This window comes from Micromonospora sp. NPDC004551, from assembly GCF_040609975.1.
GTDB lineage: Bacteria > Actinomycetota > Actinomycetes > Mycobacteriales > Micromonosporaceae > Micromonospora.
Map to the genome: position 1 here is coordinate 232,860 of NZ_JBEXLM010000001.1, position 56,544 is coordinate 289,403.

Below are 56,544 nucleotides of genomic sequence, written 5' to 3' on the forward strand. Positions count from 1 at the left end.
AGAGGTGCCCGGAGGTGCCGTAGTTAGCCGTGTCCAGCTCGCTGGCGAGGAAGGACTGCGAGGTGATCACCGGGATGCCGGCCTTGATGAAGCGTTCCACCTCGTCCAGCGAGTGCATCCGGGTCACCCGGGCGTCCAGGCCCGGGAAGCTGGCCGCGTACGCAGTGTTGAACGGCCAGTTGCCGGCACCCTCGTACTCGTAGTCGTAGGTCATCCGGGCGGCGTGGTCGACCGTCGGGTCGGCGTAGTTCGGGTCGACCCAGGCGGTGTCCTCGGCGGAGGGCTTCCGGCCCCAGTACTCGACCACCATCTCGGTCGAGGTGGGCGAGCACCAGGCCTCACCACCGTTGTCGAACTCCGGGTACTCCCCGATGTGGACGTTCTGCGAGTAGCGCGGGACGGCCAGTTCGGTGCCCCAGGCGATGCCGCCCTTGCTCGGGGCGACGGTGAACCGGTCCGGCACGTTGGAGCTCATGGCGCCGAGCATCCAGACCCGCGGCGAGGCGGTCTGCCCCGGCGCGCGGTAGAGGGTCAGCCGGAGCTGGTACGACCGCAGCAGCACGCCGGCCTTGGCGTCGTCGATGGAGAACGTGTCGGTCCAGATGGTCGACCAGGGGTCACCCTGGCCGTCCAGCGTGGACCGCTTGATGTCCTGGTCGCCGGAGGCCCAGCGGCCCATGACGTACCAGGGGGTCTGCTGCCCGGTGTTGTACGTGCCGTGCAGCTCGACCTGGATCCAGGTGCCGGCCGGCGTCGCGGCGTTCCACGACGCGACCAGCTCGCTGGCGTCGAAGCCGACCTGCCGCTCCGGCGAGGTCCAGGTGGCGTACTCCCAGGTCCGGGTCGTGCCGGTGTGCTCGTCGGTGAACTCGGTGGTGCCGGCCGGCTGGCCGATGGTGATCCCCGTGCGGTGCCCCGGGATGGCCTGCGTGCCCTCGTGGGTGCCGCCGCGCCAGTCCGGGTACTTGGACCACTCCTGGAAGGTGATCTGCTCGTCGTGCGAGACGACCGGCAGGTTGTTGTCGGCGTGGGCGGGCGCCGTCACACCGGCGAGGGCGAGCGTGGCGGCGCCCATGAGGGCGACCGCACGCAGGACTGGTCTGACCATGTGCACTCCGTTGGTTGGGAAGGGATGGATCACCAGTTCGTGGAACCGGCCACGGCGGGCCAGGCCACGTCGGTCGGTTTGATCAGGTAGACGACGCCGCCGGAGCCACTGCCGGTGCCGCCGCTGGCGGTGGTCCGGCGGGTACGCAGCCAGATCTGCTCGAACTGGTCGCGCCGGTAGACGTGCCGGACCGCGGCGTCGCTGGGCGAGGCCGGGTCGTTGGCGATCACGTCGCCGGTGGCGGTGAAGCCGACCACCACCATGAGGTGCCCCGCCGTGCCGTAGCCCGCCCCGTCCAGCTCGCTCGCGAGGAAGGACTGGCTGGTCACCACGGGGATGCCGGCGGCGATGAAGTGCTCCAGCTCGTCCAGCGAGTGCAGCCGGGTCACCTTCGCCTCCAGGCCGGGGAAGGCGGCCGCGTACGCGGTGTTGAACGGCCAGTTGCCGGTGCCGCCGTACTGCCAGTCGTAGGTCATCCGGGCGGCGTGGTCGACGGTCGGGTCGGCGTAGCTCGGATCCACCCAGGACGTGTCGGCCGGGGCGGGCTTGCGGCCCCAGTACTCGACCACCATCTCCGTGGACGTGGGTGAGCACCACGCCTCACCGCCGCCGCCGTACTGGGGATACTGCCCGGCGTGGATGTTCTGGGAGTAGCGCGGTACGGCCAGCTCGGTGCCCCAGGCGATGTGCCCGGCGCTCGGGGTGACGGTGGACCGGTCCGGCACGGTGGAGCTCATGGCGCCGACCGAGCGGAGCACCGGCGTGACGGTCGACGCCGGGTCCCGGTAGAGGGTCACCCGCAGCTGGTACGCCCGCAGCAGCACCCCGGCGGACGGGTTGGTGATCGCGAACGTGTCGGTGAGGACGCTGGACGTCTTGTCGCCCTGCCGGTCGACGCTGGTGCGCCGGATGTCGCCGTCGCCGGAGGCCCAGCGGCCCATGACGTACCACGGGGTGCGGGTGCCGCTCGTGTAGGTGCCCTGGAGTTCGACCTGGAGCCAGGTGCCGGTCGGGGTGGAGGCGTTCCACGAGGTGACCAGCTCCGTGGCGGCGAAGCCGACCTCGGTGAGCGGGGAGGTCCAGGTCCCGTACGCCCAGGTGCGCCGGGTGCTGCTGTGCGGGTCCTTGTAGAGGATGGTGCCGACCGGGGTGGTCAGGGTCAGGCCGGCGGCGGTGCCGGTGGTGCCGGCCGCGGTCCCGGCCGACCAGGCCGTGCCGGACCAGCCCTGCCAGGTGATCTGCTCGTCGTGGGCGAGGGTGGTGGTCGCGCCGGCGGGCGCGGTGGTGCCGAGGAGAGCGAGCGTGGTGGCGCCGGCCACGGCGGCCGTGCGCAGGGATGTCCGGTCCATGGCAGCTCCTCCAGGTGAACCGCATCGTTGCCGTTCACTGTCGCGCTTGGCGGGAAGTTTCGCCAGAGGTTCAGGCATGGAAAATGATTGCCGGCGTGACGATCCGGCCGGGATGGACCGTGAACAGTGATGAATGTTGATATGACCATGTGACTCCTGGTGAAGTGTGCGGACAACGGGACCCCCCGTACCCCGAGGAGGATGTCCATGGCCCTCCGCACGTCCCCGCTCCGCCGCCGGCTCGCCCTCGCCGCCGCCGTCGGCCTGACCCTCGTCACCGCGCTCACCGGCCCGGCCGCCGCCCGGCCCGCCCCGGACGGTGAACCGGCCGCCGTCGCCTACCGGGTGCTCGGCCCGCGCACGCTCGCCGACCGGAGCGCCGTCGCCCGCACCGGCGCGGCGATCGATCACTCCGAACACGGCGTGCTGCACGTCACGGCCACCACCGTGGAGGCCACCGCGATCACCCGGCTCGGCTTCCGGCTGGAGAAGGACGTGGCCCCGCCCGCCGCCTCCGGCGCGATCGCGTACGCCTTCCCGCCGGCCGACTCGAACTACCACGACTACGCCGAGTTGACCGCGGTGGTGAACACGGTGGTCGCCGACCACCCGGCCATCGCCCGCAAGCTCAGCATCGGGCGGTCCTACCAGGGCCGGGACCTGATGGCCGTGAAGATCTCCGACAACGTCGGCACGGACGAGAGCGAGCCGGAGATCCTCTTCAACGCCCAGCAGCACGCCCGGGAGCACCTCACCGTCGAGATGGCGATCTACCTGCTCAACCTCTTCACCGACAACTACGGCAGCGACTCCCGGATCACCAACATCGTCAACTCCCGCGAGATCTGGATCGTCCCCACGGTCAACCCGGACGGCAGCGAGTACGACATCGCCACCGGTTCCTACCGCTCCTGGCGGAAGAACCGGCAGCCGAACAGCGGTTCGACGGCCGTCGGCACCGACCTGAACCGGAACTGGTCCTACCAGTGGGGTTGCTGCGGCGGCTCGTCCGGCTCGACCTCGTCGGAGACCTACCGCGGCCCGTCCGCCTTCTCCGCCCCGGAGACCGCGGCCCTGCGTACCTTCGTCAACAGCCGGGTGGTCGGCGGTGTGCAGCAGATCAAGGCCAACATCGACTTCCACACGTACTCGCAGCTGGTGCTCTGGCCGTACGGCTACACCTACAGCAACACCGCCACCGGGATGAACGCCGACCAGTACAACACCTTCGCCACGATCGGCCGGCAGATGGCGTCCAGCAACGGCTACACCCCGGAACAGTCCAGCGACCTCTACATCGCCGACGGCACCAGCATCGACTGGATGTGGGGGACCCACCGGATCTGGGCGTACACCTTCGAGATGTATCCCGGATCGGCCTCCGGGGGCGGCTTCTACCCGCCGGACGAGGTGATCCCCGCGCAGACCTCCCGCAACCGGGAGGCCGTGCTGCTGCTCTCCGAGTACGCCGACTGCCCGTACCGGGCGATCGGGAAGCAGAGCCAGTACTGCTGACCACGAGGCACGGTGGGGCGCCGGTCCCGGGGCCCCACCGCCCTCCCGTCCGGACGATCTCCGCTGGTCATGCGCTACGGTGGCACCGACCACCCCGCAGCGAAGCCGGTGCGAAACCGGCGCTGTCCCGCAACTGTGATGCCCCGCACGCGGCGCCGGCCCGACCGGCGCCGGCACCTGTGGGGGGACGAGCCAGGTCGCCTGCGGCACGGTCGCGACACGCGCTCTCGAGGAAGGGCGCCTCGCGGACGGGCCCGGCCAGGTTCCTGTCGGCGAAGCACCACGCTCCTCGACCGACAGGAGGACCGATGTCCAGACGTACCCCCCGGCTCTTCGCCGCCGCCCTCGCGGTCGGCGCGCTGCTCCTCGGCGGCTGCGCCGAGAAGACCTCGAACGACACCCCCGCCGCCGGCGGCAGCTCGGCGGCGGCCGCCTTCCCGGTCACCGTCGGCAAGCTGACCCTCGACAAGCGCCCCGAGAAGATCGTCTCGCTGTCGCCGTCGGCGACCGAGATGCTCTTCGCCATCGGCGCCGGCAAGCAGGTCACCGCCGCCGACGACAACTCCAACTACCCGCCGGAGGCGCCGAAGAGCGACCTCTCCGGCTTCCAGCCGAACGCCGAGGCGATCGCCGGCAAGAGCCCGGACCTGGTGTTGCTCTCCAACGACACCAACAAGATCGTCGACCAGCTCACCACGCTGAAGATCCCGGTGCTGCTCACCCCGGCGGCGGCCACCCTGGACGACACGTACCAGCAGCTCACCGACCTGGGCAAGCTCACCGGCCACCCGGCCGAGGCGGACGCCGTCACGAAGAAGATGAAGGACGACATCGCGGCGCTCACCAAGGACCTGCCGCAGCGGGCGAAGAAGCTGACCTACTACCACGAGCTCGGCCCGGAGCTGTACAGCGCGACCAGCAAGACCTTCATCGGCTCGATCTACGCGCTCGCCGGCCTGGAGAACATCGCCGACCCGGCGGACGCCGACGGAAAGAACGGCGGCTACCCGCAGCTCTCCCAGGAGGTCATCGTCAAGGCGAACCCCGACTTCGTCTTCCTGGCCGACACCAAGTGCTGCAAGCAGACCCCGGAGACCGTCAAGGCGCGCAGCGGCTGGGCCGGCGTCACCGCCGTGAAGAACAACCAGATCGTCGGCCTGGACGACGACATCGCCTCGCGCTGGGGTCCGCGGGTCGTCGACCTGCTCAAGGCGATCGTCGACGCCACCGCCAAGGTCCCGGCCTGACGGTGACCGTGCGACCGGCGGACAACGCCCACCGGCCGGCCGGGACGCCCGACGCGTCCCGGCCCGCCGGCGTGCCCCGCGCGAGCAGCCCTGAGCCGGCCGGACCGGGTGCGACGGTCCGGCCGGCCGGGCTGCGCACCCGCTGGCTGCTCGCCGGCATCGGCGCGGTGCTGGTGGCGCTGGTGGCCGGCGTCTCGCTCGGCCCGGTCAGCCTGCCGCCGGGCAGCGTCGCCGCCGAACTGCTCAACCTGCTGCCCGGGGTGCACCTCCACAGCGGGCTCACCGAGCGGGAGATCGCCATCGTCACCGAGCTGCGGCTGCCCCGGGTCGTGCTCGGCCTGCTCGTCGGCGCCCTGCTCGCCCTGGCCGGCGGCTGCTACCAGGGTGTCTTCCGCAACCCGCTGGCCGACCCGTACCTGCTGGGCGTGGCGGCCGGCGCCGGGCTCGCGGTGACCGCCGTGATCGCGCTGGGCGCCGGGGCCGGCGGGGCGCTGACCGGGATGCCGCTCACCATCCCGCTGGCCGCGTTCGTGGGCTCGCTCGGCGCGGTCCTCATGACGTACCTGCTCGGCGCGGCCGGCGGGCGCGACCGGTCACCGGCCACGCTGATCCTGGCCGGGGTGGCGGTCTCGGCGTTCCTCTCCGCCGGGCAGACCTACCTGCTGCAACGGAACTCCGACAGCATCCAGCAGGTCTACTCCTGGCTGCTCGGGCGGCTGGCAACCGCCGGCTGGCACGACGTCCGGCTGGTGCTGCCCTACTTCGTGCTCACCGCCGTGGTGGTGCTCCTGCACCGGCGCGAGCTGGACGTGCTCTCCGTCGGCGACGACGAGGCCACCAGCCTGGGGTTGCACCCGCAGCGCTCCCGCTACCTGCTGATCGCCGCCGCCTCGCTGGGCACCGCCGCCGCGGTCTCCGCCTCCGGCCTCATCGGCTTCGTCGGGATCATCGTGCCGCACACCGTACGGCTGCTCGCCGGGTCGAGCTACCGGGTGATCCTGCCGCTGTCGATGCTCTTCGGCGGGGCGTTCCTGGCACTGACCGACGTGGTCGCCCGCACCGCCGCCGCTCCCGCCGAGGTCCCCATCGGCGTGGTCACGGCGCTGCTCGGCGGCCCGTTCTTCGTGCTGGTCCTGCGTACCGCCCGCCGGGTGCTGACATGACCGCCGCCGTGGAGCTGCGCGGCCTCCGGGTCGAGCTGGGCGGCACCCCGATCCTGGCCGGGGTGGACCTGACGGTCGCGGTGGGCGAGTGGGTCACCGTGATCGGCCCGAACGGCGCCGGCAAGTCGACCCTCCTGCGCGCCGTCGGCGGCCTGCTGCCCGCGCCGGGCGCGGTCGCCCTCTTCGGTACGCCGATCAACTCCCTCCGCCGCCGCGACCGGGCCCGGGTGGTGGCCACCGTGGCGCAGTCCCCGGTGGTGCCGGCCGGCATGTCGGTCTTCGACTACGTGCTGCTGGGGCGCACCCCGTACATCCCCGCGCTGGGCCGGGAGTCGGCCGCCGACCTGGCCGCCGTGCACGACGTGCTGGACCGGCTCGACCTGGGCGCGTTCGGGCGCCGCGAGCTGGCCACCCTGTCCGGAGGCGAGCGGCAGCGGGTCTTCCTGGCCCGGGCGCTGGCCCAGGGCGCCACCCTGCTGCTGCTCGACGAGCCGACCAGCGCGCTGGACATCGGCCATCAGCAGGAGGTGCTGGAACTGGTCGACCAGCTCCGCCGCGAGCACGAACTGACCGTGCTCGCCACCATGCACGACCTCTCCATCGCCGGCGAGTACGCCGACCGCCTGGTCCTGCTCGCCGACGGCCGGGTCGCCGCGGCCGGCCCACCACGGCAGGTGCTCACCGAGGACCTCCTGGCGACGCACTACCGCGCGAACGTCCGCGTGATCGAGGGCGAGCACGGCCCCCTGGTCGTCCCCGTCCGCCCTCGGTGAACCGGCTGCTCAGCGCAGGGCCGTGACGGAGAACAGGGCGCCCTGGGGGTCGCGGAGTGCGGCGCTTCGGCCGGCCGGGTTGTCCCGGGGCGGGACGAGGATGGTGCCGCCCAGCTCGGCGGCCCGCGCCGCGGTGGCGTCCGCGTCCTCGACCGCGAAGTAGACCGTCCAGTAGGCCGGCAGGTCCTCGGGCAGCGGCTCCAGCTGCGGCATCATGCCCGCGACGATCCGGGCGCCGCACCGCCACCCCGTGTAGGTGACCGGGCCGGCCGTCCGCTCCTCGGGGTGCCAGCCGAAGACCAGCGCGTAGAAGTCCTTCGCCCCGTCCGGGTCCGGCGTGACCAGCTCGTTCCAGCACATCGAGCCGGGGGCGTTGAACAGCTCCGCCCCGCGCATGGCCATCGGCTGCCAGACGCTGAACACCGCGCCGGCCGGATCCGAGAGGACCGCCATCCGGCCCTGGTCGGAGACGTCGAACGGGGAGACCACCACCTGACCGCCGGCCGCCTCCACCCGGGTGGCGACCAGGTCGGCGTCGTCGGTCGCCACGTACGTCGACCAGACCGGCACCTGGTCGTCGGCGGCGGGCGGCCCGGCCCCGGCGACCGCTCGGCCGTCCTTGCGGAACGTGGTGTAGCCGCCGGCGGTCGGCTCCGCGGACACCTGGCCGGTCCAGCCGAACAGCTCCGGGTAGAACCGCTTCGCGTCGTCCAGACCGGGTGTGGCCAGGTCGGCCCAGCAGGGCGTGCCGGGCTCCACGCCGTCCACGCTGACCCCTCTCGCCGGGAGCGGCCCCGCTGGCACGCCCTGCCGGAATCGTGGCACCGTCCCACCGGCCGCCGGGCGGGATTAGGACAAAAGGTCAGGTGAAGCGGCGCCCCTCGTCCCGCCGGTACGCCCATCCGGCGACCGCCGCGAGCACCGCCACCCAGACGACCAGCATCATCAGGGCCAGCGAATCGGGCTGCCAGTCGGTGACGGCCGCCCACATCAGCTCGACCGCGCCCCGGGTGGGCAGGTAGGGGGCGATCGCCTGGATGAAGCCGGGCGCGTCGTCCGGGCCGGAGAGCAGGCCGCCGCCGAAGGCCAGCGGGAAGAACACCACCTGGGCCACCACGACGGCCGCCTTGCTCGGCAGCGAGTAGCCGATGGTCAGGCCCAGCAGGGTGAACGGCACCGAGATCACCGCCACGGCGGCGAGGCCGAGCAGGAACTGCGCCGGGGTCACCCGGGCGGCCGTGGCCACCGCGGCGATCACCACCACCGGGATCATCGACAGGTAGGTCAGCACCAGACCGGCCAGGATCCGGCCGGCCAGGCGCGGACCCGGCCCGGCCGGCAGGGTCCGGGTGTACGGGTTCCAGGGCTGGTCGCGGTCCTCGGCGACGCCGATCCCGTACTGGAAGATGTTGGCGCTCATGACCGCGAACGTGATCATGGCGGCGGTGGCGTAGGTCGCGCCGACGGGGTCGTCACCGGCGAACGGCACCACGAAGAAGAGCATGGCGGCGGCGGGGAAGAAGGCGCTGCCGACCACCGCGACCGGGATCCGGACGATCTCCAGGAGCTGGTAGCGGGCGTGGACCAGGGCGAGCGGCACGGCGGTCTCCTAGGCGGGGGTGGGTGCGGGCCGGTCGTCGGCGGTCAGGGCGAGGAACGCCTCCTCCAGCGAGGTGGGCCGGACCTCCAGGTCGCGGAACGCCACGCCCGCGGTGACCAGGTCCCGGACGAGCTGGTCGGCGTCGGCCGTGAGCAGGTGGGTGCGCCCCTCGGCGCGCTCGGTGGCCAGCACACCGGGCAGCGGCGGCAGGTCGTCGGCGACCAGGCTGACCCGGCGTACGCCGACGATGCCGCGGATCGCCGCCACCGAGTCGTCGGCGAGGACGCGGCCGTGCCCGATCACCACCACCCGCTGCGCCAGCGCCTCGACCTCCTCCAGGTAGTGGCTGCTCAGCAGGACGGTGCCGCCCTCGGCGTGGAAGCCGCGGACGGCCTCCCAGAGGGTGTGCCGGGCCTCCACGTCCAGCCCGGTGGTGGGTTCGTCGAGGACCACGAGGCGGGGTCGGCCGACGAAGGCGAGCGCCACCGCCAGCCGGCGGCGCTGCCCGCCGGAGAGGCCGCCGGTCTGCCGGCGCACCTGGTCGGTGAGGCCGAACCGGTCGAGCAGCTCTCCCCGGGGCACCGGGTCGGGGAAGTGCGCGGAGACGAAGTCGACCACCTCACCCACCCGCAGCGTGCCGGGCAGGCCGGTCTCCTGCGGGGTCACCCCGAGCTGCCGCCGGCTCGCCGGATCGCGCGGGTCGCCACCGAGCAGCTCGACCCGGCCGGAGGTGGGGCGGCGCAGCCCGACCAGCAGGTTGAGCAGGGTGCTCTTGCCGGCGCCGTTCGGGCCGAGCAGGCCCACCAGTTCCCCGGCGCGGACGGTCAGGTCGACCCGGTCCAGCGCCAGCACCTCGCCGTAGCGGCGGCTGACCTGGTCGGCGCGGGCCAGGATCATGGTCGGGCTCCTCAGGGGTTGCGGTCCCGGGCGGGCATGCGCTCACCTGTCTACCGTGCCGGCGCCAGTTCCACCGCCCCGCGCGGACGGGTGCCGATCGCCTACTGTGGTAATCCCGTTGTCCGGCCGTGCCGGCGACGGGTGACTGTCGACTGGACACTGGGGAGGGTCCGTGACGAGTCCGAGCCGGAACCTGGAGGTCCAGCCGGAGGCGTTGACCGCCTTCGCGACCGCCTCGCGGGACCGGGCCGACCGCTTCCGTGAGCTGCGCCGGGTCTTCCACGACGGGCACGTGCCCCGGCACGCCTTCGGCATCATGCCGGCGTCGTTCAGCCTCGCCGCCGCGTACGCCGAGCAGTTCGACGCGTGCCTGCAGGGGCTGGAGGACGGCGCCGAGGTGATGGCCGACATCGCCGAAGGGATCAGCGACACCGCCGACGCCTACACCGGCACCGACGTGGCGACCACCGACATGTTCACGCCGGGCGCCTGAGGGAGACCTGATGAGCACCGAGGCGTTGCAGCGCAACAAGACCTACTTCGAGCAGATCGTGTCGGGCACGCCCGACCCGTTCAAGCCGCTCTCCAACGCGGTGCTCTGGCCGTTCGAGCAGCTGCTCGAACTCGTCGCCGGCGAGCCCGACGACCTCATGCAGGCGGCCCAGCTCGCCCTCACCACCGGCGAGGCGGTGCGCCGGATCGCCGGTGACCAGGTCGCCGACCGGGCGCGGCTGCGCGGCGCCTGGGACGGCGACGCGGCGGAGAAGTTCCACGCCTCGATGGAGTCCGTCGAGGAGGCGATCGAGGAGCTGGCCAAGGGGCTTGACGGCACCACGGAGGTGCTGGTCGACGCGGCGAACGCGGCGGTCGACGCGTTCAACCTGCTGGTCGAGCTGATCCTGGAGTTCCTGCTCTGGTTCCTGACCGAGGTGATCATCGCCGCGGTGGCCGCCGTGCTCAGCGCGGGCGTGACGCTGGCTGCCACGGTCGTGCGGGTGCTGGCCCGGCTGGCCACCACGGTCGGCCGCATGGTCAAGATCGTGGCCCGGTTCGCGGAGATCCTCACCAAGCTGGTCACCAAGCTGGAGAAGGTCGCCGAGCTGCTCACCCGCTACCGCAAGGTCGTCATGGAGCTGCGCAAGGCCAAGAAGGCCTACCGGGCGTGGAACAAGTCCGGCTACACCAAGGAGGCGTTCGCGTTCAAGATCCAGCGAGCCGCCATCCTCTTCCCCGGCAAGTTCGCCATCAACCAGGCGTCCCCGGTCAACATCCCCGGCATCGGCGGCGCGCTGCTCGACACGGGGGTCGGCCTGAACGACGTCTCCGACGGCCACAAGGACCGCAACTACCTGGTGGACGGCACGTACTCGGAGGACCTGGGGCCGTACACCAAGGGCGTGCAGAACGTCTTCGACTCGATCGTGAACTGAGAGGCAGCCATGACCTTCCCGGCCCTGGACCGGATCGAGGCGCTGGCCCGCAACCTGGACGGGTGGCAGCGCGAACTCGGCGCGCGGATGGCCGAGCTGGAGCAGAGCAGCGCCGAGGGGGTGAGCGACTCCGGGCTGGTCACCGTCACGGCGGCGGCCGACGGCAAGATCCTCTCCACCGAGATCAACGCGCGGGCCATGCGGCTCGACTCCTACACGCTCGCCGAGGAGTTCACCGCCGCGGCGAACCGCGCCCAGGAGGCCGCCGCCGCCCGGGTCCGGGAGATCGTCGGCGAGGTGATGGGCAACGCGCCGGCCGCGGAGCGCCGCGCCGACGACGGCTACGGGCACGACCGATACTGAGCCGATGGACGAGACCGGATACCTGGACCGGATCGGCCGGCTCGTCGAGCCGGGGGAGCGGGTGCTGGCGCACGCCAAGGCCGAGGTCGGGGGTGGCCTCACCCCACCGCCGCCGCCGGACCCGGTGACCCCCGCCGCCACCGGCCGGCGCACCGTCGGGTCGGTGCTGCTCAACGTGCTCCTCCCGCTGGCGACCTGGGACCGCGGCGACCGCCTGGTCGACCTGATCGGCTGGGGGATCGCCGGCCGGGGCACGCCGGGCTCGGCCGCCTCCCGGCTGCACCGGGCGGTCGACCCGCCGCGGCCGGACGGCAGGATCCGGCACACCCTGCTCGCCGTCACCGACCGGCGGCTGCTGGTCTGCCGCACCGGCCCGGTCAAGGTGCTCGCCGGCCGTGACGACGACGCGCGGGCGCTGGCCGAGACCGAGGTGGTCTGGGCGGTGCCCCGCGCCGAGGTGGCCTCGGCACGGGTGGGCTGGCACCGGCTGAACCCCAAGCGGCTGCGCCTCGACTTCGCCGACGGCTCGTGGCTCGCCTTCACGGTGCCGATCGCCGAGTCCGGCCGCCCGCTGCGCGACATCGCCGCCGCTCTCTCCGGCTGATCCGCCCGCCGCGGGTGTTCACCACGATGGCGGTGGTGATGAGCCCGGCGCCGACGAGCCCGGTGGCGCCGAGCCGATCGCCGAGGAACAGTGTCGCCAGGAGCGTGGCGACGAGCGGTTCCAGCAGTGCGATCAGCGCCGCCGTGCTGGCCGGGGTGGTGTGCAGGCCCCGGAAGTACAGGGCGTACGCCACCGCGGTGGGTGCGGTGCCGAGCAGGAGCAGTAAGCCCAGGGACGCCGGTGTCGGAACGAACTCCACGCCGGCCGTCATCGTGGCCGCCGGGGCGAGCACGGCCGCGCCGAGCGCGAAGCTCACGCCGGTGGCGGCGACGTCGTCGAGACCGGTGACGGGCCGGGTGCCGATGAAGGTCATGGTGGCGAAGCCGGCTGCCGACAGCAACGCGAGTCCGGCTCCGGCGAGCACGCTCGTGGCGGTGAGGCCGCCGGACGGCGTGCCGACCAGCAGGGCCAGACCACCGATGGCCAGCGCCACCGTGGCAAGCATCCGCGGGCCGACCCGCCGCCGCCCGGTGATCCATTCGGCGCACAGCACCAGGGCGGGTGCGGCGCCGATGGTGAGCAGGGTGGCGAGACTGACGTTGGCGAGCGACACCGCCCCGAAGAAGCAGGCCTGGAAGACGGCGGCGAGCAGCCCGTTCACGATCATCCGGATCCACGCGTGACGGCCGCGGGGCAGCGGTCGCCGGGTCAGGCCGAGCGAGGCGATGAGAAGCGCGCCGCCGGCGCCGAGCCGGTAGGCGGCCACCGCCAGCGGTGACAGCCCCGTTTCGTGGGCGAGGAGACTGCCGGTGGGGCCACCGGTGCCCCACAGCACGCCGGCGAGGACGAGAGACCACAGGCCGGTGGCGGGGCGCCGGGCGGCGGCCACCGGGTGTTCGGAGACAAGCACGAGGAAATCGCTCCTGCGACGAAGGAATCGGGGTCGCGGAAGCGGGGCGTGCCGAACTCAGCGATGCACGGACCGCGCGCCCAGCCGATACAGGCTGGGCGCGGTGAGCAGAGCCGCCCCGCTCAGGAGCGCGGCGGAGAGATGATGTCGAAGATGCGGCCCATGATCCGATCCTAGACACCGCCCGGTGGACGAACGAAGGTGTTTCCCGAGCGCCGGGAGGCCGCCGGCCGGGCTCAGCCGGCCAGCGGAGCGGGCAGCGGCTCGCGGTGCAGCACGGCCAGCCGGGACACCGCCCGGGTCAGCACCACGTAGAGGCGGTTGAGGCCGCGCGGCTCGGCGGCCACGATCGCGGCCGGCTCGACGACCACCACGTGGTCGTACTCCAGGCCCTTCACCAGGGTCGCCGGGACCACGGTGACCCGCGCCGCGGACTCCACGTCGTCGGCGGTCGCGGTCTCGACGCCCGCGTCCGCGAGGGCCGCGCGGAGCCGGTCCACCGTGTCGTCGGCGGCGATCACGCCGACCGAGCCGTCGTGCGCCAGCGCCGCCCGCACCTCGGCCACCGCGGCGGCCGTCAGGTCCTCGACGGTCCGCACGTCGAGCGTCCCATCGCGGCGCAGCGACTGCCCGGGAGGCACGTCGACGGCGAGCGCCGGCAGCAGCCGGTTCGCGAAGGCGACGACCGCGGCCGGCACCCGGAAGCCGATGCTCAGCGGCACGACCGCCGCGGCCGGCTTGCCCAGGTGGGCCAGGGACTCCCGCCAGTCGGTGGCCGCCCAGGGCGCGGTGCCCTGGGCCAGGTCGCCCAGGAGGGTGATCGAGCCGTGCTCGCTGCGGCGGGCGATGGCCCGGCACTGCATCGGGGAGAGGTCCTGCGCCTCGTCGACCACCACGTGCCCGAAGCCGGCCGGCCGTTCCAGCAGCCCGGCGGCCTCGTCGATCAGCACCGCGTCCGCGGCGGTCCACCGGGTCGCCTTCGGGGTACGCCCCACCGCGCCGGACCGGAACAGCTCCTGCTCCTCGGCCGTGAGCAGGCCGTCGGCGGCGGCGGCGAGCGCCTCGGGGTCGGTGCGCAGCCGGTGCAGCAGCCCCTCGGGGGTGAGCGCCGGCCAGACCGCGTCGAGGAACTCGGTGACCGGCTTCGCCCTGCTCATCCGCCGCAGCCAGGCGTCGCTCGGCGACTCGGCCCGGCGAGCCTCGGACTGGCGTTGCAGCAGCCCCACCACGCGGGCGCGGACCCGGTCCCGGCCGGTCGCGTAGGGCAGGTCCTCGCGGCGGGTCTCCTCGACCAGCCGGTGCAGCGGGTCGAGGCCGATCCGCCAGCGGAACGACCCGTCCGACACCATGATCGGCTCGCTGGGCGCGCCGATGTGCGCGTCGACCGCGCGGCGCAGCACCTCGGCCATCCGTACGTCGTGCTTGAGGGTGGCCACGTCCGGCGCATCGACCGCGCGGACCGGCACCCGGGCGACCAGGTCCTCGACCGTGGCCTGCTCGACCTCGACCTCGCCGAGCGCCGGCAGCACCGCCGCGATGTAGGACAGGAACGCCCGGTTCGGCCCGACGATCAGCACGCCCGACCGGCGCAGCCGCTCGCGGTGCAGGTAGAGCAGGTACGCGGCGCGGTGCAGCCCGACGGCCGTCTTGCCCGTGCCCGGCGCGCCCTGTACGCAGATCGAGTCGGCCAGGTCGGCCCGGACCAGCTCGTCCTGCTCGGGCTGAATGGTGGCGACGATGTCGCGCATCGGGCCGACGCGGGGGCGCTCGATCTCGGCGGTGAGGATACGGCTGGCGGTGCCCAGCTCCTCGCCGCGATCCAGGCGCTCGTCCTCGAAGCTGGTCAGCACCCCTGTGCTGAACCCGAACCGCCGCCGGACGGCGACGCCCTGCGGGTCCCGGGCGCTGGCCCGGTAGAACGACCGGGAGACCGGTGCCCGCCAGTCCAGCACGAGCGGCTCGCCCAGCTCGTCGGTGACGTGCCGGCGCCCGACGTGGTATTCGCGCCCGGCATGGTCGGGGTCGGCCTCCCCGAAGTCGAGCCGGCCGAAGAACAGCGGGGTGGTCGGGTCGTCGGCGAGTTCCTTGACCCGGCGGGCCATGTGCCGGCCGAGCTGCTCGGCGGTGTACGCGTCCCCGGCCACCTTGTCACCGGTGGCGAAGAGGGACTCGGCGCGCTCGCGCATCCGGCGCAGCGCCTCGCGGGAGGTGTCCAGGTGGGCGCGCTCGGCGTCGAGCTCGGCGTCCAGGGTCTGTTCTTGGGCGTGCAGGGTCATCCACGTACTCCTCGTCACGGGGAACAACGCTGCCGCTCGCGTTTCCGACCTCGGGTCGGCGCGGGGACGTCCTGTGCGGTGCTACTCACCACGGCCGTCAGGCGGGACAGAGCAGCTTACTCCGGTCGGGGCGGCGGGCAACCGAATTTCGCCGGGGGCGGGCCGGCGCGGAATCATGGGTGGCATGACGGAGGCACGTCCGGAGCAGCGCCGGGTGACGATCAGCGACCCGCAGGTGATGCGGGCGCTGGCCCACCCGGCCCGTATGGCGATCATGGAGCATCTCAGCACGGTGGAGGGCGGTGCGACCGCCACCGAGTGTGCCGAGATCGCCGGGCTCTCGCCGAGCGCGACCAGCTATCACCTTCGTGAGCTGGCGAAGTTCGGCTTGATCAGCGAGGCCCCCAGCCGGGGGGACGCCCGGGAGCGGGTCTGGCAGTCGTTCAGCCCGACGTACTACGTGGAGACGGCTCCGGGCGCCGACTCCGAGGCTCGGGCCGCCGAGCTGGCCCTGGTCGACGCCCATCTCGCGCGGGACAGCCAGCGCACCCGGGACTGGATCCGCCGGGCGCCGGACGAGCCGCGCGAGTGGTATCAGGCGGCCTGGTTCAGCGACACCCTGCTGCTGCTCACGGCCGACGAGTTGGCCGTGGTGAACCAGGCGGTCCATGAGCTGCTGGATCCGTACCGGCGGCGGTTGCGGACCGACCCGCCGGAGGGGGCGCGGACGGTCGCCGTGCAGTACCGGGCGCTGCCCCTGGAGTGAATCGGGGGTTGAGCGGATCAGGTGTGAAGGATTATCTTCGAAATATGTCCTTCACATCTGGTCCCTCGCGCTGGTCCGACGTCTGGCTGGTCACCGCGGCCCGGGGCGTCTCCACCTGTGGTGACTTCCTCGCCGCCAGTGCCCTGGCGTTGGCCCTCCAGTCCGCCGGTGCGGGCGGGCTCGCCGTCTCCGGGCTGATGCTCGCGGCCACCCTGCCCCTGGCGGTGCTCGCCCCGCTGACCGGCCGGCTTGCCGACCGGGTGGACAGCCGCCTGCTGCTGGTGGCCGCCGGGCTCGCCCAGGCCGCGATCTGCCTCGCGCTCGCGTACGCCGGGCACCCGGTCCTGATCATCGCGCTGGTGGCGGCGCTCGCCGCCGGTCTCGCGGTCACCCAGCCGGTTCTCTCCGCGCTGGTGCCGGCCATGGTCCGGGCCGAGGACATGCCCCGGGCCAGCGCGCTCAACCAGACCGCCGGCACCCTGGGCGCCCTGGCCGGGCCGGCGCTCGCCGGGCTGCTGGTCGGTGGGTTCGGCGCTCGGCTGCCACTGCTGCTCGACGCCGGCAGCTACCTCGCGCTGGTCGCGGCCGGGTTGCTGATCCGGACCCGACGGGGTGGAAAGCGGCGACCGGCCGCGGTGCCGGTGCCCGGCACGGCCGGCGACCTGCCGGCGACCACCTGGCGGCTGCGCCGGGACCCGCTGCTGATCGCGATGATCACGACCCTCGCCGGGGTCATCGGCGCGGTCGGGGCGATCAACGTGGTCGAGGTCTTCTTCATCCGCGAGACCCTGGGCAGCTCCACCACCATGTACGGCCTGGTCACCGGCTCCTGGACACTCGGCATCCTGGTCGGGGCGTGGCTGTTCGCCCGGCTGGCCCGGCGGCTGACCGACGACGGCCGCATGCTGATCGGCTACCTCGCCCTGCTCGCCGGGTGCTGCCTCATGATCCTGCTCTCCGCCGCCGTGCCCGCCGCGCTCCTGCTGGTGCCCGTCTGGCTGCTCGGCGGGGTGGGCAACGGCGGCGCCAACGTCTTCGACAACGTGCTGCTGGCCCGGCGGGTGCCCGAAGCCGCGCGGGGCCGGGCGTACGCCGCGCTCGGTGCGTCCGTCCAGGGCGCCGCCATGGTCGGCTACCTGCTTGGCGGCCTGCTGCTGGAGGTGGCCGCCCCCCGGCCCCTGGTCGCCGCCTGCGGGGTGGCCGGTCTGCTGGTGATCGTGCTGGTCGCTTTTCCGGTCACCCGGACCGTCCGGGCCGAGCGGGCGGCGGTGGGCGCGCGTTTCTCTCCGGGAGGCGGCCCCGAAACGCCCGGATCGCCGGTGGCCGGGCCCGCCCGCCCGGCGCCCGATGCGGGGTTGGCCACTTCCTCCCCCTCCCGCTGAGCCGGCTGTGGGTGGCAGGGCTACGGTCGGGTCATGGCCGACCGCATCGCCCGCCCCCGGGTGGGGCACATCCAGTTCCTCAACTGCCTGCCCATCTACTGGGGGCTCATGCGGTCCGGCGCGCTGATCGACGTCGACCTGCACAAGGACTCGCCGGACCGGCTGAACGCCGCGCTCGTCGCGGGCGACCTGGACATCGGCCCGATCTCGCAGGTGGAATACCTGCGGCACGCCGACGAGCTGTTGCTCCTGCCGGACCTGGCGGTCGGCAGCGACGGCCCGGTGCTCTCGGTCAACGTGGTCTCCACCCGGCCCCTCACCGAGCTGGACGGCGCCCGGGTGGCGCTCGGCTCGACGTCGCGTACCGGGGTGCTGCTGGCTCAGCTCCTGCTCGCGGAGCGGTACGGGGTCCGCCCCGACTACTTCCGCTGCCCGCCGGACCTGACCCAGATGCTGCTGGAGGCCGACGCCGGGGTCGTGATCGGCGACGTGGCCCTGCGCGCGCTCTACGAGGCGCCCCGCAGGGGCCTGGAGGTGACCGACCTCGGGCAGGCCTGGCGCGAGTGGACCGGGCTGCCCATGGTCTTCGCCGTCTGGGCGGTCCGCCGCGAGTTCGCCGCCGCGCACCCCGGGCTGGTGAAGGAGGTGCACGAGGCGTTCCTGCGCTCCCGTGACCTGTGCCTGGCCGAGCTGGACCAGGTGGCCGAGGCGGGGGCCCGCTGGGAGCCGTTCGACGCGGAGACCCTGGCGACCTACTTCCGTACCCTCGACTTCTCCCTCGGCGAGCGGCAGGTGGCCGGCCTGCGCGAGTTCGCGCGCCGCGCCGCGGCGGTCGGCGAGGCCCCCGCCCTGCCCGAGGGCGGTCCCGAGTTCTTCCAGGGCTGACGCCCTGCCACGACGAAGCGGCGGTGCCCCGGCCGACCGGGACACCGCCGCTTCGGCGCGGGTGGGATCAGGTGGCGTCGCGGAGCAACGCCTCGGTGATCTTCTCGCAGTTCTTCATGCCGTAGTCGTAACCCATGTTGATGGGGTAGCGGACCATCACGCCCATCGTCCAGGTGTCGCCGATCGCCAGGCAGTTGATGTGCATCTCCTGCTCCTTCTGCCGATCGATCCAGCCGTTCTTGATGGCGATGGTCTTCTGCACCTTGGCCGGGAACGCCTTGCGGATGCCGAAGTCACCCACGCCGCGCACCTGTCGCATCTCGTTGAGCAGCCACTTCGTCCACTTCGGCCCGGCGGCCCGGCCGTCGTCGATGCAGAGGCCGAGCCGCGCGGTGTCCCGCGGAGACAGCTGCGTCCGGCTCCAGCCGCCGTCGCTGGCCACCTTGCTGTCGGTGAGCCCGCACATCTGGATGAGGCGCTTGATCGAGGCCGACCGGCCGACGCTGTTGTAGAACTGCTCGGCCCGGGTGTTGTCACTGTCCCGGATGATCTGGGTGGCGTCGTCGAGCTTCGCGTCGCTCGGCGTCTGCCCGGCGTCGGCCGCGCGCCGCAGGTAGTCGGCCACGATCCACGATTTGATCATCGAGGCGGTGGTGCTGGTCTCGTTCATGTTCTTCGAGCCGATGATCTTGCCGGTCCGCTTGTCCAGGACGCTCCAGGAGTACCAGCCCGTGATGTCCAGGTCGCTCAGGTCCTGGGCCGCGAACGGCAGCGGCTCCAACGACGGCGACGGCGAGGGCGACGGGCGGGTGTTGCGATCGGTGGACGGGCTCGCGGATCGGGCGCCCGCCGCGGGCGAATGCGATCCGGCCGTGGGGCGGAGCGGGGAGCCCGGCACGAACCTGAGCGAGACGAGCACCAGGCCGACCAGGATCACGGCGACGGCGCTGTAGGCCAGCGGACGGCGGTCGCTGCCCGGCCGGCGCCGGCTGCCCGCCATCAGAGCTTCCCGACCGGCTGCTGCGGCACCTTGAGGGCGGCGCCCGGCTGCGGGGTCACCAGCTGGGTGGCGACGCTGGCGCAGACCTTCGCGCCGTACGAGGGGGTCTTCAGGTCACCGGTGCCGGGATAACGCATCATCACGGCCAGGGTCCAGTCGTCGGCCACCGCGAGGCAGTTGACGTGCCACTGGCCGTCGGCCCAGAGCATGGTGAAGCCGTTCTTGATGCTGACCGGCCCCTGCGACGTGATCGACTCGGGCAGGCCGTCGATGATGCCCCAGTGACCGCCCTGGACGGCCTCGGACTTCTGGTCCTTGACGCCGCCGCGCACGTGCGCCATCTCGTTCAACACCCACTTCGTCCACTTGGGCCCGGCGGCGGTGCCGTCGCCGATGCAGTCGCCCATGCGCACCGCGTCGCGCGGCGACATCTGGGTGTACGCCCACTTGGCCTTGGTGGGTTCAATCTTCGTGTCGGTCAGCTTGCACATCTTGATCAGCCGGAGCAGCACCGGCTTGCGCCCGCCGGCGTTGTAGAGCGCCTCGGCCGAGAGGTCGTTGCTGTCGCGGAGGGCGGTCTCGGCCTGCTTCTTGCGCGCTGCGCTGGGCTCCTTGTCGCCGAGCTGGCGCAGGTAGTCGGAGACGATCCACGCCTTGATCATCGACTCGGTCGAGTTGGTCGACGTCATGTTCGGCGCGCCGCTGATCTTGCCGGTTTTCCGGTCCATGAGCGCCCAGGAGAAGAACTTGCCCTTGAAGTTCACCGAGACCGGCCCGGCGGCCAGCGTCGGTTCCGGGGGCGCGGTCGGTGCGGGCGCGGGAACCTGTGCCACGCCGCCGCCGATGCCGCCGAGACCGCTGATCCCGTCGCCGCCGGACAGCTTGGCGTACGCGGCGGGGACCAGCATGCCGCCGCCGAGAAGGACCGCCACGACGGCGAGCACCATGGTCACGCGAGGTCGCATGAGTGGGTGAACTCCAGATTGTCTGGCCGGGGGGACCGGCGCTTTCCGAATGTGTTGCGGCCTGATCGCCGAGGCCGGGGGGATGGCCTGGAGCCGGTGGCGATCGTCAGCAGCCGATCGGTGTGCCGGGCGAAGTCTACTTCCGGACAGGCCGGATGCCAGATCCCGACGCCCGGCAACTCGCCGTGAAGGCGGGACATTGGACCGCTATGCCGTCCTTGTGAGGATTCACCTTCTCCGGGTGGTGGACGTCACAGCGTTCCGGCAGCTCAGGGGCTGTTACGGGAAGCGGTCGTCCGGTGACAGAAGGTGGGCCGGGAAACCTGTTACACCCTCTGGTGTCATCGGGCGCGAGCTGTAACACTGGCCTCATGTATGGCAATGACTTCGCCCCGCCCGAGGACGGCCCGGGCGGCGGCCTGCTCGGCGAGGTGGAGGCGGCGGAGGCCGCGCTGCGCGAGGCGGCGGCGCGTGCCCGGCGCGGCGGCCCGGCGCCGGACGAGGACTTCGCGGCGTACTTCGCGGACGTGATCGACGCCGACCAGAAGATCGAGCCGCGGGACTGGATGCCGGAGGCGTACCGGAAGACGCTGATCCGGCAGATCGCCCAGCACGCGCACTCCGAGATCATCGGCATGCAGCCGGAGGGGAACTGGATCAGCCGGGCCCCCTCGCTCAAGCGCAAGGCCATCCTGCTGGCCAAGGTGCAGGACGAGGCCGGCCACGGCCTCTACCTCTACGCCGCCGCGGAGACGCTCGGCGTCAGCCGCGACGAGCTGGTCGAGCTGCTGATCGAGGGCCGGCAGAAGTACAGCTCGATCTTCAACTACCCGACGCTGACCTGGGCCGACGTGGGCGCGATCGGCTGGCTGGTCGACGGCGCGGCGATCGTCAACCAGGTGCCGCTGTGCCGCTGCTCCTACGGTCCCTACGCCCGCGCCATGATCCGGGTCTGCAAGGAGGAGTCGTTCCACCAGCGCCAGGGGTACGAGATCCTGCACACCCTGGCCCACGGCACCCGGGAGCAGAAGGCCATGGCCCAGGACGCGGTCGACCGCTGGTGGTACCCGTCACTGGCCATGTTCGGCCCGCCGGACGGAGACTCCACGCACAGCGCCCAGTCGATGGCCTGGAAGATCAAGCGCTTCTCCAACGACGAGCTGCGCCAGCGCTTCGTCGACATGTGCGTGCAGCAGGCGGAGATCCTCGGCCTCACCATCCCCGACCCGGACCTGCGCTGGAACGAGCAGCGGCAGGCCCACGACTACTCCCAGCCCGACTACGACGAGCTGATGCGGGTGATCAAGGGCGACGGGCCGTGCAACCGGCAGCGGATGGAACACCGGCGCCGGGCTCACTCCGACGGCGCCTGGGTGCGGGAGGCCGCCGCGGCGTACGCGGCGAAGCAGCGGAACAAGGAGAAGGTGGCGGCGTGAGCACTGACCATTCGCCTCTCTGGGAGGTCTTCGTCAGGGCCCGGCGCGGGCTGTCGCACACCCACGTCGGCAGCCTGCACGCTCCGGACGCCGAGCTGGCCCTGCGCAACGCCCGGGACCTCTATACCCGGCGCCAGGAGGGCGTCTCGATCTGGGTGGTGCCGGCGAGCGCGATCACCGCGTCCAGCCCTGACGAGAAGGACGCCTTCTTCGACCCGGCGGCCGACAAGGTCTACCGCCACCCCACCTTCTACGAGGTGCCGGACGGGGTGGCGCACCTGTGAGCGGGCTGTTCGACTTCACCCTCGCCCTCGGCGACGACGCGCTGATCGCGGCGCAGCGCCTCGGCGAGTGGACCTCCCGTGCGCCGGAGATGGAGGAGGACATCGCCCTGGCCAACATCGCCCTCGACCAGCTCGGCGCGGCCCGCCTGCTGCTCACGTACGCGGGCGAGCTGGAGGGCGCCGGCCGGGACGAGGACGCGCTGGCCTACCTGCGGGGCGACCGGGAGTTCCGCAACTGCCTCCTGGTCGAGCTGCCCAACGGCGATTTCGGCGTGACCATGGCGAAGCTGTTCTTCCTGGCCGCCTACCAGCTCCCCCTCTACAGCACGCTGAGCGGGTGCGCCGACGAGCGGCTGGCCGCCATCGGGGCGAAGGCGCGGAAGGAGTCGGCGTACCACCTGGACCACGCCTCGCTCTGGGTGAAGCGGCTCGGCGACGGCACCGACGAGTCGCACCGGCGCATGCAGGACGCGGTCGACCAGGTGTGGCCGTACACCCACGAGCTGTTCACCGCGGACCCGGCGGCGCCGGTCGACCCGGCCACCCTGCGGGCCGACTTCGACGCCGTCGTGTCCGCGGTGCTCGACGAGGCGACGCTGACCCGGCCGGCCGACGGCTGGGCCCCGGGCGGCGGCCGGGACGGCGTCCACACCGAACACCTCTCCTTCCTGCTGGCCGAGATGCAGGTGCTGCACCGCGCCCACCCGGGGGCGAAGTGGTGAGTGACCCCAGGGCGGCCGCGGCGGCGGTGGTGGACCCGGAGATCCGGGTCGTCACCATCGACGAGCTGGGCATCCTGCGGTCGGTCGACGAGGAGCCGGCCACCGGGCGGGTCGTCGTCACGATCACCCCCACCTACACCGGCTGCCCGGCCATGGACGTGATCCGCTCGGACATCCGCCGCGCGCTCGCCGCCGCCGGCCACCCGGACGCCGAGGTCCGCACGGTGTACGCCCCGGCGTGGAGCACCGACTGGATCTCCGAGAGCGGCCGGGCCAAGCTGGCCGCCGCCGGCATCGCCCCACCGGCGCCGGCCGCCCGGGGCGGGTCCGTCGTCCCGCTGACCCTGGCCGTCCGGTGCCCCCGCTGCGGCTCCCCGGAGACCGAGCAGGTCAGCCGGTTCGGCTCCACCGCGTGCAAGGCCCTGTGGCGCTGCCGTTCCTGCTCCGAACCCTTCGACCACCTGAAGGCGCTGTGACTGTCACCATCACCCGGCCGGTCCGCCGCCGGCCGGTCTTCCACCCGCTGCCCGTCGCCGCCGTCGACCGGCTCACCGACGACGCCGTGGCGATCACCTTCGCCGTGCCCGAGGAGCTGCGGGAGACGTTCGCGTTCTCCGCCGGGCAGCACCTGACGGTCCGGCGGGTCGGTGCGGACGGGGCGGACGTGCGGCGGTCGTACTCGATCTGCTCCACGCCCGACGAGCTGGCCCGGCACGGCCGGCTGCGGATCGGGGTGCGGGAGGTTCCCGGCGGTGCCTTCTCGGCGTACGCCTGCGGCGCCCTGCGCGGCGGCGACACGGTCGAGGTGCTGCCCCCGCTCGGGCACTTCACCTCCGCGTTCGCCCCGGACCGGGTCCGCCACTACGGCGCGGTGGTCGCCGGCTCCGGCATCACCCCGGTGCTCTCGCTGGTCGCGACCGCGCTGTCCGTCGAGCCGGCCAGCACCTTCACCCTGGTGTACGGCAACCGCACGGCCAACACGGTGATGTTCGCCGAGGAGCTGGCCGACCTGAAGGACCGCTGGCCGACCCGGCTGCACCTGGTGCACGTGCTCTCCCGGGAGATGGGCGAGTCCGCGCTGCTCTCCGGGCGGATCGACGCCGACCGGCTGACCCGGCTGCTGGACACCGTCGTTCCCGGCGACCTGATCGAGGAATGGTTCCTGTGCGGCCCGTACGGGATGGTGGTGGACGCCAAGGCGGTGTTCGCCGACCGGGGCGTGCCCGACTCGGCGGTGCACGCCGAGCTGTTCCACGTCGACGCGCCGCCGGAGCCGATCCGCCGGCCGACCGACGAGCCCGGCGCCGGGGCCGAGGTGACGATCGTGCTGGACGGGCGCTCGTCGAGCTTCACGATGGGCCGGGACGAGCGGGTGCTGGACGCCGCACTCAAGGTCCGCGGCGAGCTGCCGTACGCCTGCAAGGGCGGTGTCTGCTCGACCTGCAAGGCCAAGGTGGTGGCCGGTGAGGTGACCATGGCCCGCAACTACGCGCTGGAGCCGGACGAGGTGGCGGCCGGGTACGTCCTCACCTGCCAGTCCAGCCCGGTCACCGACAAGCTCACCGTCGACTACGACGCCTGACGGCGCCGCCGCGCGCCGGTCCCTGCCCGTGCAGGGGCCGGCGCGCAGCGGGTGTCAGCGGTTCTGGCCGAGGCAGAGCAGGAACTTCTGCGAGTCCCGCTCCTCGGTGTAGGCCGCGACGGCGCCGGAGAACTGCTCGCACCGGGCGTCGTCGGTGGTGTCCTCGACCTTGCCGACGACGACGTAGGTCGCCGTCGCGTCACCGCAGTCGACGACGCTGACGGACGGGTCGGTGTCCGTGCCGGTGGCGCTCACGCAGTCGCCGACGTCGGCGTAGGACGGGTCCGTGGAGATCGACCAGCCGATCGCGAGGGCGATCGCCACGGGAATGACGAGACCGAACGCCGCCGCCCGCCGGAACACCGGCTTGCCCGGCGTCGCGGGGGTGCCCGGAGCGCCCGGCACGGGCTCGGCGAGGCGGCCGAGCCGCACGCGGGTGATGAGGTTCCCGATGAGGACCACCGGGGTGATGACCATGGAGAGGATGCCCCACCAGCCCTGCCAGAGGGTCTTGGCGCTCATGTCCCGGCAGACGGCGATGCCGCACGACCGGCAGAACGGGCCGCGTTGAGTGAGCAGGCGCATGAAGATGAGGAAACCCTGGTGCCCGTGGAGCGTCCCCTTGATGGCGGGGACCGAGCCGCAGCAGCGGCAGGTGAGGGTGCCGGCGGGCCAGGCCGCGGGCTGGGGCGCGGTCTGGGGCGCGGGCGGGACCTGAGGCGGGTTGACGAAGGGTGCGGTCACGGCTCTTCCTTGATCGAAGTCTGCGAGCACCGAACGATAGGCCGACATCGGTGAATCCGTTGTCCCGCGGCCGGGCCCCCTTAGTGCCGACGGCGTGAAGCGAACGCGTCACAGCGGCGAACACCCCCGGCGGGGTCGGCGTCACACCGGCGTACCCTCGGGTACGTGACGGTGAGCCGGGAGATCGACGACATCCTGCAGCGCGGCGCGGACGGCGGGCGGATCACGCCCGAGGAGGCCCTGCTGCTCTACACCGAGGCGCCCTTCCACCCGCTCGGCGAGGCGGCCGACGCGGTGCGCCGGCGGCGCTACCCGGACAACATCGTCACCTACCTGATCGACCGCAACATCAACTACACGAACGTCTGCGTGACGGCGTGCAAGTTCTGCGCCTTCTACCGCGCTCCCAAGCACAAGGAGGGCTGGACCCACCCGACCGAGGAGATCCTGCGCCGCTGCGGCGAGGCGGTCGAGCTGGGCGCCACCCAGGTGATGCTCCAGGGCGGCCACCACCCGGACTACGGCGTGGAGTACTACGAGGAGCTGTTCTCCGCGGTCAAGCAGGCGTACCCGCAGCTCGCGATCCACTCGATCGGCCCGAGCGAGATCCTGCACATGGCGAAGGTCTCCGGGGTGAGCCTGGACGAGGCGATCGCCCGGATCAAGGCCGCCGGCCTGGACTCGATCGCCGGCGCCGGCGCCGAGATGCTGCCGGACCGGCCGCGCCGTGCGATCGCGCCGCTCAAGGAGTCGGGCGCGCGCTGGCTGGAGGTCATGGAGCTGGCGCACCGGCAGGGCCTGGAGTCGACGGCGACCATGATGATGGGCACCGGCGAGACCCACGCCGAGCGGATCGAGCACCTGCGGATGATCCGCGACGTGCAGGACCGCACCGGCGGCTTCCGCGCGTTCATCCCGTGGACGTACCAGCCGGAGAACAACCACCTGAAGGGGCGCACCCAGGCGACCACGCTGGAGTACCTGCGGCTGATCGCGGTGGCCCGGCTCTTCTTCGAGACCGTGCCGCACCTGCAGGCGTCGTGGCTGACCACCGGCAAGGACGTCGGTCAGCTCGCCCTGCACATGGGGGTGGACGACCTCGGCTCGATCATGCTGGAGGAGAACGTCATCTCCTCGGCCGGCGCCCGGCACCGCTCGAACCTGCACGAGCTGATCACGATGATCCGCACCGCCGACCGCATCCCCGCCCAGCGAGACACCCTCTACAACCGGCTCGCGGTGCACCACACGCCGGCCGACGACCCGAGCGACGAGCGGGTGGTCTCGCACTTCTCCTCGATCGCCCTGCCGGGTGGCGGCGTCGGGAAGGCGCTCCCGCTGGTCGAGGTCAACTGACGGCGCACGGTCCTCCACCGAACGGCCGAGCCGACGGCCGGCCAGGTAACAGGACGGCCGCGACCAGCGTGACCTTGGCCCGCGCACCGCTGCCGGCGGCTACGCTGTCGTCGTCCGCCTGACGGTCGTCCTCCATCGGCCCGCGAGGGTCGTTCACATAACGCACGGCAGCAGGGGCGGGATGGGTCACCATCCCGCCCCTGCTGTCTGTGTCTCCGGAGAGGACGGAGGAATTCCGGATCGGGGTTCTGGCGCGTCGCGACGTCGCTCCGGTAGCGTCCCTTCGTTCCGCAACCATCGATACGTCCCTCACCCCGGGGTCGACGGCGCGCGGCAGGAGATCCTCGGCAAGGCCCAGGCGCTCTGCGAGGACGACGGCGTGGTGATCCCGCCAGGCCAGTACTACACCGCGGCCGTCACGGTGCGGGTCGGCGCCGACGTCACCGAGCCGGTGCTGCACGAGGGCGACCTCCTCGCGTACGGGTTGGACGGTGCCGACGGCACGCCGGAGGCGACGCCCAGGGCCGCCGGCCCGGCGCAGCGGCGCACTCTCGCCGAGGTCGACGGGCTGGACGACCACACCATCTTCGAGGCCTTCGTGGACCTGTCGGCCGAGCCCACCCCGGACCCGGCCGGCCGGCCGGCCGGCCGAGCGTGTCCGCGACCCCGGGTGGTGGGCGCGGCGGCGGTGCCGGCGGCGGCCTGCCGGTGACCGGTGTGCAGGTCGGGCTGATCGGTGGGATCGGCGCGGCCATCCTGCTGGCCGGCGGGGTGCTGCTGGTGCTCTCGCACCGCCGGAAGGTGGTTCTCGTCACGCCGACCGACGAGCGGACCGACGACTGACCGACCTGGACAGCGGCGGGGCGGGGTGGGTGACCACCCCGCCCTTTCGCGTACCCGGGAGGAGCGGGGCGCGGGCCGGCTGGCAGAGTGGAGGGGTGAGCCGTACCCCGCAGGGCCAGCGCGCCAGCCTGGACAAGCAGCCGCACGAGGTCGCCGCGATGTTCGACGGCGTGGCCGCCCGCTACGACCTGACCAACACCGTGCTCTCCTTCGGGCAGGACCGGTTCTGGCGGCGGGCCACCCGGGCGGCGCTGGGGCTTCGGCCCGGTGAGCGGGTGCTGGACGTGGGCGCCGGCACCGGCGTCTCGACCGAGGAGTTGGCCCACTCCGGGGCGTACGCGGTGGGCGCCGACCTGTCGCTCGGCATGCTGCACGCCGGCAAGCGCACCCGGCCGGGGGTGCCGCTGCTGGCCGGGGACGCCCTGCGGCTGCCCTTCGCCGACGCGAGCTTCGACGCGGTCACCATCTCCTTCGCGCTGCGCAACGTCAACGACACCGACGCGGCGCTGCGTGAGTTCGCCCGGGTCACCCGCCCGGGCGGCCGGCTGGTGGTCTGCGAGTTCAGCACCCCGGTCAACCCGGCGTTCCGCACGGTCTACCTGTCGTACCTCATGCGGTCGCTGCCGGCCGTGGCGCGGAGGGTGTCGAGCAACCCCGACGCCTACGTCTACCTCGCCGAGTCGATCCGGGCCTGGCCGGACCAGCCGGCGCTGGCCGCGCGGATCGGCGCGGCCGGGTGGGGCAGGGTCGCCTGGCGCAACCTGACCGGCGGCGTCGTGGCGCTGCACCGGGCGATCCGGGACTGACGCGCCGGCCGGCATTGACCCGGCCTTTTCGTGAATATCCGTTTTAGGTCTACTTTGTCCCGTAGGCTCGCCCCCATGACGGGACCAGACCAGGCGACCACCGACGACGACGCGGCCGAACTGATCGCCCAGCTCCGCGAGCTGGCCGGTGCGGACCCCGCCGACGTCCGCCAGGTGGTCGCCGAGGTGCTGGCCGCGCTCGACCGCGCGGCCGGCGGCGCGCTGCGCGACCACCTGCCGGAGGCGATCCGGCTCGACGCCGGCCTGGGACCGGCCACCGCCGCCCGCTCCTGAGCGCTCGTCCGGACCCCCGCCGGCCGGATTCTGCGAGTTAGGCCCCCCTCAGCGCATACAGGTGTAACGCCGGTCATAGACTCCAACCCGATCGGCTTGTGAAGCATTTCACGAGCATGCGGGAGGAGGCGCGGATGACCGCGGTGGAGAACGACGCCGACGTCATCGTCGTGGGCGCCGGTCCCGGAGGATCGGCGACGGCGTACCACCTGGCGCGGCACGGCGTACGCGTGCTGCTGCTGGAGAAGACCGAATTTCCCCGGGAGAAGGTCTGCGGCGACGGGCTCACCCCCCGGGCCGTGCGGCAGCTCATCCGGATGGGCGTGGACACCTCGCCCGAGGCCGGCTGGCTGCACAACAAGGGCCTCCGGGTGATCGGCGGCGGCGTACGCCTGGAACTGGACTGGCCCGACCTGGCCAGCTTCCCCAACTACGGCCTGGTGCGGACCCGGCTCGACTTCGACGACCTGCTCGCCCAGCGTGCCGTCGCCGCCGGGGCGAAGCTGCGGACCAGCGTCAACGTCCTGACTCCGGTGCTCGACGCCGACGATCGCGTGATCGGGGTGCAGGCCGAGGTGGGCCCGGACAAGGAGCCCGCCACCTTCCACGCGCCGCTGGTCGTCGCCGCCGACGGCGTCTCCGGCCGCTTCCCGCTCGCCCTCGGGCTGGCCAAGCGGGAGGACCGGCCGATCGGCGTGGCGGTCCGCCGCTACTACCGCTCGCCCGCCAAGCACGACGACGACTACCTGGAGTCCTGGCTGGAGTTGCGGGCCAAGGGCAGCGAGGCGCTGCTGCCCGGCTACGGCTGGATCTTCGGCCTCGGCGACGGCCGCGTGAACGTCGGCCTGGGCGTGCTCAACTCCTCCTCGGCCTTCGGCAAGACGAACTACCGGCGGCTGCTCACCGACTGGCTGGCCAACACCCCCGAGGACTGGGGGATGACCGACGAGGCCAACGCGGAGGGGCCGATCCTCGGCGCCGCGCTGCCCATGGGCTTCAACCGCGTCCCGCACTACACCCGCGGGGTCCTGCTGGTCGGCGACTCCGGCGGCATGGTCAACCCGTTCAACGGCGAGGGCATCGCGTACGCCATGGAGTCCGGCGAGCTGGCCGCCGAGGTGGCGGTGCAGGCGCTCGCCCGCCCGGCCGGCGCCGAGCGGGAGCGGGCGCTGCTGGCGTACCCGCAGGAGCTGAAGGCCCGCTTCGGCGGCTACTACCGGCTCGGCGGGATCTTCGTGAAGCTCATCGGCCGGCCCGAGGTCATGCGGATGGCCACCAAGCACGGCATGCCGCACCCGATGCTGATGCGCTTCGTGCTCAAGCTGCTGGCCAACCTGACCGACCCCCGGGGCGGGGACGCCATGGACCGGGTCATCAACGCGATGACCAGGGTGGCACCCGCCGTGTAGACCACCGGTCCCGGGCCCCGGGACCGACAAAGATCGACCCCCGCCGCCGAGGTCGTGAGGGACGTGAATAGTGTGATTTTCGCCAACCACCGAGGTCAGGGAAGGACGAGCAGGGGACAACGATGACGCTCTCTCCTTACGCACCGATCATCGGGCTGTTCGCCCTCGCCGCGGGGTTCGCGCTGTTCTCCGTGGCCGCCGCCCGATTCGCCGGCCCCCGGCGTCTGAACAAGGCCAAGCTCGAGGCGTACGAGTGCGGCATCGAACCGAGCCCGCAGCCCGTCGGCGGCGGCCGGTTCCCGATCAAGTTCTACCTGACGGCGATGCTCTTCATCGTCTTCGACATCGAGATCATCTTCCTCTACCCCTGGGCGGTCTCCTTCGACGCCCTGCCGATCTTCGGCTTCGTGGAGATGGTCCTGTTCATCGTCGCGGTCTTCGTCGCCTACGCCTACGTCTGGCGGCGCGGCGGCCTGGACTGGGACTGAGGGAGGTACGGCAGATGGGCATCGAGGAGAAGCTTCCCTCCGGCGTCCTGCTCACCACCGTCGAGAAGCTGGTCAACTGGTCGCGGAAGACGTCCGTCTGGGGCGCCACCTTCGGCCTGGCCTGCTGCGCGATCGAGATGATGGCGGCCGGTGGCCCGCACTACGACATGGGCCGGTGGGGAATGGAGGTCTTCCGGGCCTCGCCGCGCCAGGCGGACCTGATGATCGTGGCCGGCCGGGTCAGCCAGAAGATGGCCCCGGTCCTGCGCCAGATCTACGACCAGATGGCCGAGCCCCGCTGGGTGCTCTCCATGGGTGTCTGCGCCAGCAGCGGCGGCATGTTCAACAACTACGCCATCGTGCAGGGCGTCGACCACGTCGTCCCGGTCGACATGTACCTCCCCGGCTGCCCGCCCCGGCCCGAGATGCTCATCGACGCGATCCTCAAGCTCCGCGAGAAGATCATGTATGAGCCGCTGGGCCCGAACGGCCGCAAGATGCTGGAGGCCCGCAAGGAGCGCGGCGACGTGCCCGTGGTGCCGTACGGCTCGATGCCGTCGTCGTACCGCAGCGACAAGGCCCGGCGCGCCGAGTGGACCAAGGCGGTCCGCGAGGGACGCGAGGAGCAGTTGCGGATCGAGAACTGGATGAAGGCGCAGAACCACCTCCAGGCGCAGGGGGGCCCGAAGTGACGGCACCGAACGACAGGAACAACGACGGCGGCGTCCCGGTACCGACCACCCCGGCCGGCGCCACCAGCGGCGCCCCGGCCGAGTACCCGCCGGCCAGCCAGGCCGGGCGCGGCATGTTCGGCAACCAGGGCACCGGTGACGTCTCCGGCTTCGGCGGCCTGGTCCGCCAGCGCAAGCCCGTCGAGGAGGCCGCCCGGCCGTACGGGAGCTACTTCGACGAGGTCCGCGACGCGCTGGAGGAGGCGTACCCGGCCTTCGGTGACGCGATCGAGAAGGTCGTGGTCGACCGGGGTGAGCTGACCCTGCACGTCCGCCCGGAGCGGATCGCCGAGGTCTGCCAGGTGATGCGCGACGACCTCGCGCTCCGGTTCGAGCTCTGCTCGTCGGTGTCCGGAGTGGACTACCTGGGCGCCGACGAGCGCCGGCTGCACGTGGTCTACCTGCTCACCTCGATGACCTACCGGCGGCGAGTCCGGCTGGAGGCCGCGGTCTCCGCTCAGGACCCGCACCTGCCGAGCGTCACGGCCGTCTACCCGACCGCCGACTGGCAGGAGCGGGAGACGTACGACATGTTCGGCATCGTCTTCGACGGCCACCCCAACCTGACCCGGATCCTCATGCCGGACGACTGGGAGGGGCACCCGCAGCGCAAGGACTACCCGCTGGGCGGCGTCCCGGTGGAGTACAAGGGCGCCGAGATCCCGCCGCCGGACCGGAGGAGGTCCTACCAGTGACGACGTCGAACTACGCGACCGAGCGCGAGACCACCGAGGGCAAGGTCTTCACCGTCACCGGTGGGGACTGGGACCAGGTCGTCTCCGGCACCGACCCGATCAACGACGAGCGGATCGTCGTCAACATGGGTCCGCAGCACCCGTCCACGCACGGCGTGCTCCGGCTGATCCTGGAGCTGGAGGGCGAGACGGTCCGCGAGGCCCGCTCAGTCGTCGGCTACCTGCACACCGGCATCGAGAAGAACCTCGAATACCGCAACTGGGTCCAGGGCTCGACCTTCGTGACCCGGATGGACTACCTCTCCCCGCTGTTCAACGAGACGGCCTACGCGCTCGCGGTGGAGAAGCTGCTCGGCATCACCGACGACATCACCGAGCGGGCCACCACCATCCGGGTGCTGATGATGGAGCTCAACCGGATCTCGTCGCACCTGGTCTGGCTGGCCACCACCGCCATGGAGCTGGGCGCGATCAACATGATGTTGTACGGCTTCCGCGAGCGGGAGTACATCCTCGACATCTTCGAGACCATCACCGGCCTGCGCATGAACCACGCGTACGTGCGGCCGGGCGGTGTGGCGCAGGACGTGCCGGACGAGGCGATCGTCAAGATCCGCGACTTCCTGAAGCTGCTGCCGAAGAAGCTCAAGGAGTACGAGGACCTCCTCTCCGGCCAGCCGATCTGGACCGAGCGCACCAAGAACGTCGCGGTGCTCGACGTGACCGGCTGCCTCGCGCTCGGCGTCACCGGCCCGGTGCTCCGCTCCGCGGGCCTCGCCTGGGACCTGCGCAAGACCATGCCGTACTGCGGCTACGAGACGTACGAGTTCGACGTCCCGACGCACACCGACGGTGACGTGTGGGGCCGCTACGTGGTCCGGCTCGCCGAGATCCGCGAGTCGATGAAGCTGGTCGAGCAGGCCCTCGACCGGCTCAAGCCGGGCCCGGTCATGGTCGCCGACCGGAAGATCGCCTGGCCGGCGCAGCTCGCCATCGGCGTCGACGGCATGGGCAACTCGCTGGAGCACGTCGCCAAGATCATGGGTCAGTCGATGGAGTCGCTGATCCACCACTTCAAGCTCGTCACCGAGGGCTTCCGGGTCCCGCCGGGCCAGGTGTACGTCGGCATCGAGTCGCCCCGCGGCGAGCTGGGCGTGCACGCGGTCTCCGACGGCGGCACCCGGCCCTACCGGGTGCACTACCGGGAGCCGAGCTTCGTCAACCTCCAGGCCCTTCCGGCCATGGCCGAGGGTGGCCTGATCGCCGACGTGATCGCCGGTGGCGCCTCGCTGGACCCCGTGATGGGTGGTTGTGACCGATGACCGTTTTCACTGAAGAGACCCGGGAGCGGGCGCGCGAGATCATCGCCCGGTACCCGGCGGACCGGTCCCGCTCGGCGCTGCTGCCGCTGCTGCACCTGGTCCAGTCCGAGGAGGGGTACGTCTCCCCGGCCGGGGTCGAGTTCTGCGCCGAGGTGCTCGGCCTGAACAAGGCGCAGGTCGGCGCGGTCGCCACCTTCTACACCATGTACAAGCGCAAGCCGACCGGTGACTACCTGGTCAGCGTCTGCACCAACACCATGTGCAACGTGCTCGGCGGCCAGGAGGTCTACGACACCCTCGCCGAGCACCTGGGCGTCGGGCACGACGAGACCACCGCGGACGGGAAGATCACCCTGGAGCACGCCGAGTGCCTGGCGGCGTGCGACTACGGGCCGGTCATGACGGTCAACTACGACTTCTTCGACAACGTCGACCCGCAGGGCGCGCTCGGCGTGGTGGAGGAGCTGCGGGCGGGCGGCCGGCCGATGCCGACCCGGGGCGCCCGGCTCTGCACCCTCAAGGAGATGGCCGTCCAGCTCGCCGGTTTCGGCGACGAGCGGGACGGCGCGGTGGCCGACGGCGGGCCGGGCGAGGCGACGCTGCGCGGCCTGCGGCTGGCCGAGCAGCACGGCATCTCGGTGCCGGGCTTCGACCCGAACACCCCGATCCGCAGCAAGGCCGAGGCCGACAAGGCCGCCGCCGAGGCGAAGGCCAAGGCCGAGGCCGCCGCGCCGGCCCCGGCCAAGGTCCCGGCGGACACCACCGCCCCGGCGCCCCGCGACGCGCAGGCGGCGGAGTCCGCCGGTGCGGCGGCCAACCCGCCCGCCACCGACGGCAAGCCCGCCGGCGACGAGGCCGGGGCGCAGCAGCGCAACCTCAAGGAAGCGGAGGCCGGGGCGGGCGCCAACGGCGCGGGCCCGGCGGTCGCGAGCGAAACGGGGGTCCAGAAGTGACCGCTCCTCGGCCGGAGACGCTGGCCAAGCTGACGCCGGTGCTCACCAAGCGCTGGCTGTCGCCGGACGCCTGGCGGATCGGCACCTACGAGAAGCTGGACGGCTACGCCGCCCTGCGCAAGGCGCTCAAGGCGCACCCGGACGACCTGATCCAGCTCATCAAGGACTCCGGGCTGCGCGGCCGTGGCGGCGCGGGCTTCCCGACCGGTCTCAAGTGGGGCTTCATCCCGCAGGGCGACGGCAAACCCCACTACCTGGTGGTCAACGCCGACGAGGGCGAGCCGGGCACCTGCAAGGACCTGCCGCTGATGACCCACGACCCGCACTCGCTGGTCGAGGGCGTCATCATCGCCTCGTACGCGATCCGCGCCAACCGGGCCTACATCTACATCCGCGGCGAGGCCGTGCACGCCGCCCGCCGGCTGCGCAGCGCCGTGCAGGAGGCGTACGCCAAGGGCTACCTCGGCCGGAACATCCAGGGCAGCGGCTTCGACCTCGACCTGGTGGTGCACTCCGGCGCCGGGGCGTACATCTGCGGCGAGGAGACCGCGCTGCTGGACTCGCTGGAGGGCTTCCGGGGACAGCCCCGGCTGCGCCCGCCGTTCCCGGCCACCCACGGCCTGTACGCCAGCCCGACCGTCGTGAACAACGTGGGCACCATCGCGAGCGTGCCGTACATCGTGCTGGGCGGCGCCGACTGGTGGAAGACCATGGGCACGGAGAAGTCGTCCGGCCCGATGATCTACTCGCTCTCCGGCCGGATCGCCAACCCCGGCCAGTTCGAGTGCTCGATGGGTATCACCCTGCGCGAGCTGATCGAGCTGGCCGGCGGCATGCAGCCCGGGCACAACCTGAAGTTCTGGACCCCGGGCGGCTCGTCGACGCCGCTGCTCACCGCCGAGCACCTGGACGTGCCGCTGGACTTCGAGGGGGTGGCGGCGGCCGGCTCGATCCTGGGCACCACGGCCACGCAGATCTTCTCCGACCAGGACTGCCCGGTGTACGCGACCTACCGGTGGCTGGAGTTCTACCACCACGAGTCGTGCGGCAAGTGCACCCCGTGCCGCGAGGGCAACTACTGGATGGTCCGGGTCTACCGCCGGATCCTCGCCGGCCAGGGCACTCACGAGGACCTGGACACCCTGCTCGACACCTGCGACAACATCCTCGGCCGCTCGTTCTGCGGTCTGGGTGACGGTGCGACCAGTTCGGTGACCTCGTCGCTGAAGTACTTCAAGCAGGACTACCTCGACTACATCGAGGGACGTACCGCGCCGAAGCTCTCCGAGAAGCAGCTGGTGGGAGCCCACTGATGACCGACGTAGCCAAGCAGACCGAGACCGTCACCCTCACCATCGACGGCGTCCAGGTCACCGCCCCCAAGGGGGCGCTGCTGATCCGGGTCGCCGAGCAGTTGGGCACCGAGATCCCGCGGTTCTGCGACCACCCGCTGCTGGCCCCGGCCGGCGCCTGCCGGCAGTGCCTGGTGGAGGTGGAGGGTCAGCGCAAGCCGGTCGCCTCCTGCACCCAGACCGTGGCCGACGGCATGGTGGTCCGGACCCAGCTCACCTCGCCGGTCGCGAAGAAGGCCCAGGAGGGGGTGATGGAGCTGCTGCTCCTCAACCACCCCCTGGACTGCCCGATGTGCGACAAGGGCGGCGAGTGCCCGCTGCAGAACCAGGCCATGTCCACCGGCCGCACCGACTCCCGGTTCCACGAGCACAAGCGGGAGTACCCGAAGCCGCTGCCGATCAGCACGCAGGTGCTGCTCGACCGCGAGCGCTGCGTGCTCTGCCAGCGCTGCACCCGGTTCTCCGAGGAGATCGCCGGCGACAAGTTCATCGACCTGATGGGCCGGTCGTCCGCCGAGGAGATCAACATCTACCGGGACGATGCGTACGGCGTGGAGTCCGGGGAGGACGCGGGCGACGTCCCGTTCAACTCCTACTTCTCCGGGAACACCGTCCAGATCTGCCCGGTGGGCGCGCTGACCGGCTCGCAGTACCGGTTCCGGGCCCGCCCGTTCGATCTGGTCTCCACCCCCAGCGCCTGTGAGCACTGCGCGGCCGGCTGCGCCCAGCGCACCGACTGGCGGCGCGGCAAGGTGCTGCGCCGGCTGGCCGGCGACGACCCGGCGGTGAACGAGGAGTGGAACTGCGACAAGGGCCGCTGGGGCTTCCAGTACGCCCGCGCCTTCGACCGGCTCACCACCCCGCTGGTGCGGGACGGGAAGACCGGCGAGCTGCGTGAGGCGTCCTGGAGCGAGGCGCTGACCCGGGCCGCCGAGGGGCTGCGCGCCGCCCGGGACGGCGGGCAGGGCACGGCGGTGCTGACCGGCGGCCGGCTCACCGTCGAGGACGCCTACGCGTACGCGAAGTTCGCCCGGGTCGCACTGCACACCAACGACATCGACTTCCGGGCCCGCCCGGTCTCCCGCGAGGAGGCCGACTTCCTGGCCAGCAGCGTCGCCGGGGTCACCGACGTGACCTACGCGGACGTGGAGAACGCGCCCGCCGTGGTGCTGGTCGGCCTGGAGCCGGAGGAGGAGTGCCCGATCCTCTTCCTGCGGCTGCGCAAGGCGTACCTGAAGAAGAAGCTCACCGTGTACGCGCTTGCGCCGTTCGCGACCCGCGGCCTGGAGAAGCTCGGTGCCAAGCTGGCCCGGGTGGTGCCGGGCGAGGAGGCCAGCGTGCTGGCCGAGCACGCCACGGTGGCCGAGGCCCTGAGCCAGCCGGGCGCCGTCCTGATCGTCGGCGAGCGGCTGGGCGCGGTGCCCGGCGGCCTGTCCGCCGCGGCGGACGTGGCCCGGCGTACCGGCGCGAAGCTGGCCTGGGTGCCGCGGCGCGCGGGCGACCGCGGCGCGGTCGACGCGGGCTGCCTGCCCAACCTGCTTCCCGGCGGCCGCGTGGTCACCGAGCCGGCCGCCCGTGCCGAGCTGGGCGAGGCGTGGGACATCCCGGCCGGGGTGATCCCGAGCCAGGCCGGCCGGGACACCGACGGCATCCTCGCGGCCACGGCCAACGGTCAGGTCGGCGCCCTCGTGGTGGCCGGCGTCGACCCGGCCGACCTGGCCGACCCGCGCCTGGCCGAGCAGGCCCTGGACGCGGTGCCGTTCCTGGTCAGCCTGGAGCTGCGGATGAGCGCGGTGGCCCGCCGAGCCGACGTGGTCTTCCCGGTCGCGCCGGTGGTCGAGAAGGCCGGCAGCTTCCTGGACTGGGAGGGCCGCCTGCGCACCTTTGAGAAGGTGCTCGACACCGGCGCGATGACCGACGGCCGGGTGCTCGACGCGATCGCCGCGCAGCTCGACGTGCGGCTCGGCACCGGCGACGTGCAGAGCGTCCGCCGGGAGCTGGGCGCGCTGCCGCCGACCCGGGTCGACCGGCCGTCCGCCCCGTCCATCGAGCCGGCCGACGTGCCGCAGCCCGGCGCCGGGGAGGCCGTGCTGGCGACCTGGCACCAGCTCCTCGACCTGGGCAGCCTCACCGACGGCGACGAGCACCTCGCCGGCACCGCCCGCCCGCCGGTGGTCCGGCTGGGCAAGGGCACCGCCGAGGCGCTCGGCGTCGCGGACGGTGACCCGGTGACCGTCGGCACCGACCGCGGCGCGGTCACCCTGCCGGCGGCGATCACCGAGATGCCGGACGGCGTCGTCTGGCTGCCGACCAACTCACCCGGCTCGACCGTCCGGCGCAGCCTCGGCGCGGCGTCCGGCGAGGTCGTGCAGGTCTCGGCCGCGGCGGTCGCCGCGGACGTGGCCGCCCGGCCGGGTCCGCTCCTCAACACCGGGAGTGTCCAGTGAACCCCGTCATCCTCGCGGCGCAGGACCCGACGCTGGCCGACTTCGGCAAGGACCCGTGGTGGCTGGTCCTCATCAAGATCGTCTTTGCGTTCGCCTTCGGCCTGCTGGCCACGCTGCTCGGCGTCTGGTTCGAGCGCCGGGTGGTCGGCCGCATGGCGGTGCGGCCCGGCCCGAACCAGGCCGGCCCGTTCGGCCTGCTGCAGACCCTCGCCGACGGCCTGAAGATGGCCTTCAAGGAGGACATCCTCCCGCGTGCCGCCGACAAGGTCGTCTTCTTCTTCGCGCCGACCATCTCGGTGATCTGCGCGGTCACCGCGCTGTCGGTGGTGCCGTTCGGCCCGATGGTGAGCATCTTCGGCCACCACACGCCGCTGCAGGTCACCGACGTGTCGGTGGCGGTGCTGGTCATCCTCGCCTGCTCCTCGATGGGCATCTACGGCATCGTGCTCGGCGGCTGGGCCTCCGGCTCGACGTACCCGCTGCTCGGCGGCCTGCGGTCCAGCGCCCAGATGATCTCGTACGAGGTCGCCATGGGCCTGAGCATCGTGGCGGTGTTCATGACCGCCGGCACGATGTCGACCAGCGGGATCGTGGCCGCCCAGGGTGACGCCACCCAGCTCACCATCGCCGGCCAGCAGATCCCGGCACCGGGCTGGTACGCGATCCTGCTGCTGCCCAGCTTCATCATCTTCTTCATCGCCATGGTCGGCGAGACCAACCGGGCGCCGTTCGACCTGCCCGAGGCGGAGTCGGAGCTGGTCGCGGGCTTCATGACCGAGTACAGCTCGCTCAAGTTCGCGCTCTTCATGCTCTCCGAGTACGTCTCGATGGTGACCATGTCCGCGGTCACCACCACGCTGTTCCTCGGTGGCTGGCGGGCCCCCTGGCCGATCACCCTCTGGTCGGGCGCCAACTCGGGTTGGTGGCCGATGCTCTGGTTCTTCGGCAAGGTCATCGCCCTGGTCTTCGTCTTCGTCTGGCTGCGGGGCACCCTGCCCCGGCTCCGCTACGACCAGTTCATGCGCTTCGGCTGGAAGGTCCTGCTGCCGATCAACCTGGTCTGGATCCTGGTGCTGAGCGGGCTCCGCTCGATCGAGGACTGGCAGACCCGGGACCGGCTGCTCGCCACCGCCATCGGCGCGGGCGTGCTGCTGCTGGCCACGCTGTTCTGGCCGAGCCGGAAGAAGGCGCCGAAGGTGCCGCTCCAGGAGCAGGTGAACAGCCGTCCGCACGGCAGCTTCCCGCTGCCGCCGATGGATCTTCAGGTTCCGCCGAGCCCGCGTACCAAGCGCGTGGTCGCCGAGCGGGAGCCGGCCAACGTCGTCGCCGGCTCGGAGTCAGGGGAGGTGTGACGTGGGCGCGATCACCGGAACGTTCAAGGGCTTCGGGGTCACCTTCTCGCACATGTTCAAGAAGGTCGTCACCACCGACTACCCGTTCAAGCCGCCGGTCTCGGCGCCGCGCTACCACGGGCGGCACATCCTCAACCGGCACCCGGACGGGCTGGAGAAGTGCATCGGCTGCGAGCTGTGCGCGTGGGCCTGCCCGGCGGACGCGATCTACGTGGAGGGTGGCGACAACACCGAGGAGCAGCGCTTCTCCCCGGGTGAGCGGTACGCCAGCGTCTACCAGATCAACTACGCCCGGTGCATCTTCTGCGGGCTCTGCATCGAGGCCTGCCCGACCCGTTCGCTCACGATGAGCAACGAGTACGAGCTGGCCCGGGACAACCGGCAGGACCTGATCTTCACGAAGGAGCAGCTGCTGGCGCCGCTGCTGCCGGGCATGGAGCAGCCGCCGCACCCGATGCGGCTGGGCGACAGCGAGAAGGACTACTACGTCGGCGGGCTGACGAACCCGGGCACCTCGGCCGGCGCCGAGCACTCGCCCATGGGCCCGGGCCGGTACCAGGTGGAGGAGCACCCCGGTGTGACCTTCCCCGGCGCCGAGCAGGCCGCGCAGCGGGCCGAGGCGGGCAAGGGAGCAGGAGCATGACCTCGCAGACGGTGCTCGCCGCGGCGGGCCAGGTGTCCGGGGGTGAGGAGGTCACCTTCTGGATCCTCGCCCCGCTGGCCCTGATCGGGGCCATCGGCATGGTCTGGGCGCGCAACGCCGTGCACTCGGCGCTCTGGCTGGTGCTGACCATGCTCTGCCTGGGCGTGTTCTACGTGCTCCAGGCCGGGCCGTTCATCGGCATGGTGCAGATCATCGTCTACACCGGCGCCATCATGATGCTCTTCCTGTTCGTGCTGATGCTGGTCGGCCGGGACTCCTCCGACTCGCTGATCGAGACGCTGCGCGGCCAGCGGGTCGCCGCGGTGGTGCTCGGGCTCGGGTTCGCCGGCCTGGTCGGCTCCGGGCTCTACCGGGCGCTGGAGGGCGTGCAGGCCGTCGGACTGGACCAGCCGAACGCCGAGGGCAACGTGCAGGGCATCGCCCGGCTGCTCTTCACCAAGTACGTCTTCGCCTTCGAGCTGACCTCCGCCCTGCTCATCACGGCGGCGGTGGGCGCGATGGTGCTGGCGCACGTGGAGCGGCGCAAGGAGGACCGGATGGACCAGATCGCCACCATGAAGGCGCGGTTCCGCCCCGGCAACTACCCCGGCCCGAAGCCCGGCCCGGGCGTCTTCGCCACGTCGTCCTCGGTGGCCACCCCGGCCCGCCTGCCCGACGGCCGGCTGACCGACCGCAGCATCCCGGAGATCATGCCGGTGCGCGAGCTGACGGCCGAGGAGACCTCGCTGAAGGGGACGGAGAAATGACCCCGGACTACTACCTGATCCTCGCGGCGGTGCTGTTCACCATCGGCGCCGTCGGCGTGCTGATCCGGCGCAACGCGCTCGTGCTGTTCATGTGCGTCGAGCTGATGCTCAACGCGGCCAACCTGACGCTGGTCACGTTCAGCCGCATCAACGGTGACCTGAACGGCCAGATCATGGCGTTCTTCGTGATGGTGGTGGCCGCGGCCGAGGTCGTGGTCGGGCTCGCCATCATCATGTCGATCTTCCGGACCCGACGCTCGGCGAGCGTCGACGACGCCAACCTGCTGAAGTACTGAGGGGCTCGTGGTGGAGAAGATTCTGACGTTCGCCCAGGCCGAACCGGCCGGGACCGTCGCCTTCGCGACGGCGGATGGGCTTCTGGGCAGTGTCTGGCTGCTGGTGGCCATCCCGCTGGTGAGCGCGGCGATCCTGCTGCTGCTCGGCAAGCGGGCGGACCGCTGGGGCCACTGGCTGGGCGTGGCGGCCATCGGGGCCGCCTTCGTGCTCGGCCTGACCTACTTCTTCCAGCTCCGTGGCCTGGAGAACAAGCAGGTCGAGCAGAGCCTCTGGCAGTTCATCACGGTCGGCGACCTCAAGGTGGACTTCGGTCTGCTCTTCGACCCGCTGGCCGCGGTCTTCGTACTGCTGATCACCGGGGTGGGCTTCCTGATCCACCTCTACGCGGTCGAGTACATGGCGCACGACGAGGGCCGGCGGCGGTTCTTCGGGTACTTCAACCTGTTCGTCGCCGCGATGCTGCTGCTGGTGCTCGGCAACAACTACGTGATGCTCTACTTCGGCTGGGAGGGCGTCGGTCTGGCGTCGTACCTGCTGATCTCCTTCTGGTACGGCCGGCCGAGCGCGGCCACCGCCGGCAAGAAGGCGTTCCTCATGAACCGGGTCGGCGACGCCGGCCTGGCCATCGGCATCTTCGTCATGTTCGCCATGCTGGGCACCACCCAGTACGACGAGGTCTTCAACGGGGTCGGCTCGCTGACCTCGACCACGGTGCTGGTGCTCGGCCTGCTGCTGCTGCTCGGCGCGACCGGCAAGTCCGGCCAGTTCCCGCTCCAGGCGTGGCTGCCGGACGCCATGGAGGGCCCGACCCCGGTCTCCGCGCTCATCCACGCGGCCACCATGGTCACCGCGGGCGTCTACCTGATCGCCCGCTCCAACCCGATCTTCTCGGCGAACCACACCCTCCAGCTCGTGGTGGTCAGCGTCGGTGCGATCACCCTGCTCATGGGGTGCGTCATCGGCGCGGCCAAGGACGACATCAAGCGGGTGCTGGCCTGGTCCACGGTGAGCCAGATCGGCTACATGTTCCTCGGCGTCGGCCTGGGCGGCGCGGCGTACGCGCTGGCCATCGTGCACCTGCTGGCGCACGGCTTCTTCAAGGCCAACATGTTCCTGGGCGCCGGCTCGGTCATGCACGGCATGAACGACCAGGTGGACATCCGGCGCTTCGGCAACCTGTCGAAGTACATGAAGGTCACCTGGCTGACCTTCATGACGGGCTGGCTGGCCATCATCGGCATCCCGCCGCTCTCCGGTTACTTCTCGAAGGAGCCGATCATCGCGGCCGCGTTCGAGCGGGAGGGCTGGACGGCCTGGCTCTTCGGCATGGCCGCGCTGCTCGGCGCCGGGCTCACCGCGTTCTACATGACCCGGCTCTTCGTGCTCACCTTCCACGGGCCGAAGCGGTGGACCGAGGACATCGAGCACCCGCACGAGTCGCCGAAGCTGATGACCATCCCGCTGATCCTGCTGGCGATCGGCTCGGTGGCCGCCGGTGGCCTGATGGCCACCACCGTGCCGGATTGGCTGGAGGCGACCGCCGGCCTCGGCGGTGAGCACGCGGAGCACGCCCCGGTCCTCGCGCACTGGCTGGTCACCGCGCTCTCGGTGCTGGTGACCGTGCTCGGCGCCGGGCTGGCCTGGTTCCTGTTCCGCAACGGCACGGCCACCGAGCCGCAGCCGGCCGGCGTGCTGGTCACCGCCGCCCGCAAGAACCTCTACACGGACACCGTAAACGAGGCGGTCTTCGAGAAGCCGGGCATCTTCCTCACCCGGGCGCTGGTCTTCCTCGACAACCGGGGCGTCGACGGGCTGGTCAACGGCCTCGCCGCCGCGGTGGGCGGTGGCTCGGGCCGGCTCCGGCGGCTGCAGACCGGTTTCGTGCGGTCGTACGCGACCTCGATCCTGACCGGCGCGCTGCTCGTGGTGGCGGCGTTCCTGGCGGTGCAGGCGGGGTGGCTGGCGTGATCGACCTCAACGCGGCCGCCCCCGCCGGCGGGCCACGCAGTCACGACGGAGGTAAGGCCGAATAATGTCCAACTTCCCGTTCCTCTCGGTGCTGACCGTGGCACCGCTGGTCGGCGCCCTGATCGTGGCCCTGCTGCCGCGGCGCAACCCGGACCTGGCCAAGCTGGTGGCGTTCGGTTGGTCGCTGCTGGTGCTGGTGCTGTCGGTGGCCATGTGGATCGCCTTCCAGGCCGACGGCGACCGGTTCCAGTTCCGCGAGTCGTACGCGTGGATCCCGAACTGGGGCGTCAACTTCACCTTCGAGGTGGACGGCATCGCGCTGGTCATGCTGATGCTGATCGCGATCCTGGTGCCGCTGGTGATCCTGGCGTCCTGGCACGACGCCGAGTCGTCCAAGCGCTCGGTGCCGGTCTACTTCGCGCTGCTGCTCATCCTCGAATGCACGATGATCGGCGTCTTCGCCGCCGCCGACGTCTTCCTGTTCTACGTGTTCTTCGAGGTCATGCTGGTGCCGATGTACTTCCTCATCGGCAGCTACGGCGGCCACCAGCGGCAGTACGCGGCGGTCAAGTTCTTCCTCTACTCCCTGGTCGGCGGCCTGTTCATGCTGGCCGCGGTGATCGGCCTCTGGGTGGTCGGCGGGAAGACCTTCGACTGGCAGGCGCTCAGCCAGGCCGAGTTCGCCACCGACACGGCCCGCTGGCTGTTCCTCGGCTTCTTCCTCGCGTTCGCGATCAAGGCGCCGTTCTTCCCGTTCCACACCTGGCTGCCGGACGCCGGTGGCGCGGCCCCGGCCGGCGCCGCGGCGCTGCTGGTCGGCGTGCTGGACAAGGTCGGCACCTTCGGGATCCTGCGGTACTGCCTGCCGCTGTTCCCCGAGGCGTCGAGGTGGTTCGCCCCGTGGGCGCTGGCGCTCGGCGTCATCGGCATCATCTACGCCGCGCTGCTGGCGGTCGGGCAGAACGACCTGAAGCGGCTGGTGTCGTACACCTCGATCGCGCACTTCGGCTTCATCGGGGTCGGCATCTTCGCCTTCACCACCCAGGCCGGCACTGGCGCGGTGCTCTACATGCTCAACCACGGCCTGGCCACCGGCCTGCTCTTCCTCGTGGTGGGCATGCTGATCGCGCGCCGGGGCTCGGCGCTGATCAGCGACTTCGGTGGCGCGGGCAAGCTGGTGCCGGTGCTCGCCGGTGTGCTCTTCTTCGCCGGTCTCGCCTCGCTGGCGCTGCCCGGCACGGCGCCGTTCGTCTCCGAGTTCCTGGTGCTGATCGGCACGTTCACCACGAACAAGCCGGTCGCGGTGATCGCCACGCTCGGCATCATCCTGGCCGCGGCCTACGTGCTGTGGATGGTGCAGCGCACCACCCAGGGCACCCTCAACCCGGCCCTGACCGAGGTCGACGGCATGCGCCGGGACCTCAGCCTGCGCGAGAAGGTCGTGGTCGCCCCGCTGATCGCGCTGATCGTGCTGCTCGGCTTCTACCCCAAGCCGGTCACCGATGTCATCAACCCCGCCGTGAAGGCGACCATGCAGGACGTGGGTCGGACCGATCCCGCCCCGGAGGTCGGTAGCGTCCAGGAGGCCGCGAAATGACCGAGCTGAAGTTGCCGTCGATCGACTACGCGGCGCTCGCTCCCATCCTGATCATGCTGGGCGCCGCCCTGGTCGGCGTCCTGGTCGAGGCGTTCGTGCCGCGCCGCCTGCGTAACGCGGTGCAGCTCGCGCTGGCCCTGCTCGCGGTGCTCGCCGCGCTGACCATGGTGATCCTGAACGCCGACGACCGGCTGATCACCGCCGGCCAGGCCATCGCGGTGGACGGGCCGACGCTCTTCCTCCAGGGCGCCATCCTGATCCTGGCCGCCATGGCCCTGCTGCTGGTGGGCGAGCGCACGGTGGAGCGGGGCGGGGCCTTCGTGGCCCAGGCCGCGGTCACCGCCGAGTCCGCCGACGACCGGCGGCAGGCCGAGGGGACGGGCGGCACCACCGAGGTGTACCCGCTGGTCACCTTCGCGATCGGCGGCATGCTGATCTTCGTGGCCGCGAACGACCTGCTGACCATGTTCATCGCGCTCGAGGTCTTCTCGCTGCCGCTCTACCTGCTCTGCGCGCTGGCCCGCCGCCGGCGGCTGCTGAGCCAGGAGGCCGCGCTGAAGTACTTCATGCTCGGTGCGTACGCCTCGGCGTTCTTCCTGTTCGGCGTGGCCCTGATCTACGGCTTCACCGCCGGGATCCCGGGCCGCGGCGCGGGCGTCGACTTCGCCACCGTCCATGCCGCGGTGGCCGAGTCCTCGTCCAGCCCGGTGCTGCTCTTCGCCGGCATGGCGCTGCTCGCCATCGGCCTGCTCTTCAAGGCCGCGGCCGCCCCGTTCCACGTGTGGACCCCGGACGTCTACCAGGGCGCGCCGACCCCGGTGACCGGCTTCATGGCCGCCTGCACCAAGGTCGCCGCGTTCGGCGCCCTGCTGCGGGTCTTCCACGTCGCCTTCGCCGGCGCCTCCTGGGACTTCACCCCGGTCCTCGGTGCGGTGGCGGTGCTGACCATGCTGGTCGGCGCGGTGCTGGCGGTCACCCAGACGGACATCAAGCGGCTGCTCGCGTACTCGTCGATCGCGAACGCGGGCTACCTGCTGGTGGGCGTGCTGGCGCCCAGCAAGGAGGGGCTCTCCGGCACGATGTTCTACCTGGTCGCGTACGGCTTCTCGGTGCTCGCCGCGTTCGCCGTGGTGACCCTGGTCCGGGACGCCGACGGCGAGGCCACCCACCTGTCCCGCTGGGCCGGGCTGGGCCGCCGGTCGCCGTTCTTCGCGGCGATCTTCACGTTCATCCTGCTGGCCTTCGCCGGTATCCCGCTCACCAGCGGGTTCACCAGCAAGTTCGCCGTCTTCGCCCCGGCGCTGGACGCGAACCAGGCCTGGCTGGTGATCGCCGGCGTGCTGACCAGCATGGTGCTGGCCTTCCCGTACCTGCGGGTCGTCGTGATGATGTGGCTCTCCGAGCCGGGCGACGCCACCCCGACGGTCACCGTGCCGGGCGCGCTCACCTCGGCCGCGCTGGTCATCGGCGTGCTCGCCACGCTGGTCCTGGGTGTCGCCCCGGCGCCCCTGCTCGACCTGGCCAACGGTGCCGCCGAATTCGTGCGATGACCCGAGTTCCACCCGGGGGCCGGTACGACGTGGCGTGCCGGCCCCCGGTCCGTATCCCCCTCGCTGGGCAGGTCGAACGGGTGTGGCATGGTTGATGGCGTGGTGATTCCGGCTGGCGAGCGTTCAGGTGCCACCGGGCCGGGCGGTCGTCCGGGCCCGGAGGCTACGGGTCAGTTCGGCGCGCTCGGACTGCACCTCGTCGATCCGCGTGTCGAGGCGTCCGTGCTGGGCCTCCTGGAGCGGGTCGAGGTCGACCTGCGGGCCAACCTGGCCAGCGCCGACCCGCTCGTCACCGAGGCCGCCCGGCACCTCGTCGAGGCCGGTGGCAAGCGGTTCCGCCCGCTGCTGGTGGCCCTGGGCGCCCAGTTCGGCGACCCGGACGCCGCGCCGGTCGTACCGGCCGCCGTGGTGATGGAGCTCACCCACCTGGCGACGCTCTACCACGACGATGTCATGGACGAGGCGGCCGTGCGGCGGGGCGCCCCGAGCGCCAACTCCCGCTGGACCAACTCGGTGGCCATCCTGGTCGGCGACTACCTCTTCGCCCGCGCCGCGGACATCGCGGCCGACCTGGGCCCGGAGGCCGTACGCCTCCAGGCGCGCACCTTCGCCCGCCTGGTACACGGGCAGATCGCCGAGACGGTCGGCCCGCGCGGCGCCGACCCGGTCGCGCACTACCTGCACGTCATCGCCGAGAAGACCGGCTCGCTGATCGCCACGTCGACCCGCTTCGGCGGCATGTTCGGCGGAGCGTCCCCCGAGCACGTCGAGGCGCTGGCCGGCTACGGAGAGATCATCGGGGTGGCCTTCCAGCTCTCCGACGACCTGCTGGACATCGCCAGCGAGTCGGTGCAGTCGGGCAAGACGCCCGGCACCGACCTGCGCGAGGGCGTGCCGACCCTGCCGGTGCTCTACGCGCTCGCCTCCGACGACTCCGACGCGGCAAGCGTCCGGCTGCGGGAGATCCTGGCGACCGGCCCGCTGGTCGACGACGCCCTGCACGCCGAGGCCCTCACCCTGCTCCGCGAGTCCCCGGCGCTCAAGCGCGCCCGGGAGACCGTCCGCAGCTACGCCGAGGACGCCCGCGCCCGCCTCGCCCCGCTCCCCGAGGGCCCGGCCCGCCGCGCCCTCGAATCCCTCTGCGACTACATCGCCGACCGCACCAGCTGACCCACTCCGCCCCACCCGCCCCCTCGGGCGGCCATGCTGGTCGATCATGAAGTTGGCGGCGGAGCCGATCTCGCGGGGTGCCGCCAACCTCATGAGCACCGGGAGATGGCCGGGGCGGGCCCACGGGACAGGAGGCGGGCGCCCAGCAGCATGAGGGCGGCGGCCAGCAACATGGCGGTCGCCGCTACCAGCCACATCGTCGGGTAGCCGGCCGTGTCGGCGAGCGTGCCCAGGCCGAGCGGGCCGAGGCAGCCGCCCGCGTACACCCCGGTCTGGGTGATCGAGGTGGCGGCGGCCGGAGCCTGCGGGTGGAGCCGGACCACGGCGAAGTTCATCAGCCCGGGCCACGCCCAGCCGAGGCCGAAGCCGAGCACCACGCCGGCGACCAGCGGCACCGGGCCGGCCACCGCGAGCAGGACCAGGCCCACCGCACCCACCACCAGCATCCCGGCGATCAGTGCGACGTGCCCGGTCTCCCGGCGGTCGGCCAGCCAGCCGGCGCCCACCCGGGCCACCACGCAGACCGCGCTGCCCAGGGTGAGGGTGAGCCCGGCCAGCGCCGGCGACAGCCCCCGGCCGGCCGCCGAGTCGACCACGAAGGTGCCCAGCGCGTTCGCCGCGGCGGCCGCCAGGGTCGCCGCCACCCCGACCACGACCAGCGGCGTCGTGGCCCGGCCCGCCTGGCCGGTGGCGCGCCGGACCCGGTCCCGCTCAGCCGGGGGTACGGCGGGCAGCGCGGCCAGCGCCGCCACGGCGGCCACCACGAACGCCCAGCGCCAGCCGGCGGTCAGCGCGACGGTCGGCACCGCCGCGCCGGCCAGCAGGGTGGAGATCGGGATGGCCGCCTGCTTCACCCCGAAGGAGAGCCCCTGCCGGTGGGCGGGCACGTGGCGGGCCAGCGCGGCATTGCTGGCGAGCTGGCCCAGGGCGTTCGCTGCGGCGCTGAGCGCGAGCAGCGCCACCAGCACCGGGTACGACCGGGCCAGCCCCGCCACGGCCAGCAGGGAGCCGGCGGAGAGCAGGATGCCGGCGCGGGCAACGACGGCCGGCCCGAAGCGCTCGACCAGGGCGCCGGAGGGCACCGAGGCGAGTGCGCTGACCCCGAAGTAGACCGAGACGGCCAGGCCCAGGCCGGCCGGGGTGAAGCCGAGGTCCTCGCCCATCTGCACGGCGAGGCCGCCGAGCAGGAAGACGGGCAGGACGCAGGCGATCGTGGTGGCGATCGCGCCCGCGTTGACCCGGACGGTGTGCCGGGGCGCGGGCGGGGCGGGATGCAGAACGGTTTCGGTCATGGTCCGGCAAACCTACGCCGACCACGTTTCGGCAGCTCATCGTGTCTGTCGGTGCACTGTCTGTGCCCGGTGATCTGGCATCCTCGATACGAACAGGCATTTCGCACTCGGGCTGTTTTTCATATGGTGTAAGTCCCCGGCGGCGGAGGTGGTTGTGCGTGACCCCTTGGCGGAACCTTCGGACCTGATCCGAAGTGTCTCCCGCGCGCTACGAGTGCTCGAGTCGGTCGGCCGTGCCCCGAAGGGCCTCACCGTCAAGCAGATCGCCCGCCGCTGCGAGCTGACCGTCGCCACCACCTACCACCTGGTGCGCACGCTCGCCTACGAGGGCTACGTGATCCGCCGGGAGGACGGCACGTACATCGTCGGGCTGGAGGTCGCCGACCGCTACCGCGAGCTGGTCACCGCGTTCCGCGGGCCGCCGCCGGTCGGGGAGGCCCTGCGGCGGGCCGCCGTCGACACCGGCTGGAGCCACTACCTGGGCCGGTTCGTGGGCGGCCAGGTGGCGGTCACGGCGGTGGCCGAGGGGCCGCGCTCGCCGTACCTGGAGGATCTGGTGCCGGGCTTCGACGAAGGGGCGCACGCCACGGCGCTCGGCAAGAGCCTGCTGGCCACCCTCACCGCGGAGCAGCGCTTCCGCTACCTGCGGGAATACGGCATGCGTCCGTTCACCGGCGCCACCCTCACCACCACCGAGGCGTTCGAGGCCGACCTGGCCGCCGGCGACCGGCGCGGGATGCAGTTGGAGCTCGGGCAGTTCCGGCAGGGGGTGGCGTGCGCGGCCGTCCTGGTCACTCCCGACAAGGACATCGAGCGCCGGGTCGTGCTGGCCTGCGCGCTGCCGGCCAGCGAAATGATGACCTCCGCCCGGGTGGTCCGCGCCAAGCTGCTCACGGTCGCCCGCGCGGTCGCCGATGGCATCGCCGCCGACACCTGAGCCGCCATAGCGCATCGGGAACGCGCGAAGGGCCCCTTCCCGGCGGGGGAAGGGGCCCAACGCAGGCGGTCCAGCGCCGGACCGCCAGGAGGAACGTCAGCTGCCGACCGGGTGGCCGTCGAGGCGCCAGGCGACGACCACGCCCGGCTTGGCGAAGTCGCCGTCCGGCCAGGTCGAGGCCGGGTTCTCCACCGAGGCGCCGGTGATCTCGCCCGGGTGCTGCACGGCCACGAAGACGGAGCGGTTGTCCTTCGTGATGAACGGGCCGCAGGTCTCCGCGCCGAGCGGCACGGTGAGGAACTGCTTCAGGTGACCCCGCTCGGGGCCCTCGACGGCGGTGGCGAAGAGGCCGTCGTTGCTGCCCAGAGCGTTGCCGTCGGTCGAGATCCACAGGTTGCCCGTGGCGTCGAAGGCCACGTTGTCCGGGCAGGAGATCGGGGAGACCTTGGTCTTGTCGTACCCGGCGAAGTGGGTGGACGGGTCGGTCGGGTCGCCGCAGACGATCGGCAGCGACCAGGCGAAGGTCTCGGCCGTGTTGTCGCCGCGGTCCTCGACCAGCTCCAGGATCTGCCCGTGCTTGTTGAGGTTGCGCGGGTTCGCCTCGTCGGCCGCCGCCTTGCCGGCCTTGCCCCGGTCGGTGTTGTTGGTCAGCGCCACGTAGACCTTGCCGGTGAGCTGGCTGGGCTCGACGTCCTCGGGACGGTCCATCTTGGTGGCGCCGACCTTGTCGCCCGCGAGGCGGGTGAAGGTCAGCACGTCCGCGGCGGTCATCCCGTCGACGTACGAGCGATTGCCGCTGACCAGCTTGATCCAGCGGCCCCGGCCGTCGAACGCGCCATCGGTGGGGAGCTTGCCGGTGCCGTCGATCTCGGCGGCGCTGTTGCCCTCCAGGGCGGCCACGTAGAGCGTGCCCGACTCCAGCAGGGTCAGGTTGTGCTTGCGGGCCACCCACGAGTTGCCCGGCATGAACTTCTTGTCCGAGACGAACTTGTAGAGGTAGTCGAAGCGCTCGTCGTCGCCCATGTACGCGACCACGCGCCCGTCCTTGGCGACGATGACGTTCGCGCCCTCGTGCTTGACCCGGCCCAGCGCGGTGTGCTTGCGCGGGCGGCTCTCCGGGTCGAACGGGTCGATCTCGACGACCCAGCCGTACCGGTGCGCCTCGTTCGGGTGCTTGGCCAGGTCGAAGCGCTCGTCGGCGCGCTCCCACTTGCGGCTGCCGCTCGGGTAGCGCACGTCGGTCGGGATGCCGTAGCGGAGCAGCTTCGGCTTCAGCTCCTCGGGCGCGCCGTCGCCGCCGACGAAGTACTGGTTGAAGTTCTCCTCGCCGGAGAGCACGGTGCCCCACGGGGTGACGCCGCCGGCGCAGTTGTTCAGGGTGCCGACGACCGTACGACCCTTCGGGTCGGCGGCGGTGCGCAGCCAGGCCGAGCCGGCGGCCGGGCCGGTCAGCTCGAACTTCGTGGCCAGCGCGGTGACCCGCCGGTTGTACTGCCGGCGGCCGTTGCGCACCGGCCGCCACTGCCCGGTGGCGTCGACCCGCTCCAACTCCACCACGGACATGCCGTGCGCGGCCATCGCCACCCGCAGCTGCTCCACCGAGAGCGCGTCCTGGCTGGTGAAGCCGGGGAACATCAGGTCCTCGTTGGTGTACTCGTGGTTGACCACCAGCAGCGCGCGCTTGCGGTCGATCGGCAGCACCCCGACGAAGTCGTTGTTGTAGCCGAACTGCGTCGCCTGCGCGGCGGCAGTCTGGGCGTGCACGTCGAACGCGGGCGCGCCCGGCACCACCGGGTCACCCCACTTGATCACTACGGCGTGGTCGTACCCGTTCGGCACGACCAGGGTGTCGAGCTTGTTCGGCGGGATCGGCTTGAAGGTCAGCGCGCCGCTGCCCACGCCGCCGGCCGGCGCGGCGGCCTCGCCCGCCCCGGGGGCGGCGGGGGCGGCGGGAGCGGCGGCGGCCGGGGCCGCGCCGGCCAGGGCGCCGGCGACGGCGCCGCCGAAGCCGAGGACCAGGGCGCCGGCGGCGCCGGCCCGGACCACGCCGCGCCGGGAGACCTCGGCGTCGACCAGATCCCCGAAGTACGGGTTGTCGGAACGGTTCGGCACCGGGTGGTCGCAGGCGTTGCCGCACCGGTAAAGGCAGGTCATGGCGTCCCGGGCGCCGTGGCGGGTGGCGCCCAGCAGCGGGAGCAGCCGAGGACGGTCGCTCATGGGGTGGAGCCTCCTGATCGGACGTCGGTGGCGCGCCCGGATCGGCTGGACGCGCGTACGGGCCGGACCCTGCCAGGGTGCGGTGAGCGGCCACCGGCGGGAACATGAACCGGGCGTGAACAGCTGCGGCGTGACCTGCGGCTGAACCGTTCGGCGTCACGGCACGTATCAAGGGGCGAACGCATCGCCGGTCTCCCCGCCGCCGGAAGCGAGGTACCGCCATCAGCGACCACGACGCCCAACTGCTGCGCGCGCTGCACGACGAGCATGCCGACGCGCTCTTCGCGCATGCTCTCCGGCTGGTCAACGGCGACCGGTCGCGCGCCGAGGACCTGGTGCAGGAGACGCTGCTCCGGGCCTGGCGGCATCCCGAGTCGCTGGACCCGCGGCGCGGCTCGGTCCGCGCCTGGCTCTTCACCACCGCCCGGAACCTGGCCATCGACGCCTGGCGCCGGCGGTCCACGCGGGTCGGCGAGGTCTACACCGACGAACTGCCCGAACCTGCCGAGACGGTCGACGAGACGGAGCGCGCGGTGGAGGCGTGGACCGTGGCCGAGGCACTGAACCGGCTCAGCCCGACCCACCGGGAGGTGCTGGTCGAGTGCTTCTACCAGGGGCGGTCGGTGGCGGAGGCGGCCGCGCGGCTCGGGGTGCCGCCGGGCACGGTGAAGTCGCGGACCCACTACGCGCTGCGCTCACTACGGTTGGTGCTGGCCGAGATGGGGGTGACCGGATGACGCGCTGCGAGTTCGAGCACGACGACGGCGCGTACGTCCTGGGTGCTCTCGCCCCCGCCGAACGGGCCGCCTACGAGCGGCACCTGGCCGGCTGCGCGTCCTGCCGCGAGGCGGTGGCCGAGATCGCCGTGCTGCCCGGCCTGCTGGGCCGGCTCGACCCAGCCGGGCTGGAGCAGTTCCTGCCGTCCGCCACGGAGACCTCCCGGGTGCCCGCGCTGCTCGACGCCGCGCGGGACCGCCGGCGCCGCGAGCGGTCCCGGTCCCGGCGGCGGTACGCGCTGACCGCCCTCGCCGCGGCCGTGCTCGCCGTGCTGGCCGGCGTCGGGGTGTCCCTGGTCCGCCCGCCGGCCGCTGCGCCGCCCACGGCGACGGCCACGGCCACCGCCACGGCGCCGGTGACCATGACGGCCATGCGGCCGGTCGCCGGTGCGGTGCCGCTGCACGCGGAGGTCGGCCTCACCGACAAGCGGTGGGGCACCGAGGTCACCATGCGCTGCGGCTACGACCTGCGCGCCGGGCACCGCGAGGCGTACACCTTCCGGCTGGTGGCGCACGGCCCGGACGGCGCGACGGAGCAGGTCGGCACCTGGCTGGCCGCCCCCGGCGACAACGTCCGCGTGGTGGGCGCCACCCACTTCACGCACGGGGAACTGGTGCGCCTCGAACTGGTCCGCGCCGACGGCACCCCGGTGCTCGCCTACGACGCCCGCTGAGGTGCGGTCAGCGGGCCCCGGCGGGCACCGGGGCGGCGGCCCGCGCCCGGGCGCGGGTCCGGCGGGTGTGGCGGACGGCGTCCGCAGTGAACACCACGAGGGCGAGCCAGACCAGGGCGAACCCGGCCAGGCGGGCCGGCGGCATCGGCTCGTGGAAGACGAGCACGCCGCAGCCGAGCTGGAGGATCGGCGCCAGGTACTGCAACATGCCCAACCCGGTCAGCGGCAGCCGGTTGGCCGCCCCGGCGAAGAGCAGCAGCGGGATCGCGGTGGCCGCGCCGGCCAGCACCAGCAGCACGGTGTGCCCGGCCGAGCCGTGCCCGAAGGTCGCCTCGCCCTGCGTGCCCAGCCAGCCGAGGTAGGCCAGCGCGGGCAGGGCCAGCACCGCGGACTCGACGAAGAGCCCCTCCGCGGCGGGCAGCCCGAGCCGCTTCTTGACCAGCCCGTAGCCGGCGAAGCTGAAGGCCAGCACGAGGGCCAGCCAGGGCAGCCGGCCGTAGTCGACGGTCAGCACCGCCACCGCGACGCCACCCACGCCGAGGGCCGCCCACTGCGCGGGACGCAGCCGTTCCCGCAGCACGAAGACGCCGATCAGCACCACGACCAGCGGGTTGATGAAGTAGCCGAGGGCGGTCTCGACCACCCGGTCGGAGTTCACCCCGTAGATGTAGGTGCCCCAGTTGACCGCGATGAGGGCGGCGGCGGCCGTGATGGCGGCCAGGGCCCGGGGTCGCCGGGCCAGCGCCCGCAGGAAGCCGATGTTGCGCATGGCGGCCAGCACCAGCGCCACGAAGACCACCGACCAGACGATCCGGTGCGCGAGGATCTCCACCGGACCGGCCGGGCGGAGCAGCTTCAGGTAGATCGGGAAGAAACCCCAGATCAGGTACGCGCCGAAGCCGTAGAGGTAGCCGAGACGGGTCTGGTTCACGCCTCCACCGTAAGTGGTGAACCCGCGCTTTGGTCCTTTCCGGTGAGCTGGGTCACCCGCCGGTCGTACGCCATCCAGCGGCCCGGCTCGACCGGCGTGAAACCGACCTTGGCGTAGACCTCGTGCGCGTCGGCGGTGGCCAGCACGATCCGGCGTACGCCCCACTCGGCCAGGTGGTCGCGAACCGCGCCGGCCAGCCAGGTGCCCAGCCCCCGGCCGCGCTCGGCGGGGTCGACGTAGACGTCGCAGAGCCAGGCGAAGGTCACCCGGTCGGTGACCACCCGGGCCACCGCCACCTGCCGCCCGTCACCGGGCCGGTAGACGCCGAAGCCGATCGAGCCGGCGAAGGCGCGCCTCACGGTGTCCCGGTCCCGCCCGAGCGCCCAGTACGCGTCGGTCGAGAGCCAGTGATGCACCCGGTCCAGGTCGAGCCGGTCCGGATCGGTGCTGAGCAGGTAGCCGTCGGAGCGGGTCAGCGTGAACACCCCTCCGACCCTAGTTGCGGCCGCACCGGGCCTCGCCAGCCAATTCCCGCCCACTGGCCTGGGCCGGTGGGCGGGAATCGGCGGGTGGTGCGGGATCAGTCGCGGTCGAGGACGGCGCCGAGGATCCAGGTGACGATGCCGACGAAGAGCGCGCCCAGCACAGCGGCCGGCCAGAAGCCGTCCACGTGGAACGGCAGCCCGGCCTCACCGGCGATCCAGCTGGTCAGCAGGAAGAGCAGGCCGTTGACCACCAGCGCGATCAGGCCGAGGGTCAGCAGGTAGAAACCGCAGCCGACGGTCTTGATGATCGGCTGGAGCACCGCGTTGACCACGCCGAAGATCGCCGCGACGAGCACCAGCGTGATGACCGTCTCGGTGGCCGAATCCGAGTTCAGCTTGATGCCCGGGATGAGCAGCGTGGCCAACCAGAACGCCACGGCCGTCGTGCCCAGCCGGATCAGGACACCCTTCAGAAAATCCATGGCCGGGATCGTGCCACGCCGCGTCGACTCGCGGAACCCGTGCGGGCTCAGTGCCGGACCGGTCGACCGACCAGTTGCGACTCGATCGGCGTCGGCGAGAGCAGCGCCCAGCGCAGCGCCCGCCGGTTGACCACGGCCACCATGTCGTCGCGGATCCGGGTCAGCCACTCCGCCGAGCCGCCCAGGCCGAGCGCCGCGCCGGCCAGCGCCGCCTCGCCAGGGTCGAGCGGTTGCAGGATCGCCAGGTCGGCGCGGGCCAGCGCGGCCGTGTCGGCCGGGGTCAGCTCGTCGCGGACCATCAGGACGGACTGCCACGCCGCCGCCGGGCCGGCCTCCGGCGGCACCGGGCCGGCGTCGACCACCAGCAGCAGGGGGCTCAGCGGGGAGCCGGGCGCGCCGCCGACCGGCCGCCCCGGCGGGACCAGCGGCACCGCCCCGCCCGGCGTGCCGAGGCCCCGGACGAACGGCTCCCAGACCCGGGGCCGCGTCGTCTGCACCGCCACCCGCGCGCCGAGCGCCAGCGCCCGCAGGGTCAGCAGTTGGGCCGCGCGCACGCCACCCACCAGCAGCAGCCGGGTCGTCGTGGGGCGGAACAGGCGTACGGTCACCGCGCCGCCGTGCCGGTTGGCGCCCACCATCAACCCGGACTCGCCGAGGGCGAACTCCAGGTCGGCCGGCTCGGGCCCGATCGGCGGGGCGTCCGGCCGGGCCACCGCCAGCGGCAGGGTCGCCGCCAGCCCGATCAGGTGCTCGCCGTCCAGCCGGCGCAGGTCGGCGCCGAGGTCTCCGGCGAGCCGGCGCAGCGCCCGCTCGGCCACCGACAGCTCGACCGTGGTGTGGGCGGCCAGGCGCACGGTCAGCTCGGCCGGCGTGGGCACAGACTCCGTGCCGGCACGCGGACCCACGCAGAGCGCGACGGTGGTGGCGGTGGCCGGCAGCGCCAGCAGCCGGGGCACGAATCGCCGTGCGGCGTCGGTGCGCGGCTCCGGCCAGCGGCGCAGCCGCCAGGTGGCCTGCGGCAGCCCGCCCACGTGTACCGCCGGCCAGCTCTCCCGGACGGGCGCCCCGTCGTGGTGGGCCAGTTCGGCCATCACACGCAGCGCCGCGGGGCCGCCGAGGGGGCGACCGGTGAGCGGGCCGAGCCGGCGGACGATCCGCCGGACCGTGCCGGACAGGCTCCGGCGCAGCTCGTCGTCCGACCAGCCGTCCGCCCGGAGCGCCCGGACCGCCAGCACGACCCGGACCCGGCCCGCCAGCCGTCCGTCGGTGAGCTGCCGGTAGGAGGTGCCGGCCGTGCCCGCCCCGGCGATGGGGGCCGGCGCGGGCGACGCGGAGCACAGCAGCTGGATCCGCACCGGTGGACTCTCCGGCCCGGCCGGGGGCAGCAGGCCGAGCGGCGACGGCAGCTCCTGCGGGCCGTCGCCGAGCAGGTCGTCCGGGTCGCCGATCTCCAGCAGCGCGGTCAACCCGGCGGCGTCCTCCAGCACCGCCGCCGGACCGCCGGCCAGCTCCGCCTCGTGCACCGCCGCGCCCGGGCGGGTCAGCTCCAGCAGCGCCGCCGGCCCGGAGGCGGCCGGAAGGGCGCGCCGCCGGGTCAGGTGGGCCGTGCCGACGGCGAGCCACTCGAAGAGCCAGCGGCCCCGGACCCGGACCCAGGCGGCGGGCACCAGCACCGCCGCCAGGAGCAGGGCGGCCGCGGTCACGAGGAC

Annotated in this window: 53 protein-coding genes and 2 pseudogenes (2 of these 55 running past the window's edge); 39 read left to right on the plus strand and 16 right to left on the minus strand. The window is 72.4% G+C overall.

Annotation, left to right across the window (positions count from 1 at the left end; all coding sequences use genetic code 11):
- Together ABZW14_RS01190 and ABZW14_RS01195 are read right to left on the minus strand one after the other, a co-directional pair.
- Positions 1-1,108, minus strand: the 5' portion of a protein-coding gene (locus ABZW14_RS01190) for a C39 family peptidase (RefSeq protein ID WP_355337844.1). 233 nt of this gene lie to the left of the window's left edge; 1,108 of the gene's 1,341 nt are visible here — the first part of the coding sequence; its start codon is at positions 1,106-1,108; its stop codon lies off the left edge, out of view.
- A gap of 29 nt (positions 1,109-1,137) precedes the next feature.
- Positions 1,138-2,457 carry a C39 family peptidase gene (locus ABZW14_RS01195; RefSeq protein WP_355337847.1) on the minus strand — a complete coding sequence of 440 codons (1,320 nt, stop codon included), beginning with the start codon at positions 2,455-2,457 and terminating at the stop codon, positions 1,138-1,140.
- A gap of 207 nt (positions 2,458-2,664) precedes the next feature.
- Here ABZW14_RS01195 and ABZW14_RS01200 point away from each other — a divergent pair.
- The 4 genes and pseudogenes from ABZW14_RS01200 to ABZW14_RS01215 all read left to right on the plus strand — a co-directional run.
- Positions 2,665-3,969 (plus strand): annotated as a pseudogene (locus tag ABZW14_RS01200) (M14 family metallopeptidase); the annotation flags it as partial.
- A gap of 311 nt (positions 3,970-4,280) precedes the next feature.
- On the plus strand, positions 4,281-5,219 hold the full coding sequence (locus tag ABZW14_RS01205) for an ABC transporter substrate-binding protein (protein WP_355337850.1): 939 nt from the start codon (positions 4,281-4,283) through the stop codon (positions 5,217-5,219).
- Between the two features lie 71 nt (positions 5,220-5,290).
- On the plus strand, positions 5,291-6,382 hold the full coding sequence (locus ABZW14_RS01210) for an iron ABC transporter permease (protein ID WP_355339351.1): 1,092 nt from the start codon (positions 5,291-5,293) through the stop codon (positions 6,380-6,382).
- On the plus strand, positions 6,379-7,155 hold the full coding sequence (locus ABZW14_RS01215) for an ABC transporter ATP-binding protein (RefSeq protein WP_355337853.1): 777 nt from the start codon (positions 6,379-6,381) through the stop codon (positions 7,153-7,155). The genes ABZW14_RS01210 and ABZW14_RS01215 overlap by 4 nt, the downstream gene beginning before the upstream one ends.
- A gap of 9 nt (positions 7,156-7,164) precedes the next feature.
- Here ABZW14_RS01215 and ABZW14_RS01220 read toward each other — a convergent pair whose 3' ends face one another.
- The 3 genes from ABZW14_RS01220 to ABZW14_RS01230 form a co-directional block, all read right to left on the minus strand.
- Positions 7,165-7,923 carry a VOC family protein gene (locus tag ABZW14_RS01220; RefSeq protein ID WP_355337856.1) on the minus strand — a complete coding sequence of 253 codons (759 nt, stop codon included), beginning with the start codon at positions 7,921-7,923 and terminating at the stop codon, positions 7,165-7,167.
- A 94-nt stretch (positions 7,924-8,017) separates the two neighbouring features.
- Positions 8,018-8,755, minus strand: coding sequence for an ABC transporter permease (locus ABZW14_RS01225; protein WP_355337859.1), 738 nt, complete (start codon positions 8,753-8,755; stop codon positions 8,018-8,020).
- A gap of 9 nt (positions 8,756-8,764) precedes the next feature.
- Positions 8,765-9,652 carry an ABC transporter ATP-binding protein gene (locus ABZW14_RS01230; RefSeq protein WP_355337862.1) on the minus strand — a complete coding sequence of 296 codons (888 nt, stop codon included), beginning with the start codon at positions 9,650-9,652 and terminating at the stop codon, positions 8,765-8,767.
- Positions 9,653-9,824: 172 nt separating this feature from the next.
- Here ABZW14_RS01230 and ABZW14_RS01235 point away from each other — a divergent pair, with 172 nt between their 5' ends.
- The 4 genes from ABZW14_RS01235 to ABZW14_RS01250 are packed head-to-tail and all read left to right on the plus strand — an operon-like array spanning position 9,825 to position 12,049.
- Positions 9,825-10,145 carry a type VII secretion target gene (locus tag ABZW14_RS01235; protein ID WP_355337865.1) on the plus strand — a complete coding sequence of 107 codons (321 nt, stop codon included), beginning with the start codon at positions 9,825-9,827 and terminating at the stop codon, positions 10,143-10,145.
- A 10-nt stretch (positions 10,146-10,155) separates the two neighbouring features.
- Entirely contained in the window at positions 10,156-11,082 is a 927-nt protein-coding gene (locus ABZW14_RS01240; RefSeq protein WP_355337868.1) for a WXG100 family type VII secretion target, read from the plus strand.
- A gap of 9 nt (positions 11,083-11,091) precedes the next feature.
- Positions 11,092-11,445, plus strand: a complete 354-nt coding sequence (locus ABZW14_RS01245) for a YbaB/EbfC family nucleoid-associated protein (protein WP_355337871.1) — start codon at positions 11,092-11,094, stop codon at positions 11,443-11,445.
- A 4-nt stretch (positions 11,446-11,449) separates the two neighbouring features.
- A complete protein-coding gene (locus ABZW14_RS01250; protein ID WP_355337874.1) occupies positions 11,450-12,049 on the plus strand; it encodes a hypothetical protein in 600 nt (199 codons plus the stop codon).
- On the opposite strand, the gene ABZW14_RS01255 is transcribed toward ABZW14_RS01250, so the two are convergent.
- Together ABZW14_RS01255 and ABZW14_RS01260 are read right to left on the minus strand one after the other, a co-directional pair.
- Positions 11,985-12,959 (minus strand): DMT family transporter, encoded by a 975-nt coding sequence (locus ABZW14_RS01255; RefSeq protein WP_355337877.1) that lies wholly within the window; start codon positions 12,957-12,959, stop codon positions 11,985-11,987. The genes ABZW14_RS01250 and ABZW14_RS01255 overlap by 65 nt on opposite strands.
- Positions 12,960-13,195: 236 nt before the next feature.
- Positions 13,196-15,235, minus strand: coding sequence for an AAA family ATPase (locus tag ABZW14_RS01260; protein ID WP_355337880.1), 2,040 nt, complete (start codon positions 15,233-15,235; stop codon positions 13,196-13,198).
- A 184-nt stretch (positions 15,236-15,419) separates the two neighbouring features.
- Here ABZW14_RS01260 and ABZW14_RS01265 point away from each other — a divergent pair, with 184 nt between their 5' ends.
- From ABZW14_RS01265 to ABZW14_RS01275, 3 genes are read left to right on the plus strand one after another with little or no spacing between them, the layout of a single operon-like run.
- Positions 15,420-16,001, plus strand: a complete 582-nt coding sequence (locus ABZW14_RS01265; RefSeq protein ID WP_355337883.1) for a winged helix-turn-helix domain-containing protein — start codon at positions 15,420-15,422, stop codon at positions 15,999-16,001.
- A gap of 44 nt (positions 16,002-16,045) precedes the next feature.
- Positions 16,046-17,383, plus strand: a complete 1,338-nt coding sequence (locus ABZW14_RS01270; RefSeq protein WP_355337886.1) for an MFS transporter — start codon at positions 16,046-16,048, stop codon at positions 17,381-17,383.
- 33 nt (positions 17,384-17,416) lie between these two features.
- Complete coding sequence (locus ABZW14_RS01275) at positions 17,417-18,268, plus strand: menaquinone biosynthesis protein (RefSeq protein WP_355337889.1); 852 nt, start codon at positions 17,417-17,419, stop codon at positions 18,266-18,268.
- 67 nt (positions 18,269-18,335) lie between these two features.
- On the opposite strand, the gene ABZW14_RS01280 is transcribed toward ABZW14_RS01275, so the two are convergent.
- Positions 18,336-19,268 (minus strand): hypothetical protein, encoded by a 933-nt coding sequence (locus ABZW14_RS01280; protein ID WP_355337892.1) that lies wholly within the window; start codon positions 19,266-19,268, stop codon positions 18,336-18,338.
- Positions 19,268-20,233 carry a hypothetical protein gene (locus ABZW14_RS01285; protein ID WP_355337895.1) on the minus strand — a complete coding sequence of 322 codons (966 nt, stop codon included), beginning with the start codon at positions 20,231-20,233 and terminating at the stop codon, positions 19,268-19,270. The genes ABZW14_RS01280 and ABZW14_RS01285 overlap by 1 nt, the downstream gene beginning before the upstream one ends.
- 371 nt (positions 20,234-20,604) lie before the next feature.
- Between ABZW14_RS01285 and paaA the strand changes: the two genes are divergently transcribed.
- Genes paaA through paaE form a run of 5 tightly spaced genes read left to right on the plus strand, consistent with a single transcriptional unit; the run spans position 20,605 to position 24,257 of the window.
- Positions 20,605-21,669: a 1,2-phenylacetyl-CoA epoxidase subunit PaaA gene (gene paaA, locus ABZW14_RS01290; RefSeq protein WP_355337898.1), complete on the plus strand. Its 1,065-nt coding sequence runs from the start codon at positions 20,605-20,607 to the stop codon at positions 21,667-21,669.
- The gene (gene paaB, locus ABZW14_RS01295) at positions 21,666-21,953 is read left to right on the plus strand and encodes a 1,2-phenylacetyl-CoA epoxidase subunit PaaB (protein WP_091261268.1); all 288 of its coding nucleotides are present in this window, start codon (positions 21,666-21,668) and stop codon (positions 21,951-21,953) included. Before paaA ends, paaB begins: the two co-directional genes overlap by 4 nt.
- On the plus strand, positions 21,950-22,675 hold the full coding sequence (paaC, locus tag ABZW14_RS01300; protein ID WP_355337901.1) for a 1,2-phenylacetyl-CoA epoxidase subunit PaaC: 726 nt from the start codon (positions 21,950-21,952) through the stop codon (positions 22,673-22,675). Before paaB ends, paaC begins: the two co-directional genes overlap by 4 nt.
- Positions 22,672-23,151, plus strand: coding sequence for a 1,2-phenylacetyl-CoA epoxidase subunit PaaD (paaD, locus tag ABZW14_RS01305; protein WP_355337904.1), 480 nt, complete (start codon positions 22,672-22,674; stop codon positions 23,149-23,151). The genes paaC and paaD overlap by 4 nt, the downstream gene beginning before the upstream one ends.
- Positions 23,148-24,257 (plus strand): 1,2-phenylacetyl-CoA epoxidase subunit PaaE, encoded by a 1,110-nt coding sequence (paaE, locus tag ABZW14_RS01310; RefSeq protein WP_355337907.1) that lies wholly within the window; start codon positions 23,148-23,150, stop codon positions 24,255-24,257. Before paaD ends, paaE begins: the two co-directional genes overlap by 4 nt.
- 54 nt (positions 24,258-24,311) lie before the next feature.
- On the opposite strand, the gene ABZW14_RS01315 is transcribed toward paaE, so the two are convergent.
- The gene (locus ABZW14_RS01315) at positions 24,312-25,001 is read right to left on the minus strand and encodes a hypothetical protein (protein ID WP_355337910.1); all 690 of its coding nucleotides are present in this window, start codon (positions 24,999-25,001) and stop codon (positions 24,312-24,314) included.
- 165 nt (positions 25,002-25,166) lie between these two features.
- On the opposite strand from ABZW14_RS01315, the gene mqnC reads away from it, so the two are divergent.
- The 20 genes and pseudogenes from mqnC to ABZW14_RS01415 all read left to right on the plus strand — a co-directional run bounded on the left by mqnC (position 25,167) and on the right by ABZW14_RS01415 (position 47,041).
- Positions 25,167-26,357: a cyclic dehypoxanthinyl futalosine synthase gene (mqnC, locus tag ABZW14_RS01320; RefSeq protein ID WP_355337913.1), complete on the plus strand. Its 1,191-nt coding sequence runs from the start codon at positions 25,167-25,169 to the stop codon at positions 26,355-26,357.
- A gap of 346 nt (positions 26,358-26,703) precedes the next feature.
- Positions 26,704-27,200: pseudogene (locus tag ABZW14_RS01325) on the plus strand (cell wall anchor protein); the annotation flags it as partial.
- Between the two features lie 95 nt (positions 27,201-27,295).
- Complete coding sequence (locus tag ABZW14_RS01330; protein WP_355337916.1) at positions 27,296-28,006, plus strand: demethylmenaquinone methyltransferase; 711 nt, start codon at positions 27,296-27,298, stop codon at positions 28,004-28,006.
- Positions 28,007-28,081: 75 nt separating this feature from the next.
- Positions 28,082-28,300 (plus strand): hypothetical protein, encoded by a 219-nt coding sequence (locus ABZW14_RS01335; RefSeq protein ID WP_091261244.1) that lies wholly within the window; start codon positions 28,082-28,084, stop codon positions 28,298-28,300.
- A 134-nt stretch (positions 28,301-28,434) separates the two neighbouring features.
- Positions 28,435-29,709 carry a geranylgeranyl reductase family protein gene (locus ABZW14_RS01340; protein ID WP_355337919.1) on the plus strand — a complete coding sequence of 425 codons (1,275 nt, stop codon included), beginning with the start codon at positions 28,435-28,437 and terminating at the stop codon, positions 29,707-29,709.
- Positions 29,710-29,831: 122 nt separating this feature from the next.
- Positions 29,832-30,197, plus strand: coding sequence for an NADH-quinone oxidoreductase subunit A (locus ABZW14_RS01345; protein WP_073834101.1), 366 nt, complete (start codon positions 29,832-29,834; stop codon positions 30,195-30,197).
- Between the two features lie 14 nt (positions 30,198-30,211).
- On the plus strand, positions 30,212-30,889 hold the full coding sequence (locus ABZW14_RS01350) for an NADH-quinone oxidoreductase subunit B family protein (RefSeq protein ID WP_355337922.1): 678 nt from the start codon (positions 30,212-30,214) through the stop codon (positions 30,887-30,889).
- The gene (locus ABZW14_RS01355; protein ID WP_355337925.1) at positions 30,886-31,623 is read left to right on the plus strand and encodes an NADH-quinone oxidoreductase subunit C; all 738 of its coding nucleotides are present in this window, start codon (positions 30,886-30,888) and stop codon (positions 31,621-31,623) included. The genes ABZW14_RS01350 and ABZW14_RS01355 overlap by 4 nt, the downstream gene beginning before the upstream one ends.
- On the plus strand, positions 31,620-32,945 hold the full coding sequence (locus ABZW14_RS01360) for an NADH-quinone oxidoreductase subunit D (RefSeq protein ID WP_355337928.1): 1,326 nt from the start codon (positions 31,620-31,622) through the stop codon (positions 32,943-32,945). Before ABZW14_RS01355 ends, ABZW14_RS01360 begins: the two co-directional genes overlap by 4 nt.
- Positions 32,942-33,898, plus strand: a complete 957-nt coding sequence (gene nuoE / locus ABZW14_RS01365; RefSeq protein WP_355337931.1) for an NADH-quinone oxidoreductase subunit NuoE — start codon at positions 32,942-32,944, stop codon at positions 33,896-33,898. The genes ABZW14_RS01360 and nuoE overlap by 4 nt, the downstream gene beginning before the upstream one ends.
- Positions 33,895-35,211 (plus strand): NADH-quinone oxidoreductase subunit NuoF, encoded by a 1,317-nt coding sequence (gene nuoF / locus ABZW14_RS01370; protein WP_355337934.1) that lies wholly within the window; start codon positions 33,895-33,897, stop codon positions 35,209-35,211. Before nuoE ends, nuoF begins: the two co-directional genes overlap by 4 nt.
- Positions 35,211-37,697, plus strand: coding sequence for an NADH-quinone oxidoreductase subunit G (locus tag ABZW14_RS01375; protein ID WP_355337937.1), 2,487 nt, complete (start codon positions 35,211-35,213; stop codon positions 37,695-37,697). Before nuoF ends, ABZW14_RS01375 begins: the two co-directional genes overlap by 1 nt.
- Positions 37,694-39,049 carry an NADH-quinone oxidoreductase subunit NuoH gene (nuoH, locus tag ABZW14_RS01380; protein WP_355337940.1) on the plus strand — a complete coding sequence of 452 codons (1,356 nt, stop codon included), beginning with the start codon at positions 37,694-37,696 and terminating at the stop codon, positions 39,047-39,049. The genes ABZW14_RS01375 and nuoH overlap by 4 nt, the downstream gene beginning before the upstream one ends.
- Before the next feature lies 1 nt (position 39,050).
- Complete coding sequence (nuoI, locus tag ABZW14_RS01385; RefSeq protein ID WP_091261226.1) at positions 39,051-39,692, plus strand: NADH-quinone oxidoreductase subunit NuoI; 642 nt, start codon at positions 39,051-39,053, stop codon at positions 39,690-39,692.
- A complete protein-coding gene (locus ABZW14_RS01390) occupies positions 39,689-40,459 on the plus strand; it encodes an NADH-quinone oxidoreductase subunit J (RefSeq protein ID WP_355337943.1) in 771 nt (256 codons plus the stop codon). The genes nuoI and ABZW14_RS01390 overlap by 4 nt, the downstream gene beginning before the upstream one ends.
- Positions 40,456-40,755 (plus strand): NADH-quinone oxidoreductase subunit NuoK, encoded by a 300-nt coding sequence (gene nuoK / locus ABZW14_RS01395; RefSeq protein ID WP_355337946.1) that lies wholly within the window; start codon positions 40,456-40,458, stop codon positions 40,753-40,755. Before ABZW14_RS01390 ends, nuoK begins: the two co-directional genes overlap by 4 nt.
- Positions 40,756-40,762: 7 nt before the next feature.
- On the plus strand, positions 40,763-42,724 hold the full coding sequence (gene nuoL, locus ABZW14_RS01400; protein WP_355337949.1) for an NADH-quinone oxidoreductase subunit L: 1,962 nt from the start codon (positions 40,763-40,765) through the stop codon (positions 42,722-42,724).
- A gap of 64 nt (positions 42,725-42,788) precedes the next feature.
- Positions 42,789-44,321, plus strand: a complete 1,533-nt coding sequence (locus ABZW14_RS01405; RefSeq protein ID WP_355337952.1) for an NADH-quinone oxidoreductase subunit M — start codon at positions 42,789-42,791, stop codon at positions 44,319-44,321.
- Positions 44,318-45,871 (plus strand): NADH-quinone oxidoreductase subunit NuoN, encoded by a 1,554-nt coding sequence (gene nuoN / locus ABZW14_RS01410; RefSeq protein WP_355337955.1) that lies wholly within the window; start codon positions 44,318-44,320, stop codon positions 45,869-45,871. The genes ABZW14_RS01405 and nuoN overlap by 4 nt, the downstream gene beginning before the upstream one ends.
- Positions 45,872-45,958: 87 nt before the next feature.
- Positions 45,959-47,041 (plus strand): polyprenyl synthetase family protein, encoded by a 1,083-nt coding sequence (locus ABZW14_RS01415; RefSeq protein WP_355337958.1) that lies wholly within the window; start codon positions 45,959-45,961, stop codon positions 47,039-47,041.
- 89 nt (positions 47,042-47,130) lie between these two features.
- Here ABZW14_RS01415 and ABZW14_RS01420 read toward each other — a convergent pair whose 3' ends face one another.
- Positions 47,131-48,333, minus strand: a complete 1,203-nt coding sequence (locus ABZW14_RS01420) for an MFS transporter (RefSeq protein ID WP_355337961.1) — start codon at positions 48,331-48,333, stop codon at positions 47,131-47,133.
- 154 nt (positions 48,334-48,487) lie between these two features.
- Between ABZW14_RS01420 and ABZW14_RS01425 the strand changes: the two genes are divergently transcribed.
- Positions 48,488-49,270 (plus strand): helix-turn-helix domain-containing protein, encoded by a 783-nt coding sequence (locus ABZW14_RS01425; protein ID WP_355337964.1) that lies wholly within the window; start codon positions 48,488-48,490, stop codon positions 49,268-49,270.
- A 96-nt stretch (positions 49,271-49,366) separates the two neighbouring features.
- Here ABZW14_RS01425 and ABZW14_RS01430 read toward each other — a convergent pair whose 3' ends face one another.
- Positions 49,367-51,487 (minus strand): PhoX family phosphatase, encoded by a 2,121-nt coding sequence (locus tag ABZW14_RS01430; RefSeq protein WP_355337967.1) that lies wholly within the window; start codon positions 51,485-51,487, stop codon positions 49,367-49,369.
- 221 nt (positions 51,488-51,708) lie between these two features.
- Here ABZW14_RS01430 and ABZW14_RS01435 point away from each other — a divergent pair, with 221 nt between their 5' ends.
- Together ABZW14_RS01435 and ABZW14_RS01440 are read left to right on the plus strand one after the other, a co-directional pair.
- A complete protein-coding gene (locus ABZW14_RS01435) occupies positions 51,709-52,224 on the plus strand; it encodes a sigma-70 family RNA polymerase sigma factor (protein WP_355339354.1) in 516 nt (171 codons plus the stop codon).
- A complete protein-coding gene (locus ABZW14_RS01440) occupies positions 52,221-52,937 on the plus strand; it encodes a zf-HC2 domain-containing protein (RefSeq protein ID WP_355337970.1) in 717 nt (238 codons plus the stop codon). The genes ABZW14_RS01435 and ABZW14_RS01440 overlap by 4 nt, the downstream gene beginning before the upstream one ends.
- Before the next feature lie 7 nt (positions 52,938-52,944).
- On the opposite strand, the gene rarD is transcribed toward ABZW14_RS01440, so the two are convergent.
- The 4 genes from rarD to eccE form a co-directional block, all read right to left on the minus strand.
- Positions 52,945-53,868: an EamA family transporter RarD gene (gene rarD / locus ABZW14_RS01445; protein ID WP_355337973.1), complete on the minus strand. Its 924-nt coding sequence runs from the start codon at positions 53,866-53,868 to the stop codon at positions 52,945-52,947.
- Positions 53,865-54,353, minus strand: coding sequence for a GNAT family N-acetyltransferase (locus ABZW14_RS01450; RefSeq protein ID WP_355337976.1), 489 nt, complete (start codon positions 54,351-54,353; stop codon positions 53,865-53,867). The genes rarD and ABZW14_RS01450 overlap by 4 nt, the downstream gene beginning before the upstream one ends.
- A 95-nt stretch (positions 54,354-54,448) precedes the next feature.
- Positions 54,449-54,835 (minus strand): phage holin family protein, encoded by a 387-nt coding sequence (locus ABZW14_RS01455; RefSeq protein WP_355337979.1) that lies wholly within the window; start codon positions 54,833-54,835, stop codon positions 54,449-54,451.
- Between the two features lie 47 nt (positions 54,836-54,882).
- Positions 54,883-56,544, minus strand: partial view of a type VII secretion protein EccE gene (eccE, locus tag ABZW14_RS01460; RefSeq protein ID WP_355337982.1) — the 3' portion only. It continues 141 nt past the right edge of the window; only the last 1,662 of its 1,803 coding nucleotides appear in the window; the start codon falls outside the window, past its right edge; it ends in the stop codon at positions 54,883-54,885.

Bases quoted from the DNA above. Each gene is read 5' to 3' on its own strand.
- ABZW14_RS01195 (WP_355337847.1), bottom strand. From the start codon at position 2,457: ATGGACCGGACATCCCTGCGCACGGCCGCCGTGGCCGGCGCCACCACG.
- ABZW14_RS01205 (WP_355337850.1), top strand. From the start codon at position 4,281: ATGTCCAGACGTACCCCCCGGCTCTTCGCCGCCGCCCTCGCGGTCGGC.
- ABZW14_RS01215 (WP_355337853.1), top strand. From the start codon at position 6,379: ATGACCGCCGCCGTGGAGCTGCGCGGCCTCCGGGTCGAGCTGGGCGGC.
- ABZW14_RS01230 (WP_355337862.1), bottom strand. From the start codon at position 9,652: ATGATCCTGGCCCGCGCCGACCAGGTCAGCCGCCGCTACGGCGAGGTG.
- ABZW14_RS01240 (WP_355337868.1), top strand. From the start codon at position 10,156: ATGAGCACCGAGGCGTTGCAGCGCAACAAGACCTACTTCGAGCAGATC.
- ABZW14_RS01245 (WP_355337871.1), top strand. From the start codon at position 11,092: ATGACCTTCCCGGCCCTGGACCGGATCGAGGCGCTGGCCCGCAACCTG.
- ABZW14_RS01250 (WP_355337874.1), top strand. From the start codon at position 11,450: ATGGACGAGACCGGATACCTGGACCGGATCGGCCGGCTCGTCGAGCCG.
- ABZW14_RS01260 (WP_355337880.1), bottom strand. From the start codon at position 15,235: ATGACCCTGCACGCCCAAGAACAGACCCTGGACGCCGAGCTCGACGCC.
- ABZW14_RS01265 (WP_355337883.1), top strand. From the start codon at position 15,420: ATGACGGAGGCACGTCCGGAGCAGCGCCGGGTGACGATCAGCGACCCG.
- ABZW14_RS01270 (WP_355337886.1), top strand. From the start codon at position 16,046: ATGTCCTTCACATCTGGTCCCTCGCGCTGGTCCGACGTCTGGCTGGTC.
- ABZW14_RS01275 (WP_355337889.1), top strand. From the start codon at position 17,417: ATGGCCGACCGCATCGCCCGCCCCCGGGTGGGGCACATCCAGTTCCTC.
- ABZW14_RS01280 (WP_355337892.1), bottom strand. From the start codon at position 19,268: ATGGCGGGCAGCCGGCGCCGGCCGGGCAGCGACCGCCGTCCGCTGGCC.
- ABZW14_RS01285 (WP_355337895.1), bottom strand. From the start codon at position 20,233: ATGCGACCTCGCGTGACCATGGTGCTCGCCGTCGTGGCGGTCCTTCTC.
- paaA (WP_355337898.1), top strand. From the start codon at position 20,605: ATGTATGGCAATGACTTCGCCCCGCCCGAGGACGGCCCGGGCGGCGGC.
- ABZW14_RS01335 (WP_091261244.1), top strand. From the start codon at position 28,082: ATGACGGGACCAGACCAGGCGACCACCGACGACGACGCGGCCGAACTG.
- ABZW14_RS01340 (WP_355337919.1), top strand. From the start codon at position 28,435: ATGACCGCGGTGGAGAACGACGCCGACGTCATCGTCGTGGGCGCCGGT.
- ABZW14_RS01345 (WP_073834101.1), top strand. From the start codon at position 29,832: ATGACGCTCTCTCCTTACGCACCGATCATCGGGCTGTTCGCCCTCGCC.
- ABZW14_RS01350 (WP_355337922.1), top strand. From the start codon at position 30,212: ATGGGCATCGAGGAGAAGCTTCCCTCCGGCGTCCTGCTCACCACCGTC.
- nuoE (WP_355337931.1), top strand. From the start codon at position 32,942: ATGACCGTTTTCACTGAAGAGACCCGGGAGCGGGCGCGCGAGATCATC.
- ABZW14_RS01375 (WP_355337937.1), top strand. From the start codon at position 35,211: ATGACCGACGTAGCCAAGCAGACCGAGACCGTCACCCTCACCATCGAC.
- ABZW14_RS01390 (WP_355337943.1), top strand. From the start codon at position 39,689: ATGACCTCGCAGACGGTGCTCGCCGCGGCGGGCCAGGTGTCCGGGGGT.
- nuoK (WP_355337946.1), top strand. From the start codon at position 40,456: ATGACCCCGGACTACTACCTGATCCTCGCGGCGGTGCTGTTCACCATC.
- ABZW14_RS01405 (WP_355337952.1), top strand. From the start codon at position 42,789: ATGTCCAACTTCCCGTTCCTCTCGGTGCTGACCGTGGCACCGCTGGTC.
- nuoN (WP_355337955.1), top strand. From the start codon at position 44,318: ATGACCGAGCTGAAGTTGCCGTCGATCGACTACGCGGCGCTCGCTCCC.
- ABZW14_RS01415 (WP_355337958.1), top strand. From the start codon at position 45,959: ATGGTTGATGGCGTGGTGATTCCGGCTGGCGAGCGTTCAGGTGCCACC.
- ABZW14_RS01420 (WP_355337961.1), bottom strand. From the start codon at position 48,333: ATGACCGAAACCGTTCTGCATCCCGCCCCGCCCGCGCCCCGGCACACC.
- ABZW14_RS01430 (WP_355337967.1), bottom strand. From the start codon at position 51,487: ATGAGCGACCGTCCTCGGCTGCTCCCGCTGCTGGGCGCCACCCGCCAC.
- ABZW14_RS01440 (WP_355337970.1), top strand. From the start codon at position 52,221: ATGACGCGCTGCGAGTTCGAGCACGACGACGGCGCGTACGTCCTGGGT.
- ABZW14_RS01455 (WP_355337979.1), bottom strand. From the start codon at position 54,835: ATGGATTTTCTGAAGGGTGTCCTGATCCGGCTGGGCACGACGGCCGTG.